This window comes from Paenibacillus sp. MER 99-2 (genome assembly GCF_023714095.1).
Taxonomy (GTDB): Bacteria; Bacillota; Bacilli; order Paenibacillales; family Paenibacillaceae; genus Paenibacillus.
Genome location: NZ_JAMAUZ010000001.1, coordinates 2,364,530 through 2,413,229, shown reverse-complemented (window position 1 = coordinate 2,413,229; position 48,700 = coordinate 2,364,530). Strand labels below are relative to the sequence as shown.

At 40.4% G+C, this 48,700-nt stretch carries 66 protein-coding genes and 2 pseudogenes (1 of these 68 only partly in view); 66 read left to right on the top strand and 2 right to left on the bottom strand.

Annotated elements, in window-relative coordinates; all coding sequences use genetic code 11:
* Nucleotides 1-210 precede the first annotated feature (210 nt).
* From M3636_RS29950 to M3636_RS10510, 56 genes and pseudogenes are all read left to right on the top strand, one after another.
* Nucleotides 211-534, top strand: coding sequence for a DUF6933 domain-containing protein (locus M3636_RS29950; protein ID WP_483311508.1), 324 nt, complete (start codon nucleotides 211-213; stop codon nucleotides 532-534).
* 288 nt (nucleotides 535-822) lie between these two features.
* Nucleotides 823-1,476 (top strand): lysozyme inhibitor LprI family protein, encoded by a 654-nt coding sequence (locus tag M3636_RS10780; RefSeq protein ID WP_251382457.1) that lies wholly within the window; start codon nucleotides 823-825, stop codon nucleotides 1,474-1,476.
* Nucleotides 1,477-1,671: 195 nt separating this feature from the next.
* Entirely contained in the window at nucleotides 1,672-2,061 is a 390-nt protein-coding gene (locus tag M3636_RS10775) for a hypothetical protein (RefSeq protein ID WP_128101517.1), read from the top strand.
* 36 nt (nucleotides 2,062-2,097) lie between these two features.
* A complete protein-coding gene (locus M3636_RS10770) occupies nucleotides 2,098-2,745 on the top strand; it encodes a nucleoside deaminase (RefSeq protein ID WP_164848679.1) in 648 nt (215 codons plus the stop codon).
* Between the two features lie 258 nt (nucleotides 2,746-3,003).
* Complete coding sequence (locus M3636_RS10765) at nucleotides 3,004-3,438, top strand: NUDIX hydrolase (protein ID WP_251382456.1); 435 nt, start codon at nucleotides 3,004-3,006, stop codon at nucleotides 3,436-3,438.
* A gap of 70 nt (nucleotides 3,439-3,508) precedes the next feature.
* Nucleotides 3,509-4,069: pseudogene (locus tag M3636_RS10760) on the top strand (DEAD/DEAH box helicase family protein).
* A 90-nt stretch (nucleotides 4,070-4,159) separates the two neighbouring features.
* A complete protein-coding gene (locus M3636_RS10755; RefSeq protein ID WP_251382522.1) occupies nucleotides 4,160-4,609 on the top strand; it encodes a GNAT family N-acetyltransferase in 450 nt (149 codons plus the stop codon).
* Between the two features lie 63 nt (nucleotides 4,610-4,672).
* A pseudogene (locus tag M3636_RS10750) lies at nucleotides 4,673-5,334 on the top strand (HAD family hydrolase).
* Nucleotides 5,335-5,384: 50 nt separating this feature from the next.
* Entirely contained in the window at nucleotides 5,385-5,690 is a 306-nt protein-coding gene (locus tag M3636_RS10745) for a hypothetical protein (RefSeq protein ID WP_251382455.1), read from the top strand.
* Nucleotides 5,691-5,721: 31 nt separating this feature from the next.
* On the top strand, nucleotides 5,722-6,165 hold the full coding sequence (locus tag M3636_RS10740) for a cupin domain-containing protein (RefSeq protein ID WP_251382454.1): 444 nt from the start codon (nucleotides 5,722-5,724) through the stop codon (nucleotides 6,163-6,165).
* Between the two features lie 8 nt (nucleotides 6,166-6,173).
* Nucleotides 6,174-6,701: a phosphotransferase-like protein gene (locus tag M3636_RS10735; protein WP_251382453.1), complete on the top strand. Its 528-nt coding sequence runs from the start codon at nucleotides 6,174-6,176 to the stop codon at nucleotides 6,699-6,701.
* A gap of 48 nt (nucleotides 6,702-6,749) precedes the next feature.
* Entirely contained in the window at nucleotides 6,750-7,322 is a 573-nt protein-coding gene (locus M3636_RS10730) for a class I SAM-dependent methyltransferase (RefSeq protein WP_251382452.1), read from the top strand.
* Between the two features lie 85 nt (nucleotides 7,323-7,407).
* A complete protein-coding gene (locus tag M3636_RS10725) occupies nucleotides 7,408-7,857 on the top strand; it encodes a DUF1569 domain-containing protein (protein ID WP_145410621.1) in 450 nt (149 codons plus the stop codon).
* A gap of 58 nt (nucleotides 7,858-7,915) precedes the next feature.
* Nucleotides 7,916-8,494 (top strand): histidine phosphatase family protein, encoded by a 579-nt coding sequence (locus M3636_RS10720; protein ID WP_251382451.1) that lies wholly within the window; start codon nucleotides 7,916-7,918, stop codon nucleotides 8,492-8,494.
* A 24-nt stretch (nucleotides 8,495-8,518) separates the two neighbouring features.
* Nucleotides 8,519-8,938: a DUF4279 domain-containing protein gene (locus tag M3636_RS10715; RefSeq protein WP_251382450.1), complete on the top strand. Its 420-nt coding sequence runs from the start codon at nucleotides 8,519-8,521 to the stop codon at nucleotides 8,936-8,938.
* A 306-nt stretch (nucleotides 8,939-9,244) separates the two neighbouring features.
* A complete protein-coding gene (locus tag M3636_RS10710; RefSeq protein ID WP_251382449.1) occupies nucleotides 9,245-9,730 on the top strand; it encodes an AAA family ATPase in 486 nt (161 codons plus the stop codon).
* Between the two features lie 42 nt (nucleotides 9,731-9,772).
* Nucleotides 9,773-10,483: a class I SAM-dependent methyltransferase gene (locus M3636_RS10705; RefSeq protein ID WP_251382448.1), complete on the top strand. Its 711-nt coding sequence runs from the start codon at nucleotides 9,773-9,775 to the stop codon at nucleotides 10,481-10,483.
* A gap of 43 nt (nucleotides 10,484-10,526) precedes the next feature.
* Nucleotides 10,527-11,108: a hypothetical protein gene (locus M3636_RS10700; protein WP_251382447.1), complete on the top strand. Its 582-nt coding sequence runs from the start codon at nucleotides 10,527-10,529 to the stop codon at nucleotides 11,106-11,108.
* An 82-nt stretch (nucleotides 11,109-11,190) separates the two neighbouring features.
* The gene (locus M3636_RS10695; RefSeq protein WP_251382446.1) at nucleotides 11,191-11,592 is read left to right on the top strand and encodes a nuclear transport factor 2 family protein; all 402 of its coding nucleotides are present in this window, start codon (nucleotides 11,191-11,193) and stop codon (nucleotides 11,590-11,592) included.
* A 117-nt stretch (nucleotides 11,593-11,709) separates the two neighbouring features.
* Complete coding sequence (locus M3636_RS10690; protein ID WP_251382445.1) at nucleotides 11,710-12,171, top strand: GNAT family N-acetyltransferase; 462 nt, start codon at nucleotides 11,710-11,712, stop codon at nucleotides 12,169-12,171.
* A 111-nt stretch (nucleotides 12,172-12,282) separates the two neighbouring features.
* Nucleotides 12,283-13,254 carry a phosphotransferase enzyme family protein gene (locus tag M3636_RS10685; protein WP_251382444.1) on the top strand — a complete coding sequence of 324 codons (972 nt, stop codon included), beginning with the start codon at nucleotides 12,283-12,285 and terminating at the stop codon, nucleotides 13,252-13,254.
* Between the two features lie 155 nt (nucleotides 13,255-13,409).
* Nucleotides 13,410-13,949, top strand: a complete 540-nt coding sequence (locus M3636_RS10680) for a GNAT family N-acetyltransferase (RefSeq protein ID WP_145410630.1) — start codon at nucleotides 13,410-13,412, stop codon at nucleotides 13,947-13,949.
* 221 nt (nucleotides 13,950-14,170) lie between these two features.
* A complete protein-coding gene (locus M3636_RS10675) occupies nucleotides 14,171-14,962 on the top strand; it encodes an aminoglycoside phosphotransferase family protein (RefSeq protein WP_251382443.1) in 792 nt (263 codons plus the stop codon).
* Between the two features lie 274 nt (nucleotides 14,963-15,236).
* A complete protein-coding gene (locus M3636_RS10670; RefSeq protein WP_251382442.1) occupies nucleotides 15,237-15,797 on the top strand; it encodes a GNAT family N-acetyltransferase in 561 nt (186 codons plus the stop codon).
* Between the two features lie 63 nt (nucleotides 15,798-15,860).
* Nucleotides 15,861-16,802 carry a GNAT family N-acetyltransferase gene (locus M3636_RS10665; protein WP_251382441.1) on the top strand — a complete coding sequence of 314 codons (942 nt, stop codon included), beginning with the start codon at nucleotides 15,861-15,863 and terminating at the stop codon, nucleotides 16,800-16,802.
* 64 nt (nucleotides 16,803-16,866) lie between these two features.
* Nucleotides 16,867-17,520 (top strand): P-loop NTPase family protein, encoded by a 654-nt coding sequence (locus M3636_RS10660; RefSeq protein ID WP_251382440.1) that lies wholly within the window; start codon nucleotides 16,867-16,869, stop codon nucleotides 17,518-17,520.
* A 35-nt stretch (nucleotides 17,521-17,555) separates the two neighbouring features.
* Nucleotides 17,556-18,377 (top strand): DUF2785 domain-containing protein, encoded by an 822-nt coding sequence (locus M3636_RS10655; protein ID WP_251382439.1) that lies wholly within the window; start codon nucleotides 17,556-17,558, stop codon nucleotides 18,375-18,377.
* Nucleotides 18,378-18,399: 22 nt separating this feature from the next.
* A complete protein-coding gene (locus tag M3636_RS10650) occupies nucleotides 18,400-18,921 on the top strand; it encodes a DinB family protein (protein WP_251382438.1) in 522 nt (173 codons plus the stop codon).
* Nucleotides 18,922-18,941: 20 nt separating this feature from the next.
* A complete protein-coding gene (locus M3636_RS10645) occupies nucleotides 18,942-19,181 on the top strand; it encodes a DUF3977 family protein (protein ID WP_128101542.1) in 240 nt (79 codons plus the stop codon).
* Nucleotides 19,182-19,210: 29 nt separating this feature from the next.
* Entirely contained in the window at nucleotides 19,211-19,588 is a 378-nt protein-coding gene (locus M3636_RS10640) for a hypothetical protein (protein ID WP_128101543.1), read from the top strand.
* Nucleotides 19,589-19,627: 39 nt separating this feature from the next.
* Complete coding sequence (locus M3636_RS10635; RefSeq protein ID WP_128101544.1) at nucleotides 19,628-20,173, top strand: hypothetical protein; 546 nt, start codon at nucleotides 19,628-19,630, stop codon at nucleotides 20,171-20,173.
* Between the two features lie 61 nt (nucleotides 20,174-20,234).
* Entirely contained in the window at nucleotides 20,235-20,660 is a 426-nt protein-coding gene (locus tag M3636_RS10630; RefSeq protein WP_128101545.1) for a GNAT family N-acetyltransferase, read from the top strand.
* 52 nt (nucleotides 20,661-20,712) lie between these two features.
* Nucleotides 20,713-21,390 (top strand): hypothetical protein, encoded by a 678-nt coding sequence (locus M3636_RS10625; protein ID WP_128101546.1) that lies wholly within the window; start codon nucleotides 20,713-20,715, stop codon nucleotides 21,388-21,390.
* A gap of 34 nt (nucleotides 21,391-21,424) precedes the next feature.
* The gene (locus M3636_RS10620; RefSeq protein WP_251382437.1) at nucleotides 21,425-22,297 is read left to right on the top strand and encodes a methyltransferase domain-containing protein; all 873 of its coding nucleotides are present in this window, start codon (nucleotides 21,425-21,427) and stop codon (nucleotides 22,295-22,297) included.
* Nucleotides 22,298-22,363: 66 nt separating this feature from the next.
* A complete protein-coding gene (locus M3636_RS10615) occupies nucleotides 22,364-22,630 on the top strand; it encodes a hypothetical protein (protein WP_251382436.1) in 267 nt (88 codons plus the stop codon).
* A gap of 31 nt (nucleotides 22,631-22,661) precedes the next feature.
* The gene (locus M3636_RS10610) at nucleotides 22,662-23,402 is read left to right on the top strand and encodes an ATP-grasp domain-containing protein (protein ID WP_251382435.1); all 741 of its coding nucleotides are present in this window, start codon (nucleotides 22,662-22,664) and stop codon (nucleotides 23,400-23,402) included.
* Nucleotides 23,403-23,419: 17 nt separating this feature from the next.
* On the top strand, nucleotides 23,420-24,397 hold the full coding sequence (locus tag M3636_RS10605) for a phosphotransferase (RefSeq protein WP_251382434.1): 978 nt from the start codon (nucleotides 23,420-23,422) through the stop codon (nucleotides 24,395-24,397).
* A 90-nt stretch (nucleotides 24,398-24,487) separates the two neighbouring features.
* Nucleotides 24,488-25,024, top strand: a complete 537-nt coding sequence (locus M3636_RS10600; protein ID WP_222124522.1) for a hypothetical protein — start codon at nucleotides 24,488-24,490, stop codon at nucleotides 25,022-25,024.
* 29 nt (nucleotides 25,025-25,053) lie between these two features.
* Nucleotides 25,054-25,407: a hypothetical protein gene (locus tag M3636_RS10595; protein ID WP_251382433.1), complete on the top strand. Its 354-nt coding sequence runs from the start codon at nucleotides 25,054-25,056 to the stop codon at nucleotides 25,405-25,407.
* 66 nt (nucleotides 25,408-25,473) lie between these two features.
* A complete protein-coding gene (locus tag M3636_RS10590; protein ID WP_251382432.1) occupies nucleotides 25,474-25,956 on the top strand; it encodes a hypothetical protein in 483 nt (160 codons plus the stop codon).
* A gap of 24 nt (nucleotides 25,957-25,980) precedes the next feature.
* Nucleotides 25,981-26,496, top strand: a complete 516-nt coding sequence (locus M3636_RS10585) for a GNAT family N-acetyltransferase (protein WP_251382431.1) — start codon at nucleotides 25,981-25,983, stop codon at nucleotides 26,494-26,496.
* 1 nt (nucleotide 26,497) lies between these two features.
* Entirely contained in the window at nucleotides 26,498-27,640 is a 1,143-nt protein-coding gene (locus M3636_RS10580) for a hypothetical protein (RefSeq protein ID WP_251382430.1), read from the top strand.
* Nucleotides 27,641-27,789: 149 nt separating this feature from the next.
* Complete coding sequence (locus tag M3636_RS10575; protein WP_251382429.1) at nucleotides 27,790-28,362, top strand: hypothetical protein; 573 nt, start codon at nucleotides 27,790-27,792, stop codon at nucleotides 28,360-28,362.
* 83 nt (nucleotides 28,363-28,445) lie between these two features.
* Nucleotides 28,446-28,970 carry a P-loop NTPase family protein gene (locus tag M3636_RS10570; protein WP_251382428.1) on the top strand — a complete coding sequence of 175 codons (525 nt, stop codon included), beginning with the start codon at nucleotides 28,446-28,448 and terminating at the stop codon, nucleotides 28,968-28,970.
* A 10-nt stretch (nucleotides 28,971-28,980) separates the two neighbouring features.
* Nucleotides 28,981-29,319 (top strand): hypothetical protein, encoded by a 339-nt coding sequence (locus M3636_RS10565; RefSeq protein WP_251382427.1) that lies wholly within the window; start codon nucleotides 28,981-28,983, stop codon nucleotides 29,317-29,319.
* 12 nt (nucleotides 29,320-29,331) lie between these two features.
* Entirely contained in the window at nucleotides 29,332-29,892 is a 561-nt protein-coding gene (locus tag M3636_RS10560; protein ID WP_251382426.1) for a GNAT family N-acetyltransferase, read from the top strand.
* A complete protein-coding gene (locus M3636_RS10555) occupies nucleotides 29,889-30,392 on the top strand; it encodes a DUF6886 family protein (RefSeq protein ID WP_251382425.1) in 504 nt (167 codons plus the stop codon). Before M3636_RS10560 ends, M3636_RS10555 begins: the two co-directional genes overlap by 4 nt.
* A 2-nt stretch (nucleotides 30,393-30,394) precedes the next feature.
* A complete protein-coding gene (locus M3636_RS10550; RefSeq protein WP_164848680.1) occupies nucleotides 30,395-30,910 on the top strand; it encodes a GNAT family N-acetyltransferase in 516 nt (171 codons plus the stop codon).
* A 38-nt stretch (nucleotides 30,911-30,948) separates the two neighbouring features.
* Nucleotides 30,949-31,422 carry a GNAT family N-acetyltransferase gene (locus M3636_RS10545; protein WP_128101561.1) on the top strand — a complete coding sequence of 158 codons (474 nt, stop codon included), beginning with the start codon at nucleotides 30,949-30,951 and terminating at the stop codon, nucleotides 31,420-31,422.
* On the top strand, nucleotides 31,412-31,864 hold the full coding sequence (locus tag M3636_RS10540) for an NUDIX hydrolase (protein ID WP_251382424.1): 453 nt from the start codon (nucleotides 31,412-31,414) through the stop codon (nucleotides 31,862-31,864). Before M3636_RS10545 ends, M3636_RS10540 begins: the two co-directional genes overlap by 11 nt.
* Before the next feature lie 107 nt (nucleotides 31,865-31,971).
* A complete protein-coding gene (locus tag M3636_RS10535) occupies nucleotides 31,972-32,520 on the top strand; it encodes a glutathione peroxidase (RefSeq protein ID WP_128101563.1) in 549 nt (182 codons plus the stop codon).
* 145 nt (nucleotides 32,521-32,665) lie between these two features.
* Nucleotides 32,666-33,517, top strand: coding sequence for an AraC family transcriptional regulator (locus M3636_RS10530; RefSeq protein ID WP_128101564.1), 852 nt, complete (start codon nucleotides 32,666-32,668; stop codon nucleotides 33,515-33,517).
* A 163-nt stretch (nucleotides 33,518-33,680) separates the two neighbouring features.
* The gene (locus M3636_RS10525) at nucleotides 33,681-33,920 is read left to right on the top strand and encodes a hypothetical protein (RefSeq protein WP_128101565.1); all 240 of its coding nucleotides are present in this window, start codon (nucleotides 33,681-33,683) and stop codon (nucleotides 33,918-33,920) included.
* Between the two features lie 168 nt (nucleotides 33,921-34,088).
* Entirely contained in the window at nucleotides 34,089-34,691 is a 603-nt protein-coding gene (locus M3636_RS10520) for a nitroreductase family protein (RefSeq protein WP_128101566.1), read from the top strand.
* Nucleotides 34,692-34,806: 115 nt separating this feature from the next.
* Nucleotides 34,807-36,447: an S-layer homology domain-containing protein gene (locus tag M3636_RS10515; protein WP_251382423.1), complete on the top strand. Its 1,641-nt coding sequence runs from the start codon at nucleotides 34,807-34,809 to the stop codon at nucleotides 36,445-36,447.
* A gap of 171 nt (nucleotides 36,448-36,618) precedes the next feature.
* Complete coding sequence (locus tag M3636_RS10510; protein WP_128101567.1) at nucleotides 36,619-37,548, top strand: NAD(P)/FAD-dependent oxidoreductase; 930 nt, start codon at nucleotides 36,619-36,621, stop codon at nucleotides 37,546-37,548.
* A 102-nt stretch (nucleotides 37,549-37,650) separates the two neighbouring features.
* On the opposite strand, the gene M3636_RS10505 is transcribed toward M3636_RS10510, so the two are convergent.
* Nucleotides 37,651-37,839: a hypothetical protein gene (locus M3636_RS10505; RefSeq protein ID WP_128101568.1), complete on the bottom strand. Its 189-nt coding sequence runs from the start codon at nucleotides 37,837-37,839 to the stop codon at nucleotides 37,651-37,653.
* Between the two features lie 126 nt (nucleotides 37,840-37,965).
* Between M3636_RS10505 and M3636_RS10500 the strand changes: the two genes are divergently transcribed.
* The 7 genes from M3636_RS10500 to M3636_RS10470 all read left to right on the top strand — a co-directional run bounded on the left by M3636_RS10500 (nucleotide 37,966) and on the right by M3636_RS10470 (nucleotide 43,737).
* Nucleotides 37,966-39,411, top strand: coding sequence for an FAD-binding oxidoreductase (locus M3636_RS10500; protein ID WP_251382422.1), 1,446 nt, complete (start codon nucleotides 37,966-37,968; stop codon nucleotides 39,409-39,411).
* Nucleotides 39,408-39,953 (top strand): MFS transporter, encoded by a 546-nt coding sequence (locus M3636_RS10495; protein WP_145410659.1) that lies wholly within the window; start codon nucleotides 39,408-39,410, stop codon nucleotides 39,951-39,953. The genes M3636_RS10500 and M3636_RS10495 overlap by 4 nt, the downstream gene beginning before the upstream one ends.
* A gap of 96 nt (nucleotides 39,954-40,049) precedes the next feature.
* On the top strand, nucleotides 40,050-40,394 hold the full coding sequence (locus tag M3636_RS10490; protein ID WP_128101570.1) for a DUF3243 domain-containing protein: 345 nt from the start codon (nucleotides 40,050-40,052) through the stop codon (nucleotides 40,392-40,394).
* Nucleotides 40,395-40,673: 279 nt separating this feature from the next.
* Nucleotides 40,674-41,240, top strand: a complete 567-nt coding sequence (locus tag M3636_RS10485) for a hypothetical protein (protein ID WP_251382421.1) — start codon at nucleotides 40,674-40,676, stop codon at nucleotides 41,238-41,240.
* A 236-nt stretch (nucleotides 41,241-41,476) separates the two neighbouring features.
* The gene (gene cyoE, locus M3636_RS10480) at nucleotides 41,477-42,334 is read left to right on the top strand and encodes a heme o synthase (RefSeq protein ID WP_145410662.1); all 858 of its coding nucleotides are present in this window, start codon (nucleotides 41,477-41,479) and stop codon (nucleotides 42,332-42,334) included.
* A 155-nt stretch (nucleotides 42,335-42,489) separates the two neighbouring features.
* Nucleotides 42,490-42,972 (top strand): tetratricopeptide repeat protein, encoded by a 483-nt coding sequence (locus M3636_RS10475; protein WP_145410663.1) that lies wholly within the window; start codon nucleotides 42,490-42,492, stop codon nucleotides 42,970-42,972.
* A 24-nt stretch (nucleotides 42,973-42,996) separates the two neighbouring features.
* Nucleotides 42,997-43,737: an AAA family ATPase gene (locus tag M3636_RS10470; protein WP_251382420.1), complete on the top strand. Its 741-nt coding sequence runs from the start codon at nucleotides 42,997-42,999 to the stop codon at nucleotides 43,735-43,737.
* Between the two features lie 8 nt (nucleotides 43,738-43,745).
* Here the strand turns inward: M3636_RS10470 and M3636_RS10465 are convergent, their stop codons facing one another.
* Nucleotides 43,746-44,621, bottom strand: coding sequence for a LysR family transcriptional regulator (locus tag M3636_RS10465; protein ID WP_128101575.1), 876 nt, complete (start codon nucleotides 44,619-44,621; stop codon nucleotides 43,746-43,748).
* Between the two features lie 165 nt (nucleotides 44,622-44,786).
* Here M3636_RS10465 and M3636_RS10460 point away from each other — a divergent pair, with 165 nt between their 5' ends.
* The 3 genes from M3636_RS10460 to M3636_RS10450 form a co-directional block, all read left to right on the top strand.
* Entirely contained in the window at nucleotides 44,787-45,734 is a 948-nt protein-coding gene (locus M3636_RS10460) for a DMT family transporter (RefSeq protein ID WP_251382419.1), read from the top strand.
* Nucleotides 45,735-45,957: 223 nt separating this feature from the next.
* Entirely contained in the window at nucleotides 45,958-46,983 is a 1,026-nt protein-coding gene (locus M3636_RS10455; protein WP_251382418.1) for a LacI family DNA-binding transcriptional regulator, read from the top strand.
* Between the two features lie 247 nt (nucleotides 46,984-47,230).
* Nucleotides 47,231-48,700, top strand: partial view of a beta-mannosidase gene (locus M3636_RS10450; protein WP_251382417.1) — the 5' portion only. The gene runs 1,077 nt beyond the window's last position; the window shows 1,470 of its 2,547 coding nt (coding positions 1-1,470); its start codon is at nucleotides 47,231-47,233; its stop codon lies beyond the right edge, outside the window.

Below are 48,700 nucleotides of genomic sequence, written 5' to 3'. Positions count from 1 at the left end.
AATTTTACCGTTTGTTTCTTAAATTCTTCATTGTATCGTTGCCGCTGTTCTCCCATGTGGACACACCTCCGTTAGCCTTATTATCCTTCTGTCCGTTAACGGGTGTCCACTTTTTATTCTAGTTCCATAGTGTATAATAAAGAACAAAAAAATGCAGAGTGAGTATTGAAGAGACAGACTTTTTGACATTGCTCATGACTAGAAATTGAAGTGATTGATTTTGTTGAATTCCTAAAGAAGTGGCTCCGATGGATTTCGAGTTTACGCGAATACTTACTTCAAGAAGGAGTTAATGAAACACTAATCAATAAATATTTAGAGTATGGCGCTGAAGTAGTTATTTCAAAGACAAACAATAGAAGTGTTCTAGGAACAATGAAAGAGGTTACATGGTTTGTCGAGGATGACTTTTATGATAATATCGAACGCTTGAAATGGCTGAACAGAATGATTTACAAGCCAATAAATTACAAAGAGCCTATTCATTATTTTATAGAATCTTTATGGGATCATAGGAACTACAACATAGTTTGAAGATGATTCAGAGTTTGATGGCTGAACATGATCATTGTCTATTATTTTTTGAACTCTGATTCCAAACGAAAGATCCGTTTATTTAAAGCTGCCACTTCAGATTTTTTATCTTCTAATTGAAACGTGAATTGATAAATACTATTGATTTGAACAGAAATTTGTTTTTGGTTCTGATCTAAGAAAATTTGATTCGTCATGGGCTTTGTCCTTGGACTTCAAGAGGCATTTCAGGTGGACAACCTTGCAAATCACGGCGTAGCTGGAGATTTAAAGGTGAGGAGGTATGTTATGAGAGGTAAGATACTATTATTATTTTTTATTACAATAATGCTCTCATCTTGTCAGAATATAAGTCAATCTACTATGTTAAACAGCGGAACTGAATCAATAAAGAGTTCTGAACCGTCTCCTGATGCAGTGAGTACAGGTAATGGAACAGAATCAAAAGAAATAATGGGAAATCCATCGGAAACTTCTAATTATAAAGTGTTACCTACGACCATTGGGAACCTTGATTCGAAAGGCGATTTTTATGATGAAATGTTTCGGAATCCTATAGATCATGATTATGAAGTGGAATTTAATGAATTTCAAAACGCTAATGAGATTGTTACAACCATGGAATGGGGGGCGTTACAAGGTAAATATACAGAGATATGGGATAAGGAGTTGAACCACATATATAAAAAGCTTCTTTCTAAGTTGGATGGAGAACCAAGAGAAGCCTTAATCGAATCACAGAAAGATTGGTTACAGTATCACTTAAAGGAATCAAAATTTGTAGAGGATACATTTATTAATAATGGTTACCTTGGATCAAGTGGATCCGTAAGCTTAGCCACAGCTATAAGGGAGAGAATAAGAGAGAGAACCATACAATTATATGAATATCGATATTTATTAGATGGTGAAATTGAGTTTTTATACTCTGTCAGCAAATAACCTAGTCCTAGGATAAGAGCTATCTAAGGCTAGGTTGTTTTCGTGAATATGGGAACATGAGTGAATTATGAGAAAGCAGAATACTTGAATATGTTTTTCAAGGTGGATCCCCAAATAACGTCTTAACCTCACAAAAGAATACCAGATTGAGTTTGGTGGATTTGGCAATACACTTAAAAAGGAGGAACAGAAAAAATGATAAAATCCATTGGTATTGATGAATGGAAAGGTTCCACCTTTAATGAAGAAATAGTTGTGAATCCTACATGGGCGGACACCTTAAGTTTATTAATAAAACTGGACGGGGATAAATTTACATTAGTTTTTTGTGAGATATCAGACACAGATTCAGCATTAGTTGGAGGTGGACCGAAGTGTTTTATAGTGTCTATAACAATCGATGGTAATATATATACTCTTATGAACGATAAACAGGGAGAAAATGATATTTCCCTGGTTGTTGGTGGTCAGTTAGGAAATTATTGTGATAATATTTGTATAGATTTAAATCCTATGCTTGAAGTAATGCAGTGTTATTTTGAAACTGGAAAACTACTTGAAACACATCAATGGAAACAAGAATAATGAAAGGCCTAATCCGTCAATTATGGGGTGTTAAGTGTGTGGGAGAAACTATCAGATGGTTGGAAAGCTAGTTTTGAAGAAGCATGGCAAGCATATGCTCATGGCTCAATTCCTATCGGTGCAGTTATCGTTGATGCTAGTCATAGAATAATTAGTAGAGGTAGAAATAGAATCAACGAAACAACGGCTCCAATTAAACAAACGTGCTCGAATAGATTAGCACATGCAGAGATAAATGCATTGTTACAACTGGATACGTTAGATTCAGAAGAACACAAAAACTACACACTATATACAACAACAGAACCCTGTGTACTTTGTTTTGGTGCAATTATCATGTCAGGAGTTAGGAAAGTAAGATTCGCAGCAACTGATCCTATTGCAGGTGGTGCCAATCTAAATGATGCAGAGAATTCATTCATCAAGTCAAGAAACCTCGATATCAAGTGTGCTGATACATATCTAGGAGAACTTCAACGTGTGTTAAGGACTGACCAGGTTATAAGGGCTTTAGGCGAAGAACAAGCAATTCGATTTTTGGATAAGTACAGAATGAAGTACCCTAAAGCTATTGAATTAGGAATAAAGTGGAATAGAGAGGGGAGATTGCAAGAGGCAGTGAGGAATAACGATCCCGTTGAATTGATTATTAATAATATATCTGATGAGATTAAGACTTTTTAATGGTATCTGAATACCATTCACACTGGATATTGAATTTAAAGAAGAGACTCGAAGAACAATTTAAACATGATAGAGTCGCTTATACGATGGGTAAGGCAGATTTTATTCAAGAAGTGATTAATAAAGCAAGTAACGATGATGAACTAATTAGGTTTCTGCAAGAAAGAGGCTCCCTTTAAATAGAACCTATTCTCACGCGGTTATTCTGAATCAATGAGAGCGCTTAATTTAGAGGCATATAGAAGGGATATGGTTTTAATGAGAAGAGTAGACGTTGTGTATTCACTAATAACAGACCCGTTCAAAACTAAAGTTCTTGCAGTTAAAAATGCTGATCGATCAAGTTGGTCTCCTCCTGGTGGAGCTGTTGAGTTAAATGAAACATTAGATCAGGCTGCGATTCGCGAGGTAAAAGAAGAAACGGGACTTGAAGTGAAAGTCCATGGGATTGTTGCCATCAACGAGTGCAAATTTGAGGATATCAATGAACATGTCATTTTTTATACGTTTAGGGCAGAGATCGTAGGCGGCGAAGAACAAATTATTAGACCAGATGAAATCTCTGAAATTGCATGGTTGGACATAGAAGAGGCGGATGAATTAATGCCTTATTATAAAGGTGGATTTAAAAATTTAATTCATGGAAATGAGAGTATGTATTTTAATGAAGGAAGAAAAATACTGCAGAGTTGAGCAAACTTAAATGTAACGATAGACAACGAATTTACGAGTTAGCAATAATGTATAGAGGAGGCACATTTAAATGAAGTTAGTTATACTCTTTGGTCCCCAAGCCGTAGGAAAGATGACGGTGGGTCAATGTTTAGAAGCCAAAACAGATTTGAAATTATTTCATAATCACATGTCTATTGATTTTGTGTCTCCTTTTTTCGATTACGGTACACCTGCTTGAAAGCGCCTGGTAAGTGTGATTCGGCAAGAGATTTTTGAAGAAGTATCTAAGAGCAAATTGGAAGGACTCATATTTACGTTTGTATGGGCATTCGATCTACAAAGCGATTGGAACTATATTGAGCAGGTTTCAAGCCTATTCGAATCAAGAGGCGGAACGGTATACTTAGTTGAACTAGAAGCCGATTTGGAAGAACGCAAAAAACGCAATACGACTGAAAATAGGTTGGCACATAAACCTACTAAACGAGACGTGGAATGGTCGGAGGCCGAACTGATTAAAACATATGAAAAGCATAGGCTCAATTCAATGCCCGGGGAGATTACCAAACCCAATTATATGAGAATTAATACCGTCGGACTGGAAGCAGGTCAGGCAGCCGAGCTGATTAAAAAAGAGTTTGATTTGTAAGGTTGAAATTGTACCACAGAAGACAAACAGTGAATCATTCAACAAAAAGATCATCTTTAATCTAGTCACTTTAATGGGAGGGATCTAATGGTGCTGATATTAGAACGAGCTATGAAATATGATGCAAATAAACTTGCTGAAATACAAAAAGCTAGTTTTGATGATGAATCAAGGCGCTTCAACAACAGTGAATCTGGAGGTCCAGTAGGATACGACTCTGCACGTTGGCAAGAAGAGATGATCGAACAATGTGAATACTTCAAGATACTTCTTAATGGAAAGATAATAGGTGGAGCTATAATCGTTATTGAAACCAATCAAGTACACAATCTTGGCAGGATTTTTATTGATCCAAACTTTCAACATCAAGGGATCGGAATGAAAGTAATGCAAGAGGTTGAAAGAAAATTTCCGGATAGTGCAAAATGGTGGCTGGATACTCCTAATTGGAGTGTTAAGAATCATCATTTCTATACCAAGTGTGGGTTTACTAAAGTTAGAGAAGAAGGGGACTTATATATTTTTGAAAAGACTTTTTAGACTTTATAAGTACCAGTGCTCAATTCCTTAATACTCGCACATATAACAAAGGGTGAAGAATATATGATTAAAGGTATACTGTTTGATTTGGATGGGACATTGCTTGATCGCGAGCAATCATTAATTGCTTTCATTCGTAATCAATATCATCGAATTCAGGCTTTTCAAAGCGTAGATGAACCCATTTTTGTACAGAGATTTATTGAATTAGATCAGAAGGGGTATGTCTGGAAAGACAAAGTTTATCAAGCGCTAATCAATGAATTTAATTTAGATCTGAATTGGGACGAATTACTGGAGGACTATATTCAATCATTTCAATATCACTGTATTGGTTTTCCCGGATTAATAGAAATTCTTGACTATTTGAAAGACAAGCAAATGAAATTAGAATTATAACGAATGGATTCGGTAGATTTCAGATGAACAATATCAAAGGACTACACATTGATCATTATTTTGACGGAATATTCATTTCTGAAATTGAGGGTTTGCGTAAGCCAGACATTAACTTATTTAATAGAGCTTTAGATCGTTTAGGATTAGAACCTCAAGAATCGATATTTGTAGGAGACCATCCAGTCAATGATGTCGATGCAAGTATTCATGCGGGTATGAGAGGAATTTGGAAAGAAGATGATTACTTTGGTAAACCTTCAACAAACTATATGTCCATTAAGGACTTGGTAGAAATAAAGAGCATCATAGAACGTATTTCAAAGTGAATTATAATTATACCGGAGGGATACATTTACAGAAATAAAGAGGTGACTGTTTGAAGGTATTTAGGAAGCAAGTTCGGAAAATAACTATAGACGGTGTTTTGTACTTATATGTAGTCGATGAACAAGATGATAATATCGTTTTGCGCATCTATTCGAATCAGTTTAAATCCACATTTGCTGAATATTTCATTCGTTGGGGAGATCGCTGGGATATTGGTGTTTATGAGCCAAAGTTGATTGCAAGACTAGTCGAATATGCAGAATCAATCGGCTGGGAGAGTAATACAAGAAATAATAAAATAAAAATTGAGAACGCTTCAATACTTATAAGAGAAATGATGAAAGAGAATTTATAATCTATAAGGGAAATTAACAAGGAGCAAACCAATGAAAGTGATCTCTTTGGAAGAGGCAAAAAGCTTAGGAGTAGAAACGGCATACCACCTTATGGATAATGGCGAAAAGCGATTTAGATTAATCAATAACGATGGTAGCTCATATATCCGAACGGAAGGTTCCGAGAAGGGCGCGTGGCAGAATAGTCATTATCACCAAGCATTAAATGAAGTATATGTTGTACAACAAGGTTGGATTGCATATGCAGAACTTGATGAGCAGAATCAATTGTCTTTGAGAATTATAAAAAAGAACGATAGCGTCATGGTTCCTCCCTTAAGACCGCATAACATCTATATGTCATCGTTAGCCGTTACACATGTTATTAAATTTGGTGGAGATTGCGAGATTAAGCCAGATTGGTTTGCTTCACCTCAATTAGATCTTCTGACCAAGCATATTTCCGAGATAGACCTAATTTCAAATAAAGGATGATAAGAGAAATGGAAAAAGGGAAAATTATATTTTTGAATGGTGTAACCAGCTCAGGCAAAACATCTATCGTAGAAGCGATGCAAACCTACTCTGAGCCGTTTTTTTATGTTGTAGCTAATGATCTTTTTGAAAATACGATTGGGGATAAGCATCTCCAAACAGACTACTGGAAGTACTTAAGTGAAGCGATCATTATGATGTATCACACAGCAAAATTGTTTTCAGATCATGGAAAGCACGTATTAATTGATGGAATACTTGTTGAAAGACCAGAGTTACAACCGCATTATGAACAAGTCCAGGAGATTTTTGCAGGGTATCCTCTGGATATCGTTGAGGTGCATTGTCCATTAGATCTATGTCGGAAACGTAATATTGAGCGCGGTGATCGTGGAGAGAAGCAATCAGATGAGCAGCATGCAATGATGGCTAAGAACATTCATTTTAGCTATTCCATAGATACGAGCTTGAACACGCCAGAAGAGTGTGCTGAGAAAATTATTGGGCATTATTTCAAGAGTGAAGTTAATATTTAAAAGATTTCGAGGGAAGTGTAGTGAATAAAAGTAAAAGGGGAGAAGTATATGATAGATATATCTCATATAGCGCCAACAGATCCAATTAAAATTATTATAGGTGCTTCCTCACAAAATTATGAAGGGTGGATACAAACTCAAGAGAATGAATTGAATCTATTACGGTGGGAAGATTGGGAACGAAGTTTTAAGAATCGAAAATTAGAAGCCATTTTATCAGAGCACATCTGGGAGCACATGACCTACGAAGAGGGAGTCCAAGCTTCTAAGATATGCTACAAGTATCTACGTACGAAAGGTTATATTCGCTGCGCGGTTCCTGATGGTTATTTTGCAAATGAAGATTATCAGAATCTAGTTAAGATTGGCGGCCCAGGACCTCTCGATCATCCAGCGGCAAGTCATAAGATCGTACATAATTATAAAACAATCACCCAGATGTTTGAGGAAGCCGGCTTTGATGTTGAGTTATTGGAATATTGGGACGAAGATGGACGTTTTCATTCTCAAGATTGGAATCCAGAAAAGGGATTCATCTATAGGTCTAAGCGATACGATCATCGAAATGAGAATGGCAATTTGGGTTTTACATCTCTGATTGTAGATGCGATTAAGAAATAGTTACCTTAAAGCTCGCTGACTCAAGAGGAGTTATGGTTGTGCCATCCGTAAACATAGTAATAACGATGTTCTTAGGAGGAATGAAATGAACAGCCTATTCGAACAAGTTCATGCTAATGAGATTGTGGAGCGTCTCAACCAACTCCGTCCGGATGCTCAGCCGCAATGGGGGAAGATGAATGCTTCACAGATGCTGGCTCACTGCTCGGCGTTTCAGGACATCGCAATGGGAAACTCTACTTCTGCAAGAAGTTGGCTAGGATTAATCATCGGAAAATTAGCGAAACCCGTATTTTACAATGACAAGCCGCTGCCACATAATATGTCCACAATTCCTGAGATAATGATTGTAGATGAGAGAGAGTTTGAACTAGAAAAGAAGATGTTGCTCCAAAAGATAGTTACCTTCCAACATGATGGGCCTGAGAAATGTACAAGAAAACCGCATCCTTTCTTTGGCAAGCTCTCTCCTGAAGAATGGGGGAAGGGGATTTATAAACATCTAGACCATCATTTAAGGCAATTTGGTGTTTAGGTAATGGAAAGAAGGGCTACTTGAATGGAGAATGAGATCCTATGAAAGGGGAACTTCTATGACGGTATTTGGACTTATACGACATGGTGTTACGGATTGGAATTATGAATTTAGAGCGCAGGGACATACGGATATCCCTTTAAATGACGAGGGAAGAAGACAAGCGAAATTACTTGCTAAGCGAATGGAGAACGAAGAGTGGGATATCATTTATTCAAGTGATTTATGCAGAGCGCTCGATACAGCAGAAATGATAGGCAAACTGAAGAACATTGAAGTGAGAACCGACCTACGTTTAAGAGAAATAAATGGTGGACTTACTGAAGGTACAACCGAACAAGAGCGAGTTAATCAGTGGGGATATAGCTGGTCGAAACTAGATTTAGGTATAGAGCCACAGGCGGATATTATTAAAAGAGGAGTAGACTGCCTCGCGGATCTAGCTGAGAGACATCCGAATCAAAAGTTGCTGATCGTAAGTCATGGGGCAATACTTGGGCTGATCTTGAGTAAGCTCGTTCGGCATGTGGATATGCAAGAAAGTCTCCATAACACATCGGTAACCATAATAAATAAAGAGCAAGTGAGATGGAATTGTGAACGCTATAACTGTATATCTCATTTAGACGGTGCTTAACATTCCTTTATGAAAGGAGAGACGATGACTAAAACACAGGTAAAGGCTTATTATAGCCTATTTGGTGATTATTTTGATCCGGATGAAGTGACATCGAAGCTTGAAATTACCCCAACCAGCGTTACTAGAAAAGGGGATATCATTAATGTGAAACATAGTCATCAAGAAACATCCTGGACAGTAGGTACTGAATATGAAGAGTCTCTAGATGTAAATGACCAGTTGATCAAAGTTATGAATGTATTAAAAGAAAAAGCAGACGAAATCAATACTATCCAGGTACAAAATCAACTGAAGTGTAAATTTTATATTGTTATCGTGATGGAAGAGGGTTACACACCTGCTCTATATTTTGACTCTAATTTTATGAAGTTCGCTGATTCAATTCATGCTGAAATTGATGTCGATCTGTATGCAAATCCGTATTCAGCGGATACAGTTTGAACTGGGAGATGATTTAATGAAGAAGGTTAGCTTTCTCATGATTGGAGTTTTAAATTTTACTGCTGCAAATTGATTTGTTACGGCGACTGTGATCTCTGATTCAACATCAAGTAATTTATTTTTAATTCCAGCATTTTCATTAGTTGTTATAGGTGTATTGAATGTAATGGCTCATGTTAAAAGAAATACATAAGCGAATGATGAAGCCTTAGTACACTATAGACAAAGTAGGTTTTAAATGTTGGTACATGTCATTTTCAACTAAACGAATTTACATATTATTTTGTACTGAGAGGATGAAGTTATATGAGCAAGTTGCCTTTATTTGTAGTTACAGGTGCCAGTGGAACGGGCAAAACCACGGTTTGCGCACTGGTGCGTGAGAGCCTGCCTGAATTTGATGTATTTGATATGGACATTATCGACAATGTCGACTGGCAAATTGCAAAAGCAAACTGGCTCAGAATTGCTTATAGTATTTCATTAAGTGGTCGCGGCACTGTGCTCTGTGGAACGATGGTTCCAGAAAACATTGAATCTGCTGACCACAAGGATAAGTTTGAGACGATTCACTACATTAACTTGCATTGCGATGACGAAACACGTGCAGCAAGATTGTTAGCGCGAGGCTGGGGGAATGAAGCTGTCCAGGAGCATAAGAATTTTGCCAATTGGTTGGTGCAGAATGCAAGTATAGCTTTTACGCCTCCAATGCCAACAATCAACACAAGTGAACTTACACCTGAAGATGTAGCAAATGAGATTAAAGAGTGGGTTTTAAGTAACTGGTGATTTCATGAAATTCATCATTCCTTGAAAGTGAGTTGAGTAGCTATGGATTCCTCGGACATTGGACTTAATCTAGAACGCATCATTTTCATTGGAAGAACTTTTGAAGAATATAGGGATATATTTAATCTGTCCAACGAAGATATTCTCAATAACAAAATACTAGATTGCCCTGCTGGCGCTTGTTCCTTTACCTCTATAGCGAATCGGTTAGGAGGAGATGTGACAGCTGCTGATATTGCATACTCTCATCCGGTTCAGCAACTTAAGAAAAAAGGGCTATTAGATGTAGAACATGGCATTGAGAATATTGGAAAGGTTAAACAAAATTATGTTTGGAATTATTTCAAAACAGTTGATGAGCTGAGATCAAGTCGGATGGGAGCTTTAACAGACTGCACTGATGATATGTGTGTAAATTCTAACCGTTATCTAGCAGCAACTTTGCCGCAACTACCATTTCAGCATAATCAGTTTGATATCACGTTGTCGGCGCATTTCTTGTTTATGTATTCAGATCGACTAGACCTGAGTTTTCACCAAGCGACCATACGAGAACTTATGAGAGTAACGCGCAAAGAAATTCGAGTGTTTCCTATTCTGGATTTAGCAAGTGAAAGATCAACACATTTGGATCCTATTATCAACTTGATCGAAGAGGCTGGGTGGAATTACGAAATTCAAAATACAGGTTATGAGTTTCAGCGAAATGTGAAGCAACTGTTGCGGATATACAATAAGGATAACAGCATTTAAATAGAGAACTTTAGTATAGTTCCACATGTTTGGAGTGTATACGATGTTAATGTCCTATCAACTAGAACGAGCAAAAGTACGGATGAAATCGAAAGAAATAACCGTCGTTGTATTACAGCAAAAAGATATAAATGTTGAAATAAAAGAAGAGCTAGGTCGAATATTGCTAATGGATGCTGCTGACTGCCAAGAGATGTTTCTCTTATCAAGTCTTTTTAGGCATAGTATGCAATCTCACGATGTTATATTTTTAGAACGTGACAAGGATTCGAATATGGATGTATTTATTTTCAACGGAGCTATCCACCCACTCACAATGAAGGATCTAAGAAAAATCAAGGCTTCTACTCGATTCACCAAGACAGAATTATACCGTCTAACTCTAGAAAATAGTCATGATGATTCAATGTGGGACACGTGGGAGCATTGGAAGTACGAAGGACAATTGAGGATTAAGACTGATCAAGATATCGGGGTCATCAATGCATCGCAACTGGGATTGGAACTTCTGTTTCATCAATGCGCCTATCTTGCGAGTTCATTTACGGGACATTCTCATATGGATTGGAATTCCACCCAATCCTCCATTGAATTAATCATTCGAAATATAGCTCGAAATGATTAATAGCGACGCTAGGTTGGATTGAACGCATAGAATCTGCAGGCAACACCATGATGTGTATCCGTTGCTTAAGGGGAGATAAACATTGGATCGAGAAACGGCAGTCGAAGTTATTAATCAATATTTCAGATCATGGGTTGAGAAGGATTTTAATCTCTTTGTCGGAAGCATTCATGAAGAAGCAATTGTAAGGGAGTGCACGGGAGAAGTAATTCAAGGTCGAGATGAACTGAATCGATGGTTTAAACAGTGGAACGGTAGCGACAATGAGGTTATGTATTGGGATATTCATAATATCGGCTTCGATTACGAGCAGATGACAGCTTTTGTTGAATGGAAGTTCAAATGCAAGTATAAGGGCACAACGTATGAATGGGATGGCACTAGTATAGTTTACTTTGAGAACTCATTAATTATAGAACTGAATGAATATGAGATGAAGAAAGATAAATCTTATCCATACAAACAAGTTAGCGTTGCTATCTAGTAATCTGAGTCCTAATGAATTGCTTTGAAAACAAGCTTTCCGCCCTTAAAGCGTATGGGATAGGGTTTTTAATAGATTGGACTGAACAATATAGTTTCATCAAAAGGAGGTCATCTATTGTCTTATTCAATACATGAAATGACCGTAGGATTTGCTGAAGAGATACTGCATTGGAAATATGAACAACCGTATGATTTCTATGATAATGAACTTTCATTAGAGGCATTGGATGAATTACTAAATAGCCCCTATTACGTTCTTTTAGATATTCATGATGAACTGATTGGGTTTATGTGTATGGGGAGTTCAGCTCAGGTTCCGAATGAAACATATGTTTATGGTGAAAATTACATCGATCTTGGAATAGGCATGAATCCAGAATTAACAGGAAAAGGGCAGGGAACTTCATTTTTCTCAAGTGTATTGAGTTTCATCGTGGATACATTTGATCATAGTGCTTACCGCTTAACAGTCGCAGCATTTAACCAAAGAGCAATTCACCTTTACCAGAAATTCGGATTCATTACTGTGGATCGATTTAATAAAGGAGATTATGAGTTCATTGTCATGATCAAGTGAATAAAGACATTTAGTGCGTTAGTGCGTAATGAATAACTTAACGCAAGATGAGTTGTTATCAGAGAAGCAAGCACATGCCTTAGTGGAAAATCGAAAAGGAGCTTGATTGAGATGACCAATGAACAGCTAATGCTTCTGCTTAATGCTTACGATGTGGATCGGCCAGAACTGACGTTTCTAAGACATAACGAAAATAGGACTTACCGGGTTCAACACAGCGCTGGCAAACAGTACCTACTTCGTATTCATGATCCCTTTGTGCAGGAGATGAAGGGATTACAGCACACTGAAGCAGGTGTTTTGGCAGAACTGGATATGTTGGAGCAATGGGGTCAATGGTACCAAGATGAAGTGCAAACGCCAGTGCGGAACAAAAGCGGCCAACTTGTCACGACTCTTGAAGGAGATGGATACAGACTGAATGCATCGCTTCTTACTTGGATGGAAGGTCGTGATTTGACTAAGGAAGATACGCAAGATGCGGATGTTATCAAGAAACTGGGCACGCATATGTCAGAGTTGCATGCCTTTTTTAGTCAGTACAATCCAGCCAGTATGGACGAACGACCGAGCCAGGGGAAAGCCTACAACGAACGAATGGCACAGGTAATCTATTCAGGTGTTCCCCAAGGTCTTTTTACATTTGCTGATGCGGTAATTATTGATGATACGTTACGATTGGTAAACTCTCGTTTATCGGATGAAGGTGGGGATGAAGGATCCGATCTTATTCATGGCGATGTAGGCTTAGGAAATGCGATTTGGACGGCGAATGGCGACTTACGGTTTATCGACTTCGGGTTCTATGGTAAGGGATACGCACAAACAGATGTGGCAATGGGGGCTTTAATGTTGCCGTCAGATCGCCGTGATGATTTTCTTGAGGCGTATTATGGTGGAAGGGGTTGCTCAGAGACGGAGTTGTTGCAGTTGGAAGGTTTTATGCTCGCGGCGATCATCGGATTCTATGTTTTTCAGTTTGGGAACGAGAACATGCATGATTGGATGCGTGAGCGAATGCCGAGATTGTGTGCCGAACGCTGCAAACCATTTTTGCGAGGAGAAAGAATTTTATATCAATAATGGATGTGAGGATTCTATTATAGAAGAAGAGTGAACAACATTTTAATGATAAATTTTACATAAGCATGATCCAGATTTCATTAAATTCTGCACCACCTTGGATATACTTAGTTTGCTTGAATATAGCGAATGAAAAGGACTAGGTGGTAGAAAAAATGTTGAAAAAACGTGACTTACACGAATGCCATTCACTTTATAGCTTGATGACAGATCCTATGGTGTTTCCTTACGTTCGTTATGCATGTCAGACCTATGAAGAATACTTGTTTGTAACGAAACAGTTGATTGCTGAAGAAGAACAAAATACATCTATTTCGAGAACCATTCTGAATGAAACGGGATCTCCGATTGGTACGATTGATCTATATCATATTGTGAATAAAACGGGTTTCTTAGCCACATGGATTGGTAGTCCCTATTTTGGAAAAGGATATAACCAAAGAGCGAAAGAATCTTTTTTGGTTGAACTGTTTCTTGAACATCATATTGAGACGGTATTTATCAAGATTCGTGAGCAAAATATTCGTTCGAGAAAGGCAATAGAGAAACTACCTTACGTGAAGCTGGCGAATGAAATATATTCGGATATCTATCATACGATTAATCGAACAGAGCAGATCTATGATCTATACCGTGTCGAACGGGCAGATTTTATAGAAAATAGTAAGAAGATCCAGCATGAGATTGCTACGTAACAACCAAGTCTAATAAACGTTTACTAAGTGAATAGAGCGTATCATATCGTATCAAGGAGCGTCGTCAGTGTTGACGGCGTTATTTGCTTTTTAACAAATAGGATGGTAATTCTATTAACATATGTGCTACAGGAAAAATTAGGTTTATAATAACATAAATATAAAAACCGATATGAAACTGGAATGTATGAGCACCATATGACAGGCGAGGAGGGATGATTATGAGGGATCATGAAGAGGTGCTTGCGGGTGGAAACGTAAACGAAGTAATCAAAATCGGGGATACCATTCGCCGTAACTCGCAAAATGCATACGTGAACGAATTACTGATACATCTTGAAAAGGTTGGTTTGTCTACTGTCCCTAGATATTTGGGTGTAGATGAACAGGGAAGAGAGAGCTTTTCTTATCTTGAGGGAGTAGTTCCCGGTAACCAGTATCCTGAGATCGAAAGGTATATGTGGACAGATGAAGTTTTAATACAACAAGCGAAGCTTCTGAGGAGCTATCATGATGCAACGGTCGGATATATGACGTCACTGAAATCTCAGAATGATTATACTGATCCAAGCCAACATGAAGTGGTCTGCCATAACGACGCTGCACCCTACAATATGGTGTTTCAAGACAAGCTTCCCGTGGGAATCATTGATTTTGATATGGCGGGCAAAGGGCCGCGCATATGGGATATTGTTTACACGCTCTACACATCTGTTCCACTTACGGGGTTCTCGCCAGGAGAGGCTGATTGCATTGTGGTTCCCTATGACCCAGAAGAGCATGCCATTATGCGGAAAAGAAGGATTAAGTTATTTTTTGATACTTATGGTATAGATATACCAACAGACCTTAAACAGTGGGTTATACGGCGCATCCACACAATGTGTAATACACTGACTTCTCGCGCAGCATCCGGAGATCCAGCTTTTGTTAATCTCGTTGAAGAAGGTCATCTAGCTCATTATGAGGGAGAATTACGATTTCTTGAAAAGCATTTTGATGACTGGAGTTAAATTAACAATTTCATCAACCGTACAGGACAATTAATATCAGACTAATTCCTCTACAATGTTGTTTGTATTAGGAGAAGCATGAATGATGAATATATAAACAAGTGAAAGATAACTCCGGTAAAAAAAGTAAGGAGTGAGAACAATGTACAATAAAAAATCTACAATGACATGGATCTGGATTATTGTATTGGCTGTAGAGTTGTTGTTGATGTCTGGATTGACTCAGCGAGTTCATTCGATGGAAGACTATTAAGAATATGAAGGAGCTGATCGTATGAATCCAATCTTAATGGAGTTCCCTGACCAATTTACTACCGAGAGACTATTGATTAGATGCCCTTTACCTGGGGATGGGAAGGTTGTTTATGAATCTATCGTTTCGTCTATCCAGGAATTGAGAGAATGGCTTCCTTTTGCCCATAAGGAGCAACGAGAAGAAGTGGTGGAGGCGAATTTGAGAGAAGCTCGGTTAAACTATTTGAAACGGGAAGATCTGAGATTGCTTATTTTCCATAGAGAGACTAATGAATTTATCGGATCATCCGGGTTGCATCATCCAAATTGGGACGTCCCCAAATTCGAAATAGGTTACTGGATCGATAGTCGTCACAGTAGAAAAGGTTACATGACTGAGGCGGTAGAAGGGATTACAGCATTTGCATTCAATGAATTAAAGGCGAGAAGAGTAATCATACGCTGTGACACATTGAATGACAAAAGTAGAGCGATTCCAGAAAGATTAGGATTCACTTTGGAAGGTATATTGCGTAATGATGACACAAGTGTGGATGGAAGTACACTTAGAGATACATGCATATTTGCCAAAGTGAAGTGATTGGGAGTGGAACAGGATTTAGATTACTCATTCATTTGTTTGGATGCCTAGGAGGGATGACATATGAAAAATACTGGATGGTCTGCGGATATTCATGATTACGCTTTATCAAGTGAATACGCTATTCAATTAGCTGACCCTGAAGAATGGGGCAAGTATTGCTCAGTTTATTACAACATGCGATATATCGGTTTCTTTAGAGAAGAGGGCTTCAACGCTTCACTAAGAAATGCGTACTGGATCTATAAAGGAGAGTCAAAAGTAGGTGGAGTAAGAATAGCACCTAATGTGATGTATCATTTATTTTATATTCCCCCGTTCCAGGATTCATTTGAAGTATTGAAGCTTCTTAAACAACTCTTAATGAGTTGGTCTGATCGGACTAAACCAATTAAAACGTATGAGATTCTTTCTGATCAGGTTGATATATACGCTAGAGCTGGGTTTTGGCCAGATGAATTCAGATGTCGGTGGATGCAACGTCCCACAGAAGAGTACAACATCGTATGGGATCATAATTTTAGCATCGAAAGTCCACAGATTATTGGCAATCAGCAGGGGGCTAAGAAATTTAGTAAAGAAGACGAAATTGCAGATTGTGATTTTAATAGCTTTGAAGGGAGCTTAGAGGCAGTAAGGAGAAAGAAGTTCTTGCTTGAAGATTTTGTACCGCATGAAGATCCAAATTATACAAACGAGATATTAAATCAAGCGTCTACCCTTGTGTACGATCAAGAAACGGGTCAGCTTATTGCGAATTGTCGGCTCTGTTTGCAAGATAATCAAGCGGCTGTTTACAGTGTAAGTGTCATTCCAACGTACCGAGGAAAAGGGATTGCTACACGTATGTTGCAACGAGCCTTAACGGTCATTAAAGATCATTATCCAGTCCTAAGGCTTTATGTCATGGAGGGTAATGATGCGGAGTCTTTGTACTACAATCTGGGCTTTGTTCAAGGAGAGTTGGAGGTACAGACGATGTACATGCCTGCGAATGAATTTTAGGTACATAATGCTGTTGTCTACGAAAGGGTAACCAATAGAAACGTTGAACATGAGGAGGAAAGAAATGAACAGTAGATTGATTCTCATTGATGGGATGCCTGGTTCGGGTAAATCCACAACAGGTCTTGCTATACATGAACAATTGAATAATCTCAATATCGCCAATGTATTCTACCATGAATTAGATGATCACCACCCACTTCGCATTTACGACCGGCAATTCACTTCATTTTCTATTGTAGAAGAGGCAGAATGGTTTATTGCAAAAGTAGAGCAGCTGTTTACTGACTTTGTGAATAATCCAATTCATCGGCATCAGATTACAATTGTGGAGAGCAGCACTTTTCAAAATACAATTGGCTTCGCGTATAACATGCAGATGAGCGAAGATCGAATAATGGATCTGACCTACAGTATTCAAAATATACTTAGCGCTCTTAACCCTGAACTTATCTATGTATATCAAGACAATGTAGAGAAACATTTGAGATGGATATGTGATCTTCGTGGACCTGAGTTTACGCAAGGTCGCTGTGGACTCTATACCGATGATGATTTTGTTGAAGCAGGGAAGTTTTGGACGAAAAATCAAGGTTTCATTTTTCCAATTGTTCAAAATTGGGATATTCCAAAACTGATCCTTCGAAATAAAGAGTATAAGTGGAATGAATATAAGCTCCAAATATTTGATTTTCTAAAGTTAGCAGATTCTAAGTAACAGTCGACAATACATTTTCAGTAGGAGCATAACCAATGAATTTAAAAGAAAAGTTATTCCTGATCAAAGAAAATGATTACCAAGCACCTTCAGACGTATTCTTATTGGTACAGGAAATGATCTGCCATATCGGTTCGGTGGATGCCGAATTACGCGATGATCTCATCTATACAACGTTATCCCATTGGATCCCTGGCAACATTCTAGCTGTAAACGAACTAGAGCACATTCTGTCCGTTGTTATGGATGATAACCATTTGCTCTATAAGCTTGGTGAATCTAACACAGATTCTGTGTTCACACGATCGTTCTCCATGCTCGTTATACCACTTCTGTTGGCGAGACATAACGAATCACCGTTTCTCTCAAGTGAGCAGATTCATCAGATGAAGGTGAATGTGTTCTACAACGTACAACAAGAGCGAGATTATCGCGGTTACGATGAAGACAAAGGCTGGGCTCACGCCATAGCTCATGCAGCGGATGCTTTGGACGATCTGGCTCAGTGCCCCGAACTGGACAAAAAGGATCTGTCCACGATGCTTGATCTAATTTATGAAAAAATGACCATAACAGATCGGGTTTACTCCGATGGTGAAGACGAACGCATGATCAGACCCATCATTCAAATTTTAAATCGAAAAATGATTAGTCGGACAGAGCTAGAAGAGTGGATTCAACGTTTTGGCACACTGGAAAAAAGTCCAGAGTTTCTTCCTGCCTTCAGGCAGAAAAATAATATTAAGAACTTTCTGAAAAGTTTATATTTCCGCATTAAATTTTATGAAACCGATGGCAATCTTTGCCCGATCATTGAGCGTACGTTATATCAAGTCGAGCCCGTATACTACACCTAAAATAAAGGACGGAGGTGACCGAATGTTACATGATCTAAAAGGTGAAGACAACATGTCGCCTATGGTAGGGATGTTATATTCCGCAGTAAAGGAGAATAGCGAGCGACTGCAATATATCACCGAGGGTATGTCACAAGAAGAGATCGATTATAAGGGGTATAACAGCGAGTTTAATAGCACTGCACAGCTACTTCGGCATCTTCTCTATGTGGATCTGAATTGGGTGTATCGAATAAAGGGTGAGCCACTGCCGCAGACATTTATAGAAGAATATGGACCTATGATTGACGAACATAATAAACTTCCTATGGTGAACGGAATTCCTTGGCAGCGACTGATCTCACAATATGAAGGTGTTCTACAAATGTTAAAAGATTCATGTGAGCAATTAACAGATGATGATCTTGATCGAATAGTCCTATTCGGGCATGAAAATGAAAAACAAGCTACGATTCGTTGGGGACTGTGGCACATGGCTGACCATAGCCGTTATCATCAAGCTCATATTAACCAGCTTAGAAAGTGGTATAACCAGCAGAACTGAACAAGTAAAGGAGAAGCAGGTTGAAGAAATACATTGAAATTGGTTTCGGGAATACTTGGTTTATTCGAACTGAGTTGGAGCAGGAAGATGGAACCGAAACGGAAATTAAGGGAATCTATTCGCCTTTCCAACTAAAATCAATATATATTCGAGTGTGGCTTGGTAAGCGTGTTTGGATCATGGATACGAGAGAGGGACTGAAGTTAGCGAAGAAAAATAAGAAGAAATTCAAGCTCATTCTTGGCTTTTACGGCATATAGATTACGAATTCGAAAGGGGAAAAAGATAAATGAATTCCAGTAGGTATTCACTGCGTATATGCATTGCACTTTTTCTCGCCATCATCGTTATTTCTGGTTGCCGAGCAATCGATGAAGGAACTGGTTCTAGTTCAAGCTGGGCTTATTCATTTGTTGTATGGAACAATAACACGTATAGCATTACCAATGAACCACTAACAAAAGAAGAGATCGATCATGATATCGGACATGTGAGACAGTACTCTGACAAAGAGGGGTCAGATGGAGAGGGCTTCTCCAACAAATATCCAGTAGGCACGAAATTATATAAGGTCAAGGGTGTAGAGACAACCGAATATATAGCTGTGGAAATACAAGAAGACCAATTCATCAAAGCTACCAATGAAGAGTTATCCGGAGAGAAGTAGTAATTGAAAGGAGAAATGAACTAATAAGGGGAGTGGAAAATGAGAAAAACATTCGTTGGATTACTCAGTGTAATTATTGCGTCTAATGTCATATGGGGCTGGCTGTACTTCAATAAGGAAGATGAGCAAACCAACCATGGTCCAAGTAATACGGCAAATACAGCTGTACGCGTGTATGAACTGAATGGCACAGGAAATATGTGGGACGTTTCAAACTACAAAATTATTGTCACACCGAATCAGATTCAACGCGGCCATGCAAGCATAACGTTTAAAGGTGATCCAAGAAGTATCGCAGATAGTAACTATTATAAATTAGATATTCAAGAGAAAGATCCTGACGGTAATTATGGTAAGGTTATTTCGCATGTAGCCACCTCTCACGATGGTCCTATTACAATACTCAACAATGATAATCTTAAGAATATAGGCTATGTAACTAGTGATTATTCGTATGATGAGACGAAGAAGGATCGACAACATTATGCGAGTACATCGCTTAGGGTCACTTGGAATGATAATGAGGGGAAGCTCCACTCTGAGGATATTCATCTCACGATAGAAAATGAGATCACTATAGACTAAACAGTGGCAAAGTAAGAATGTCGAACAGCCAATTAAACTGGGGAGAAAAGGGGTAACAACGATGACGTTACATATAACAAATGTGAATAATGATGATATGAAAAATTTTGTAAGAGACAATGTCTTCTATTATAATATGGAGCACTTTCCAGATGAGATCAAAGGCAGATATCAAGAGATACAACTATATCTACAAGATGATGAAAATCAAGTTCGTGGAGGAATTTTGGGTGAAACGTGCTGGAACTGGCTTGAGATTCATTATTTATTTGTTGAACTTAGCCTAAGAGGGCAAGGGTATGGTAGGAAACTGATTCAAGAAGTAGAGAAGATCGCTTTGGAGAAAAAATGTGATTTCATCAAAGTAGATACACTAAGCTTTCAGGCCTTGGATTTTTATAAAAAAGAAGGCTTTGAGGTGTATGGCAAGATCGAAAATGCAGGAGGATACACACACTATTATATGAAAAAAGAACTGAATTCCTAAAAAAAGGTGACAAGTGCAGTTGTTAAAGCGTTCTAGTATAGAGGTGGAAAATATGAGAAAAGGTAAGCTCTTCATCATCGTTGTACTTCTATTCATATTATCAGGCACATTGAACGTGTTCCAGTATGACAGAGCTAAAGAACATGAGAATTATGAAACGGCTGTCGAAATTGCCTTGAGTTATTTTAACTCACAATATAGGGTGGGAGCGCTTCACGAAAAGTTAGCCTACGCAATATCTAACAACAGGTTATACATTGGTGATCGGGGCGGATCTAGCAATATCGTGTCCAGGGATTTGCAACACTTAAGTGTGATGCACCGTGAAATAACACTATTGTACGGGCCAATCAGTTCTTACGCGAATTATACTGATGTTAGTAGTCTAAGGGAGAATAGTATATTTAGTATGTATGTCGATTTTTCATTGTTTTTTGAGTGTTTAGGTATGCAGCAAGAATGGATTGTATCGGACACTGGTGGGCGGTATATCGATCTAGAAGGGTTAAGCAATGAATTATATCGTGGAGTACGGATTATTGAAGAAATTACGGGGCAACTCGAATCAATCCGAAGTCGTAGCTATGAGAACCAAACGGGCAGTGATCAAGAGGCATTAGCAGATTATTTAATTCAAAGCGCAGCATACTTCAACTCCCAAGAAGTTCAGGAGCATTATCAATCCATCCTAAAGATGAATAAACAATTGATCGCGATAACGAGTAGTTAATTGGTTCGAGTATAACAAAGGGAGTTGAGGCGTGTTGACTGAATATTATTGGGACAAGCAAATAGAGTACCTCAGAAATACACGGGGGCTGTATTATAACGATGATTATTTACAATTTCTAGTGCAGTCTGTCTGGAAACTCACAAAGCCGGTGAATATGATCGATTATGGTTGTGGATTCGGATATCTTGGTCTTAAACTGCTTCCTTTGTTGCCTGAGGGCTCAACCTACACGGGGATTGATAAAGGGGAAGGGTTGATTAAAGAGGCTCAGGAAATATATTCAAAACTCCAATATGATACTCAGTTCTACGTGTGTGATCTAGAGACAGCTGTTATGGAAAGAAAATATGACCTAGCAGTGAGCCATGCATTTCTACTTCATATGCATAATGCGAAGAACATCCTTCAGAAAATGAAGGAAAGTGTGCTACCTCACGGGAAAGTGATTTGTTTTGAACCTCATTGGATTGGTGGCATGGCCAATTATTATGTTGAAAACATGCAACAAAGCGATGTCGTTCGATTAGGAGAGTTACAGAAACTGTTCGAGGAGGATCTGAAACGTACGGGCAAGGATGGCAATATCGGGATGCGGCTGCCTATCTTAATGAGTCAATTGGGATTGAAATATGTGGAATGTCGAATCAGTGATAAGGTCAACTTCCTAGATCAGAATATGGATGTAGCGCAGAAAAATAAATTATATCATTCCCTGAAGGAAGAAGGCATAGGTCAGAACCCTGGTGATGCAAAGCAGAACGTCGATAACTTGATAGCTAGAGGATTAAGTGCGGATGAAGCCAAGCGACAATATAAGGCTGAACTCGCCTTCTCCTCCGTTTTCAATCTAGATTCTTGGTTGATGTATGCACCAAATATGAAAATTTCGTTTGGCACGGTGTAATGACGTATCCATTCATATGTTTGGACTTGATTCTGTTTAATAGATCATAGCAGATTGGAGCAGGTGATGTTTGAGATTGAAGTTGAAGATGTTTTTGAAGTACAAGGCAAAGGTGGAGTGATTGCGGGTAGAATTTTGAACAACAGTTCGATACTGAAGGTTGGAGATAATCTGATTAGTTCAGAGGATGATGGAGTCAGCATACTCGTAAAACAAATCCAATTGATGAATTATGAAGTAGGCATACAGAATATAAAACATATAGGCATTCTTACCAATGTGTCTGTTACTAGTTTGAGAGAACATATTGGAAAAATGCTCCATAAGAAATAGGAAAACGAACAACATGAAGGACGTGACAAGGGTGAGAGCATATATACAGGTGAATCAGGATGGCATGTTCTACAATGTGAATGCATTTATTGCTTATGAAGGCTTTGCTTCATTGGGATGGGAGATTGTTAAGTTCAATGATATCCAAGAAGTTGATGAGAAGAATCCAGAACATATCGTTGTAGGTGGAATTGGTAATGTTAGAAAACGTCTTGAGTTATTGGGAATCCATAGAAAGCAAGGGGAAATAGATTATCCACCGTCTTTATCCCAGTATTATGGTCGAAAAATATGGAGCACAACCATCCAAGACATTTTTGCCAATCCTCAGAATTGGAATGTATTTATTAAACCCAAAGATACAACGAAAAAGTTTGCTGGAAAAGTAGTGAGAGAATACAAAGATTTTATAGGACTTGTTGAAGAAAACGAAGATACGACCATCTGGTGTTCGGAGATTGTTGATTTCAAAACAGAATGGCGTTGTTTTATCCGATATGGGCAAATTCTCGATATTAGGCAGTACAAGGGTGCATGGGATTCCACAATAGATGTAAGTGTGGTGCAACGTGCGGTTATAGATTTTGTGGATGCGCCTGCTGCTTATGGAATGGATTTTGGTATAGATCAGTATGGTAACATGAAACTGGTCGAGATAAACGATGGGCATTCTCTAGGGTCGTATGGAATAAGCCCGTTAAACTATGCAAAGTTTCTCTCGGCTCGATGGTCAGAGTTGACAGGCACTACGGACGAATTGAGACATATGTAGATTGGTAGGTGTAGTTCATGGAACTAAAGTCATCGGATGATATCTTAAATGAGATCGTAGTACAGATTAAAGAGATTTATGGCTGGACTACGTATCGTGCAGAACCTAATCTTTTTGGATACGCCAATCTGAAATGGAAATTACATACGGATGCAGGAATACGCTTTGTGAAGCAATATAATGCAGTACGATATTCGGATCAATTGTTGCATTCAGTTGAAACGGCGTTAGGTTTACAAGATAAATTACATCAAATAGGCATTCCATGTCCTAAGATTTTCTCTGACCAAGGTCGTTATATTCAACGAACCCCATCTTGTGAACGATTCATGGTCACAAATTATTGTGATGGCTGTATGGCAAACCCAGGAGAGCTAAATGTAGATCAAATGTATCATTTAGGTCAGATCATAGGTAGGCTTCATCAATGGCTCCGTTTGAACGCTCCGCCCAGATATCCTTTGCATTGGCAACCAGAGTCTAAGGCATCCACATTAGCATCTTGGGAGAAGAACTGGAATGATGCCCATACTGTAGGCGCACATAAGTACATTTCTGCATTGGAGAAGCAGCGAAAAATTATAGATGGATTTAACCTGAATACGTTTCTATCGTGTGAAGAGGGTTGGGTTCATTGGGATCTATTTGTAGATAATATTTTGTTCCATTCCAATCAGGTTTCTGCCATTTTGGATTTTGATCGAATGAACTATATTTATCCGGAGTTTGATATTTCGAGAGCTATTCTATCTGGTGCGATATTAGAGAATAACATCAATGTAGAATCAGCAAAGGCATTTGTAGTGGGATATCGTGAGAACAGTCCGTTAACTGTGGCAAAACTTATTCGGTCGATCCAGTTAACGTGGTGGAAGGAAGCATCGTGGTTAAGTATCAACTCGGAAGAATATCGAACCTTACGGAGATTCGCCCATGAGTTAATGTGGGTGAGTGATAACTGGTTTGCTCTAGAAGAGATGTTGAATGAGATATGAACGGTAAACATTGAATGATGAATGAGCTGGATATTAGGAGAACGAGAGGGAACGATTATGTTTTCGTTTAGGAGAAAGCGAACCATATCATTGGAAGATCAAATTGATAAATTATCTGTGTTAGGTATTAGCTTGAATCCAGAAATCAATATAAGCGACTTGTTAGAGGCGCATTCTCGAACTGAATTTGAAGAAGATCCATTTCAATTATTACTTATTTGTCTGGGTGGTGAAATACATAAGAATGAAAAATGGTATGAAGCTTCTGCACATGTCTGGTACTTAGATACGGAGTGTATTGAGGATCAGGGGGATTATGTGTGGATTATCGAAAGATTAAAAAAGATGACGAAAGTGGATATTCGAAATGTAAAAGATGTAATACGTCCAGATTTAGAGGAAGCCATGGTTTCTTTTGAGTACAATAACCAATGGATTGAATGGCAACTTAACTTCGAGGATGATTGGCTTGACCTTGAGATATTTCATCGCTTCAACCAGCTTACCAATGAAGAAAGAGATAAGTGGATTGTCGTGATGAGTTTAGACCAGTGTTGTTTAATTGCTTATCTTACACAGGCAGAACGTAAGGCGTTGAATAAGTTGCTAAAATATAAATTCCAATGAAGTGCGTTGATGAGAAAGTAGGTAGAGTCATGGAAGAAAAAATAGTTATAGACTCCATAGACGAATTGGTCAGCCACATCATCAATGCCGGATTAACAGATATCCAGAAGAATGAGTTGATTAACCGGACCGACTCAATTGGGTTACACTTCACATTAGGAATGTATATTCGTAATCATTATGAGTTGTTCGATCCTATGACAGTACCTAATCTAATCAGAGAATATAAAATACTCAATCACATTCCTTTAAGTTATGAGGATGTAGCTGAAGAGGAAAGAGGATTTTACGAATTTATAGACAATATGAATGTCAGTGAGGATGCAATCTCTCACTTCATCGTAAATGTAGTTTGGCAAAATTTAAAACAGCTGGATAATTGAAATGATTAAGATCCTCATGTTTATGGATTGAATTACTCATTACGTATGGTAAAGGGGGAAGATTCCATGAACCAAGGGATGTGTATTCTCCTTCTATTTTTATTACTGTTGGGTTGCGATACCTCGAAAACAATTGGAAACGATCTCATGGTTGAACAATATGTACTTGATCAAGGGTATGCGATTGTTCAAAATGAGGGCATTGTTCATGAATATATACTAGATAAGAAACAACTCATGGAGATGCCTTATGTTCAGTATTGGAGCGTTCAGGATGTTGATCCCTTAATGTATGTTGGTGAGAAAATTAGCACAAGTAAGTTCACGGTGTCGGGTCATCCGCTAGATGATAATAGTAAGAACGATAACCAACAAACCAATGTTTATATTATGAGTTCAGCCACGGGGATCATTGGTGGGTACAGCTCCCCTACGCACAGTGAGATGGACGATGGATGGGTATATACCATAGATGGTCAAACGCTTGAGCAGCACACGGGAATATCTTATAGTGCCTGGTTAGAACAATGGCAGGATAAATATAAATAATGTTTAGTAGAAAGAAGGTAAGCAATGAATACCCAGATCGTCAAAGTTTCAGAGGATGAGAAGTCCATACTGAGGCAACTTATCGAATTATATGAATACGATTTCAGTGAATTTAATGGAGCTGATGTGAACGCACAAGGCTTCTATGGGTATAGCTATCTGGATCATTATTGGACGGAAGAGAAGCGACAAGCGTATTTTGTAAAAGTTGATGGACAATATGCAGGCTTTGTACTGGTCAATGATTTTTGCTATCTGGTTCAGGATCATGCTAGATCCATTGCTGAATTTTTTATTATGCGCAAGTACCGTCGGAATGGAGTAGGCCAACAGGTTGCTAGATTGGTTTTTGATACACATAAGGGGAATTGGGAAGTTCTTCAACATGGAAATAATGACGCTGCACAACTCTTCTGGAAACGAGTCATTCATGAGTATACGAATGGTGACTATCGTGTTGAGGATGTGAGAACAGAGTATTGGGAGGGTATGGGGATGGTGTTCAACGCATCTGCAGAACTAGGGAAAGGCGACGATTAGAATGGGACTCGACTATCGTTATGTGCTGGTTATTCGAGAAAATAAGCAAGAAGAGTTGCTGAAGTATGTCAGTGAACATGGAGTTATTAATGGGGCAGATTGCTTCTCCATATATGTTGATGTAGATTCTTCTGTTCTGAAATATGTAGAAGGTGGGTTCAGTTGGAAGCCTAAGGAAGATCAAGATGAGGTTAAGCATTATTTTAATGCAGATCACCAAGCCACAATTGGTTGTATCTATTATTCTGTTGAGAAGATGGATACGAACTGCAATGAGCTCCTGGTTAGTTTCACCGCAGCAACATCGGATATGAGTCTATTATTTGAAGATTCGAGAGTGGTACAGAAATGGTTTATCGCCTTGAGTCACCATCTCGATGCTCGAATTGTTTACTTAGATATGGAATCTGAGGGACATAGAATCCTCTATCTGAATGGCAGTGAAACATGGTTGGAGTTTAAGGGTGAAGGCTTCTTTTACATGATAAAAGAGAACTACCTCAGCATTATGAATGAGTTTAGTGTTCTTCTCCCGGGTATGCTCCGCTCTTATGTAGAGAACAACTACAAGTTTGAAAAGAACTATTCAGTCGTCATGAGCAAAAATAGTCTTGACCAATTGTACCAATATATTGAGCAGCATGGGCATTGGGATCAAGAACAGAATCAGCTTGGGTTGAAGGTAGATGTAGACTCTACCATACTCAAATATCTGGAAGATGGTCATGGGGAAAGGGAATATGGTTTATCGCAAGGAGTCATCCCCCGTTTCCGCAAAGAACTCGTCTATAAATACATCGATGCCAATCATCAAGTGCAGTTAAGTGCAATTGAATGTACTCAAGAACTCGTACCTGAGGATGAAGAGAACATCGTTGTACATTTTACACCAAAGAAATGGCAAGTGGATCAATTGTTTGAACAATCCCTTTCCATTCGCCAATGGTTTGTAAATCTAAGTATCGCCGTTTCAGCCAAGATGACTTTCCAAAGTTTATATGAAGAGGGATATACTCATCGAATCATTGTTTATGAAGGTGAAGAGACGGATGTTACATTCACAGGCCATTATGATCTGGAGGTTGAAACCTTCAATGGGATCTACAACGCACTGTCTAATGTAATCGAGCATTTCCATGACTAACAGTGGCGAAAATCAGATCAGATAATGAGTTAGAAGAAGGCGGTGAAATATTCATTTACAGTCTGTTGAATCCAATTAGAGCAGTGAAACCAGCTACAATTAGGCAAAAAATAGTTTCTATTCTTTACACAATCCTATTGGGTGTCGTTATGGGTTTAGCAGCCAAGCTTGTTGATGCGCAAGGATTCAATCCGATATTTGATGGTATAGGTGGCCGTCTTGGCATATGGATATTTGTAGCAACGCTGTTATCGGTGTTCAGCTATTCTCCTCAGGTCGCAGCAGTTAAAGCATTTGCATTCTTCGGCTCTATGCTTACGGTGTATTATGTTTATACCATATGGATCCTACACTTCTTTCCAGCAAGGGAAATGCTATTCTGGGGAATTTGCATGTTGATCGCTCCGCTATGTGCCTATCTGATGTGGTATGCACGTGGTCAGGGTTTATTTTCAACCATTATTGCTTCTCTCCCGATCACCGTTATATTGTCTGAGGGATATCAATTGCGGTACGCATATCTCCCTATTCACACACACTACTACTTAATTCCATTTCTAATGGGAATCTATCTGATCATGGTCGCTGTATTACTATTACTCGTTCCAAAGAGTAGAAAGAAAGGTGTTTTAATTCTAACTTTGGCTATCATCCTATCCTGTATTCTTATTTATTTAAATGTGTTAGGTCGGATATTTGGTGGAATGAACGGATATTTATGAAGAGTGATGATTTTATAGATCCAAAATATGTTTACTGCATATGGGTAGAGAATGGACTGGACTGAAAGTTGGGTGATCGGGATATGAGCAAAATCTTCATTATTGGCATCGTTGCTAGTGGTAAAACAACTCTGGCGAAACGTTTATCCAATCAACTCGGTATTCCCTGGTATGAATTAGACAACATTGTTCATCATCACACGTTAGATGGAAGAAACAAGCGTACACCAGAGGAACAAGTTGAAGTTATTTACGATATCGATCGTAGCGGAGATTGGATTTTTGAAGGAGTACACCGGGAGTCATATAGCTGTTTATTGGATATGGCAGACACCATTATATTTCTCGATCCTCCCCTATGGAAGCGGAAAGTTCGAATCTTGACTCGGTATATCAAACAAAACCTGGGTCTGGAGCATTGCGATTATAAACCGGATATAGGCATGCTAAAAATGATGTATACATGGACAAGTGACTTTGAACATAATAGACCAGTTTTTGAAGCGAAGTTGAATCTCTACAGTCATAAAGTTACGAGGGTGACGAATAGTGAGGCATTAGATGATAAGCTGTTTCGAAGTGAAAAAGGAGTCGTAGAAGACAGTTAAGGGGTTATGTATGGATGATCTAAAAGTTAAGGCATATAAGAGCATTTTATTTCAAGCATTGCTGGACATCAGGCAGCTTTCCGGAGCAATTGTATGGGACGAACAACCACAACCAGAAGAGGGAATACAGCAATCTATAACAACAAATGTAGTTCAACATGCTCAGGAAATTTTCCATATCAGCAATGCTTATCACAACTTAGCCGATGCATTGATTGATGATTTAGCCCATTTTAATGAAGAGAATTTTTGGAATCAGGTTGATCATTTAAGCAGCACCTTTGCCAGCTTCAAGCATTATAAGTTGTTGTATAAACAATATAATGATGAAGCAAAAATGATAGATTAGGAGGTTCCGGTGATGCGTAACTTACCCACGATAACTCTTGAGCGGCTCCAATTACGTCCGTTCCAACTGCATGATGCAGATTCTGTTCAACAGCTAGCAGGAGACCCTTACATCGCAGAAATGACACTCTATATCCCTCATCCGTATAAGGATAGTATGGCTGAGGAATGGATTCGCACACATCAGGATCAATTCATTGAAGGAAAATCAGTTACGCTAGCCATTGTGCACACAGAGGAATCATATCTAATCGGTGCGATGACTATAGCACTTCATACTAAGTTTAATCACGGTGAACTGGCGTACTGGATTGGTGTACCATTTATGAATAATGGCTATTGTACAGAGGCAGCCAGAGGTATGATGGCGTATGCGTTTGACGAATTAAAGTTAAATCGTGTGTACGCTCGTTATCTAGGTAAGAATCCAGCTTCAGGCAAAGTGATGGAGAAATTGGGTATGAAGTTTGAAGGATGCTTAAGGCAACATGTCATAAAGGGAGATACGTATGAGGATCTCGCATATTATGGTCTACTTCAAGACGAGTATCTGACCAAAAGGAGATCTGTATGAAGCTTTATCATTTTAGTGAAGAATCTGATATTACAATATTTGAACCAAGAACGATTTATAATCAGACGGATGCCAAAGTGTGGACGATTGATGCGTATCATGCTGCACATTATTTTTTTCCAAGAGAGTGCCCCAGGGTTTGTGTATGGTCTAAGGAAGATGCGGAAGAGTTCAATTTAGCTCGGGAATTTGGCATAACTTCTTCCAAACGTATGATTGCGATTGAATCGGATTGGTATGACCGGGTGCGCGAAGGACACATCTATAGATATACATTTGAGCCTGAGCGATTTGAGCTAGAAAACGAAGATGCAGGTTATTATACTTCGAAATGTACTGTTCGACCAATCGCCGTGGAACGCATGGATGATTTAATCGGTGCAATTTTAAAAGAGGACATTGAGTTCAGGGTCATGCCTTCACTGATGCTATTGAAACAAAAAGTGCTGGAGTCGAATGTACAATTTTCGATGATTCGAATGAGAAATGCAAAGGAGTGATTATGATCGTCACTTTTCCAATGATTGAAACGGATCGATTAGTTCTTAGAGAGCTGACAATATCGGACGCTCAAGCGGTGTTCCAACATTTCTCGGATGCAAGGGTTACTCAATTCATGGATATCGAGCCTTGTGTGAGCCTTACTGAAGCAGAAGAGATCATCCAATTTCATATCGCAGATTCAGGTTGTAGATATGGTCTGTTTCTTAAGCTTAATCATGAGCTTGTAGGCACATGTGGGTTCCATTGTTGGGATCAGGGGCAGCCTTCCAAAGCGGAAATTGGCTTCGATTTGACTGCATCCTATTGGGGTCAAGGTCTAATGCATGAAGCGCTGACCGAGGTCGTCAAAATGGGGTTTGACCACATGAAAGTTGATTATATTGAGGCAACGGTGGAGCAAGCAAATGCTCAATCCATTAGACTCCTGCAAAAGATGCATTTTCATAAACATGATGAGCTTGTTGACAATCTACTCTATTATACGTTGACCAAGAAAGAAGCAGCAGGTACTTAGAAGCTCACGATTCTAATAAAAAAGGAACGGTGAATGTTATGGACTCGCCCAAAATCACATTACAACGTATTACGAGAGAAAATGAATTAGCTTGTATAGCCCTCAGACCGCGAGAAGATCAATTATCACTCGTTGCTAGTAACGCTGATTCCCTTGTGCATGCGGTGAAAGAGGTTACTTCAATACCTCATGGAATCTATGCAGATGATCTTATGGTTGGGTTTGTCCTATTTGACAACGAAGTGTATTCAGACGGATATTACTGGATCTTGCGGTTGATGATTGACGAGAAATATCAGGGTCGGGGTTATGGGAGAAGTGCGATCAAGCAAATTATTAATCAATTGAAAGATAGAACGGATTGTAGACAAATCAGAGTATCGCATGTGCCTCACAATACGGTAGCTAATCGGTTATATAAGCGGTGTGGATTTCATGAAACAGGTGAGTTTGAAGATAATGGAGACATCATATTGAGCTATTCACTTGGGGTGAATGAACATGGTCATTAGAACTGTTTCGCTCTGTCTAATTCGTAAAGGGGATAACATTTTAGTGCAGGAAATCGTTGATCCAGTTGTTAAGCAAACCTTCTATAGACCCATTGGCGGAACCGTAGAGTATGGTGAGAACAGCAAAGATACAATTATCCGAGAAGTAAAGGAAGAAATAGATGCGGAGATCAAAGAGCCAAAGTTGCTATATGTTATCGAAAATATTTTTTCATACTTAGATAATGTGGGTCATGAAATTGATTTTATATATGAAGCTGAACTGGTCGATCGAAGCTTGTATGATACCAACGAAATTCAAGGCATAGAAGGAGCCACTCCGTTCAGAGCGGTATGGAAATCGATCCCTGAACTCTCATCTCTTACATCGCATGCACAAGCAAAACTTGTCCCCGATGGATTGTTAGATTTACTGTTATCAGGCAACTTAGACCATGGCTGATGGTGTGCCCATACGATATTTTCCCAACACAAGTGAATAGGTTTCATATATAATGAAAACTGTATTCCAACATACATATACTATCAATCGCGAGGTGCACCATAAACATGCCAACCATCTATGATTTTACTGTGACCAAAACGAGTGGCGAACGTTTCCCGCTCTATCAATATGAGGGTAAGCCTGTGCTGATCGTAAATACGGCAAGCAAATGTAAGTATACCCATCAGTTTGATGATATGCAGAAGCTCTTTGACCAGTACAAAGATCAGGGCTTACAGATTATCGGTTTTCCTTGCAATCAGTTTGCAGAACAAGAGCCGGGAAGTAGTGCAGAGGCAGAATCCTTCTGTCAGATTAATTATGGTGTGAAGTTCCCAATGTTCTCGAAATTGGACGTGAATGGTGAAGCAGCTCATCCATTGTATGACTTTCTGAAAAGATCGGGTCCATTCGCAGGTTTTGATGAGACAGATGTACAAGCGAAGTTACTGAAGCTTATGGTCGCGGATAAGGCGCCAGAATGGTTACATGGCGATGCAATCAAATGGAATTTCACTAAATTCCTAATTGATGGCGAGGGACGTGTAATTAAACGTTTTGAACCGATTGATTCCATTGCTGATATTCAGGCAAGCATTGAGCAACTTCTGTAATTGGACAAGGAGCAGATTGCGTTATCATAAGTTATAATACATGATGTTCCTATAGAGGCCATGACACGTAACGTAACCAGATATGTGTTCATGGCTTCTGTTGCTTCATGGGACAAAAACCTCTCTCCAACAGGAGGTATTATTAATGCCACGAATGATGCATTTTACCAACCCGCTTGAATATAGCTATCGCTCTACCAGTTTATTTAACGTGGGGAAGTCGGATGGATTTCATGCTCATGCTCAGTATGAGATTTATTATTTTCATGATGGGGAGTGTACGTATATCATTGGAGACCGTGTCTATGTGCTAGCACCGGGAGACTTAGTGCTGATGCATGGCATGACACTCCACAGACCCCATCCCATTGTAGGCAAACGTTATGAGCGAACGACACTTCACTTTGATCCTTCAGCAGTTCGCAGCCATTTACATCCGGATCGAATGGATGAAGTGCTCCAGCCTTTTGAAGAATTAGGGAATTGCCGAATTAATCTAAAAGGAGAAGTGCGAGCAGAGTTTGAACAATTGTTATTGCAGCTTCATCAGCTTTCATTGCACACAGGCTCCTTTGTACAGGAACGGTTGAACGTTCGATTGTGTGAACTTTTGTATGTTATTGCTGGTATCTGTCAGGGCAACCTAGAAGAGCATCGCCCTTCTTCGGATAAAGAACGACATGTTCAACACATCATTCGATATGTAGACATGCATTATATGCATGATATTAGTCTGGATGATCTGGCGAATGAGCTTCATCTATCGAAGCCTTATATGGCGGGTTTGTTCAAAGAAACGACAGGCAGTACGATCTTTAAATATCTATACGACCGGCGAATCAATCAGGCCAAGGTGTTATTTCAGTTTCAACCTGGTATTAGTGTAACCGAAGCTGCACGTCTGTCAGGATTCAAGCGTTTGTCTCATTTTAGTCGCATTTTCAAACAAAGTGTCGGTTGCGGTCCAGATCTGTACCGGACTCGTTTACACCAGTGACATAGTTAAGGTCGGTCAGCGTATGCTGGTCGGCCTTTTTGTTGTATATGATGATCGAAATTGAGCAGCAAATACGCCATTCCTTTTGTTTAGAAGACAAGCAGAAAAGGTAAAGAAAGGGTAAAGAGAAGATCAGCATCTTAATTCGAAGGAGGCGTTAAGAATGGAAAATAACAAATTAGGCGATACTACATCATCGAAACAGAAATATAATCACGATCACCCCGAGCAGTACCCCACGGAGAAGGAAAGTTTGTTCGATAAATATGAAGAGGAACAGACGGTAGATCCGATTCCGATGGAGGATTTGAATATGGAGAAACAAGAAGAGAAACGCAAAGACGAGACAAAGAGTAATTCGTCCACAGAAGAGAAGTACCGCGCTGATTATCGGAAATCGTAAATATTCGATGAATGTCTGAGCTCTGAAAGTATGCACTTCATTGTAAAAAGGGATCACAAAGTTTGTATATTTAGTGAAAATAAATTAGTTTATTGACTAATGTTTGTTACTATATTATAGTTACTAATGTTAGTAAGATGAATGAAAAATTTAGGAGGCGAATATGTAATGTCTACAACTTTCTTTGACGCGTTGAAAAACAGAAGATCTTATTATGGAATCAGTAAAGAATCCACTATCTCGGATGCCAAAATCCAAGAGATCGTAGAAGAAGCGGTGAAATACACGCCAACTTCATTCAATTCACAAACATCCCGCGCAGTCGTATTGCTGGGCGAGCAACATGATAAATTGTGGAATCACACAGAAGAAATTTTGCGTGAGGTTGTAGGTAACGAAGAAGCATTCAAATCTACAGCTGAGAAAATGGCAGGATTCCGTAGCGGTTATGGTACGGTTCTGTTCTTCGAAGACAACAACGTAATTGCACAACTCCAACAGAACTTTGCAGCTTATGCGGATAATTTCCCAATCTGGGCTAACCAATCCAATGGTATGTTGCAACTGGTAATCTGGACAGCACTGGAACAAGAAGGGTTGGGCGCTTCCCTGCAACACTACAATCCACTGATCGATGAGAAAGTTAAACAAGAGTGGAACATTCCAGAGAACTGGAGATTGATCGCTCAGATGCCATTTGGTAAACCAACAGCTACACCAGGTGAGAAAGAATTCCAACCGATTGAAGAGCGTGTAAAAGTACACAAATAAGCTACATTGCTTAACTGCTTCATATACAAATTTCCAACATTTAACCACATACGGCCTCGCTTCAATTTGGTACGATGATTTATGTTCGTACTCCAATGAAGTGAGGCTTTTTAATGTGATAAATGAAAGAAAGAAACGTATCTATATGCGGGCTTTAAAACTGGTATTGAGTGGCGTAGTTCTTCTTGGATCAATGATGAGTTACAACAACAACAAGGCTCAAGCAGCAGGTGCTACGCAACAATTTCAAGATATCAGTAATAGTTATGCACGTATTGCTATTATGAATCTAGTAAATAAGGGCATTGCTGCGGGGACCACCGACCATACATTTGAGCCTAAGAAAGCAGTGACCCGAGCTGAGTTTGCCACTTTTGCGGTTAGAGTACTGGGACTTAAGCCGGTGAAAAACAATCTGAGTCCCTATCAGGATACGAGTTCAACTGCATGGTATTACGGCAATATCTCTGCGATGACAAACCTTAATATTATGGAAGGAAAGGGTCAAGGGATATTCCAACCTAATGCCAACATTACGAGAGAGGAAGCAGCAACACTGCTGGTGAGAATGCTGAAACAGCAGACAGGCTCTACCGGACTACTTCCTTATACTTATGCAGATGCATCCCTTATATCAGGTTGGGCCAAACCTTATGTTCAGGTGGTCTATCAATTAGGCTTAATGCGAGGCAGTGATGGATATTTCCGACCACAGGATCAGGTGACAAGAGAAGAGGCGGCGGTTATGCTTCATGCGATATTGCAGAATAAAGCATGGTCTGAGCAGCTGCAAACACCAGATCAATTGGGGATTCAGCTTGGTTGGCAATATGATTCAACGACAGCAGAATTTAAGCAACAGGTGCAACAATCGGAAGTGAACACACTCGTGCCCAGGTGGTTTTTCCTGAATAGTAGCATGCAGGTGACAGACCATACGGATTCCACGCTATTAACGTGGGCAAGGTCTACGGGGAGGGAGGTGTGGCCTCTTCTTGGGAACCGTTCCAATCCGACACTTACCCATCAGATGTTATCTAGTGCTACGAATCGTGCCAATGTGATATCTCAGGTGGTTGCTTATGTGAAAAAATATGATTTACATGGCATTAATGTAGATTTTGAGAATGTACAGCCTGCTGATCGAGAGGGGTTGACTACATTTGTCACATCCCTGGCGACATCTCTACACGCGATAGGCGCTGTTATATCTGTGGATGTGTCACCTAACCTTGGAACGGATTGGACGGCAGCTTTTGATTACGCTAGGTTAGGAGCAGTATCCGATTATATGGTATTGATGGGATATGAGGAGCATTGGAATGGTGACCCCATTGCGGGTTCGGTTGCCTCCCTTCCGTGGGTAGAACAGGGACTGGATACCATGCTTGCTGACGTTACACGCTCCAAAGTAATATTGGCGCTGCCACTCTATACACGGGATTGGTCATCACAGAACACAGCTACAAGTTCATGGGATATAACGCTTGGTGAGCAGGGAATGCGAGCCAAGGCTCAAGGTTCTGTGAGACAATGGAATGCAAGTTTGGCACAGTATGTCATTGGTTATTCAGGTAGCGGTATTCCACGATATATCTGGGCAGAAGATAGCCGTTCGTTGACTGCCAAAGTGAGGATGAGTACAGAAAGGAAAATTGCTGGTTTAGCGTACTGGTATATGGGCGGAGAAACCTCGGATGTGTGGAACGCCATTTCGAATGCTGATCGCTTTGAATCATATGTGTTTTCATATTAAATATAGCTACAACCCAAATAAACCGAGTTGCTCGCGGATGGTTTGGGTTGTTTGCTTTGGATCAAACTATAGGTAGACGTTTGAGTTAGTGTAGTTGGTTTAATGAATATAAGGGTTTTATGAAACTACACATAGAAGAAAAGAAGATGATAGCATTGGAGGAGAGAGAGCATGCAGAATTATGATTGCATTATTGTAGGCGGAGGAATCGCAGGGCTTCAGGCAGCTATTCAGCTGGGACGTTATAGCTCACATCATGTGCTTGTAATTGATGCGGGAGAAGGACGATCCACCCTGTGCCGAACCTATCATAATATTCTTGGTTATCCTGACGGCGTTTCCGGAGAAGAGTTACGCGCCAAAGGCAGAATGCAGGCAGAACGAACCGGAGTTGATTTTCAAAAGGGTCGTGTAATTGAAGCTCAGCGAAAAGGGGAACGTATTCAGCTTACCTGTGATAATGGGTTAACTTTTGAAGCGAGTACCGTTCTTCTGGCTACTGGACTTTCTGATCGTATTCCCGATATCCAGGGATTAAACCCTACTCTCGGCAAGACGGTGTATGTATGCCCGGATTGTGACGGCTATGAGATACAAGACCGTAAGACCGTTTTGTTAGGTTCTGGCGAGGCTGGTGCGAATATGGCGTTGGTACTCATTGAGCGAACCAATGATCTGTTATATGTGAATCATGAACATAAGCAGATCTCCGCTGAGCTTCATCGTCGGATGAAGGAAGAAGGGGTTCGTTACCTTGAAGCTACTGTGCAGGAAGTGCAGCAATCCGAAGAGGGTTATATTACAGGAATTCTAACCGAAGATGGTCAGATGTTTGAATCTGAGCGGGGTTTTATCGCTTTTGGAGGCAACCGGGTACACTATGAGTTGGCGGAGCAATTGGGTGCTGAGATTGCTGACAATAGACATGTGAGAGCTGATCCACGCACAATGCAAGCAGCTCCAAATGTATGGATTGCGGGTGATCTTGGTGTGCATGCCGAACAAGCGACAGTTGCTATGGGAGAAGGAGCGATTGCAGCTATCTGGATTCACAAGGAATTGCAGCGTATTGCTAAGGAAACAAAGGTAAGCCAGCTCTAACCGATGAAAATCATCAGTGACCTATCTCGCATAAAATAAAGAAGAAGAAAAGTCCTTGTACCCTTGTTCGGGTAGAAGGACTTTTTCTTTCTGTAGTACGTGTTATGATTTGTTCTTATCATTTTGATCATTTTTGGTGTTTTTGTTTGGGTGAGCTATATTATCCACGATATCTCCTAAAGCATCCTCAATCATGTCTGTTGGACCTGGATTGTCTTGGTCTGGATGTAAGATGGCGTTTACACCAGGTTTCAGATTTTCATTTCTTTTATCTTTTTTTGATTCGCTCATAAGTTGTTCCTCCTTCTGATATAAAGTACGAGGTATACCTAACATCTGCAATTGTTGTAATCTATATGTAAACGATTAACCAATTCGTTTCATTTGAAACGTGGTAAATGGAGGGATCAGGTACAAGTGGTCAAAAAAGGTGCGATACTCCTATTACTGGCGATGCTATGTATTTGGTCTTACTGGAGAACGAGTGGAAGTGATCAAGATCCTTATCTGATCACAGACTATAGTCGTTTGCATCCCGTAAAGGTGGAGCGAATTGTATCAGGAGAAGAGGAGCAGCAGCTGGTTAAGCTGCTACAGGAAGCCAAGAAACATAATATGACCGTATCGATTGCTGGACAACGACATAGTCAGGGAGGCCATACATACTACAAAGACGGAATTGTAATTGATATGACATCGTACAACCGGATACTTGAGATTCGGCCTGAAGCGAAGAAAATGACAGTACAGGCGGGAGCTACCTGGGCAGATGTACAACGTGCCATTAATCCCTATGGACTATCTGTGAAAAGTATGCAGTCCCAGAACATCTTTACGGTTGGTGGTTCAATAAGTGTAAATGCGCATGGACGTGAACTCCGTAATGGAACGTTAATGGAGAGTGTTGAATCCTTTCGGTTGTTAACAGCAGAGGGCGAGATTAGAGAAGTCAGTCGTACGAATGATGCAGAACTTTTCTCTTTGGCATTAGGTGGATATGGGTTATTTGGTGTAATTCTAGACGTCACGTTAACGTTAACTGATGATGAATTGTATCGATTGACCACAGATCAGGTTCTCGTTAAAGATTATCCGGCGTATTTCCGTAAAGACATCTTAGGCGATTCAAGTATGCGGATGCATCTGTCACGCATTTCGTTGATACCGGGTGAGGGCTATTTTCAGGATATGTATGCAATCAATTACGCTTTAGATTCTGAAGGTGATTTGAGTGATTACAATCATCTTGCGGTGCGAGAGCAGGGTGTGCTACCAGCCAAAATCCTGTTTAATCTGAATCGAGAATTTCCGTGGGCTAAGGACTGGTTCTGGCAACTGCAACAACGTTATTTTGAGTCTCAGGATGGTCAGCGAATCAGCCGTAATAATGCCATGGCATCTCCGTCCGCATTTATGGAGTATCATCAGCCTGGAAGCAATGACCTGCTCCAAGAATATTTTATCCCGATGGATGAATTTCCAGCTTTTGTGCAAGAGATGGGGAAGATTGTATCTGAACAGGAACTGGATTTGCTCAATATAACGGTACGTTATGTGAAACAGGATGAAGAAGCTATGCTCTCATATGCAACACAGGACATGTTTGGGCTTGTCTGTCTTTTTCACGCTTCTTTATCGGAGGAAGAGCAAGCTACATTCAAATCTGGCCTTCAGCAGATCATAGATACAGCTATTGCACACAACGGTACGTATTATTTGCCGTATGAGGCTTATGCCACTTCAGAACAATTCGAACAAGCATATCAGCATAAGCAGGCTTTTTTTGCAGCTAAAGAACGATATGATCCTGAACACCGGTTTATGAATTATTTTATGGAGCAGTATGGGGGGAAACATGAATGAGTATTCAGTGGCTTGTCCGCTCACAGAGCATCGTCACACTAGCATCAGGAATGATCTATCCATATTATTTGCTTTTTCTCAAAAATTTAGGCAATAGCTTCTCGAAATACGGTCTAGCCTTTGCCGTCTTTACGATCAGTTCCGCAGCTGCTTCCCAATGGCTCGCACCTCGTTTGGATCAACATGCGAAGCAATGGCTTATCGTTAGCTCACTAGGTATGGCAGCTGCCATGATTGCCTTTCCATGGGTCTTATCATACACGTGGGTACTGATACTACAGATCATGATGGGATTATGTAATGCGATGCAGCGTATGAGCGAGCGAACATTACTGGCGGATTATACCTTACCGGGTCAGCGTGGACAGGCGATGGGGAATTATCATTTTTGGACGTCGGCGGCCTCAGGTTTTGCGGTTATACTGGGAGGAGTTCTGATTGATTGGCTCACGATTGATGTGTTATTTTATCTGAGCGCTGCGTTATATGTAGGTGGGGCATGGGCAGTGTGGAGATCGGTATCGTCAGTGGAAACAAAGTGATGGTAAAAAGTAGCGTATAGAACTGGCTGATTAATCCTTGAGCAGAGGTTTATATTATAAGTAGCTATATTAATCACGCTTAAGGAGGAATTCCGAATGACTGAAAACAACCATGTTATTCATAAAGATGGGCAGGTCGCTACAGAACAAGTAGAAGGTGCAATCAACAAAATTCCTTCCGAACAGAGGGATAACATTTTAGAAAATTTTGATGCCTTTAAAGAATATCTTGGAAAACGGATTGCCGTAGGGGAGTCCATTGGACTGGGTGAAGAACAAATGGCCAAAATCGCTGAGAAAGTAGCCGATTATCTGGCTGCGAAGGAAGAGCCCCGGAACCGGGAAGAGAAACTGCTTCAGGAGCTATGGAATGTGGGCAAGGAAGAAGAACGTCATATGCTTGCTCATATGCTCGTCCGGTTAGCACAGCGAGCACATTAGTCGAGAGATATAGAGAGGCCTTGGATGTGAACATCCAAGGTTTTTTATTTTTAATGCTGTCTTCTTTATCGCAGTCCCATGTACTGTGGTATTTTATCGTGTTAGCGAAAGTAGTGGTGACGTTGATTGTAACTATTTTTCATCTGGCTGATACTTTTGCAATAACGACTTCACGTATGATATAGGGAGTAAGAAATAACGGATTTTCACATGTAGCGTTTGAGATGGAAGGCTTACGGTTAAGAAATAGTAACGTTCATATAAGGAGAGATGCTGCCTATGAAGAACGCGGCGAGACAATGGAAACTACGAATGCTGGGTATTGCTGTTGCGGTACTGGGCATGATTGTGATTGCTACATATGTATTAACACCTGCTAATGCTGAGGAAAATGCATCCGCTACTCCGGCTGCTGCCAAACAGGTTCAGGCTAACAATACTGAGATGTTTACAGCCTTTGTGGACAATCTACAGCAGGAGAACGGCAAGCTTTACCTTGTGGTTGATAAAATTGGCTGGTATCAAGGTGAAGAAGCAGATAAAGTGTTTGAACAACGCAATCCGGATTCAGGTCTAGACGGTGCTCCTGATGGGTATTATATCGTCAATGATAACGAGGAGCAGGAGAAGTTTGAAGTGAGTGCAGATGCTGAGGTGTTGATGCAACTTTATGATCGGGATGGAACGATTCAGGGTGCAGACATTCAATGGAATGAGCCAATTGAACTCAGTACATTTGAAACGCTGTATGACAAAAAAGATATTTTGGATCTAGCCGTGTTCCCATATCATATCACGGTACAAGACGGCAAAGTGGTTAAAATTGTACAACAGTATATTCCTTAATCGTAAAGGATAAGATTGAAGCATTCCTTCCGTTCGACAAGAGCGGTTAGGAATGCTTTTTTAGTTGAAACCATCTCTTAGTATCTTCAGCTAATTCCATTTTGTTACAAAATCAATGATAAATACGTTATGAAATGGTTTCAGATATGACAAATATTCGAAGAAGATTGTAATTCATTGTAGGTACAGTTATCATTAGAAGAATGGTTTTTTTACATATTTTCAGGGGGATGGTCATGCTTAAAGACATGATTGCGTTAACAAAACCCGGATTGCTGCGGTTGAATGTATTTGCGGTAGCCGTAGGCTTCTGGGTCGCTTCAAAGTGGGATATTTCTTGGTTATCCCTGTTCATGGTCGTGATTGGATCTACGTTGGTTATTGCCTCAGCTTGTGTAATTAATAACTATTGGGATCGGGAACTTGATCAGAAGATGGAACGGACGAAGAAGCGGATCGAATACATTAATCATCTGAAGCCGTCATTTGTGCTCTGGTACGGAATTGTACTTGGTGTCGCGGGGTTCATCGTGTTGTATGTTATGGTTAATCCGTTGTCGGCTTGGCTTGGCCTGGGTGGATGGTTTGCTTACATTGCGATCTACACCATCTGGTTGAAACGCAGCTCGACCTGGAGTACGTCCCTTGGAGGAATCGCGGGTGCAATGCCACCCGTCATTGGTTACTGCGCTGTTACGAATCAGATTGATGTAGGTGCATGGTTGCTGTTCGCTCTGTTATTTCTCTGGCAGCCGCCCCATTTCTGGTCACTTGGCATTCGGCGGGTAGAGGAATATCGCGCGGCGGGATTCCCGTTGCTGCCTGTTGTCAAAGGCGTAAAGCGCACGAAGCTACAGATGATTCCTTATGTATTGCTGTTACTACCCTCGGTGTTCCTACTGTATTACTACAACTATGTAGGCTTGGTATTTCTGATCGTCGCTTTAGGCGGCGGACTGCTCTGGTTAATTCATACGTTGAGTGGTATGAATACGAAGGATACGGAGAAATGGGCCAAAATTAATTTTTTGATCTCGGTCAATTACCTGATGGTGGTATTCATTGTGATGGTGGCTAATACGACTTGGTCGTAACATAGATCCCAGGTGAACAATCTTTAAAAGCATTCTATGGAGAATAGTTGGACAACCTTTGTTGTCTTGAGATACTCCTTGGGGTGCTTTTTTAGTATATAATATAATCATAAGATGTACATAAAAGGATGTTTATGGGAGAACGGAGTATTGAGATGAGCGAATTACAGCAGGCTATTGTGTTAAGACAAGAGGGAAAAGCCGAAGAGGCTATTGTATTGTTAAAAAAAATAACGGATCAGGAGCCGGCTCATGCTCAGGCATGGTATCAGCTCGCATGGGCACATGACAACCTAGGATTGGAGCGGGAAGCTGTTCCATACTACGAAAAGGCGATACAGCTCGGATTGGACAAGGAAGATCAAGCGGGAGCTATTCTTGGTTTGGGGAGCACGTATCGAACACTAGGGGAGTACACAGAGGCTGAGAAGTGGTTGGCGCAAGGAATCAAGTTATTCCCTGAACGTCGTGAATTTGAAGTGTTCTATGCCATGGTTTTATATAATCTCGGTAAACATGCCGAAGCAATGCAACGTCTGCTCATCCAATTAGCAGATACGTCTAACGATTCGAATATTGCTGATTATCAGCAAGCCATTCGTTACTATGCAGATCAACTTGATCGGGTATGGGAGTAACACTTAAATTCGGGAGGTGTATGCATGCCTTTTCTTAAAAAAGTCGTACTTCGATGGCACGATTGCCCGCCGGAGCAACAAGATCTTTTCCCTTATCACATTCCTGCATTACGTAATCTTGATGAATTAGAATTCAGGCATAAGGTGACCTTCCTGGTAGGAGAGAATGGCTCAGGCAAATCGACACTGCTCGAATCAATCGGCGTAAGCTGTGGTTTTAGCATTGTGGGTGGTAAGGATCTGGTTATTACGAATGAAAAAGACGATGCCTCGTTATCGACCATTATGAATCTGCAATGGATGCCGAGAGTGAAGCAGGGGGTTTATTTTCGAGCTGAAACTTTTGATACATTTGCCAAGTATATCGATGAACTTGCAGATGATCCTAGCGTTGGTATGAGCGCATACGCACCGTATGGAGGGAAGTCTTTGAATGTGCGGTCACATGGTCAGGGATTTCTTGAATTTCTAACCAATCGTCTGAGCACAAAAGGACTGTATTTACTGGATGAGCCCGAATCTGCTCTATCGCCACAGAATCAGCTGGTCTTGTTAAGGATGATTCATGAGATGGAGAGCAGCGGGTCGCAATTTATCATCGCGACTCATTCCTCCATATTAATGTCGTATCCGGATGCTTGCATTTATGAGTTCAGTGAAGAAGGAATTATAGAAGTGGCGTATGAGGATACGGAGCACTTTCTACTGACCCGTGACTTTCTTAATCATCGAGAACGGTATTATAAGCAGTTATTCGTGGATTAGGGCGTATCCTAGTTAGACGGCGGCAACCATTCTTGTACCGTTTCAATAAACCGACGTGATGCGGGAGCGAGATTACCGAGCGAGGTACAGGCGATACCGATCGTGCGATAAGGCTCACCTGTGATGGGCACAAGAGCGAACTCATCGGTGTGACCTTGTACCACCATTTCGGGCAGCAGGCTGATGCCAAGCCCATTTCGAACCATTGCCATGATGGCTTGATCCTCGGCTACCTCGTAGATCACGTTCAGTTTCACGGCATGTATGCGAATTAAACGTTCAATTTCGTTGTCGCCACCCCACTTCGGCAAAATGAAAGGTTGTTCCTGTAATACATCGAAACTAACAGATGTGGTGTGAGCCAGGGGATGATCTAGAGGCAGGATACACATCATCCTGTCTTTTTGTAATGGAATCGTTTCATATGGTGTAGTTTCACCAAGGGATAAAAATCCAAGGTCGATCGCCCCACCAGCAAGCCAGCCCTCGATTTCTGCATAATCACCCTCCCATAGCTTGATCTCAATTCCGGGATGACGCATTCGAAATTGTGTAAGAATTCCAGGCAACCATTGCGTTGATACACTGGCAAACGTTCCTATGCGAACAGTACCCACTTCAGCTCCTCGGATTAGGGAAATCTCTTGGTTCATTAATTCTGTCCAGCGTAGAATCTCGCGTGTATACCCAAGAACTCGTTCACCCTCAACTGTAATCCGAACCCCAGACCGTCCACGACTCAGTAGTGGGAATCCACATTCCTTCTCAAGACTGGCAATCGCATGACTAACAGCGGATTGCGTAATATTAAGCGCTTCTGCAGCTTTGGTAAGGCTGCCATATTCCACGATTGTATTGAATATTTCATATTTAATTAACGACATGAGCGCATGATTCCTCTCGTTTCAAAATACATGAATTTATTTCATGTATATCATTATAATTATTCATTTTAATAATGCAAAGAGATCGTTTATACTTGCCAAGGCGAATTCATTTGCCCTGACAGATAAGCAGATAAGATCATACAGAATGAAGGTAGACTTAGAATGAGTAGAGTTAGCAGTAGACCCACTAATGGAGCGAGAAGAGCTGACATTCAGATGTTGCTTGCAACCGTTATTTGGGGGTCATCGTATTTATTTATGAAATCTGGACTGGAATCGATTCAGGAATTAAATTTAGTTGCTTTCCGGTTTGCAATCGCATTTATTGCAGCCGCCGTTATTTTTCACCGTAGGTTATTCCGAATGGATCTACGTACACTTATAGCAGGAGCGGTTATGGGAACAGCATTATTTGCAGCATTTGTGTTCATTACATATGGTGTACAGCGAACAACGACATCACAGGCTGGTTTTTTGATTAGTTTGGCCGTTATATTTGTACCAATCCTAACAACGATTATCCATCGACGTATGCCAGATACACGTCTCATGTTGAGCATCATTGTTGCGGTTACTGGACTGGGATTGTTGACTCTTCAGCACGAGCTCAGCTTACATACCGGAGATATCCTTTGTATTGTTGCCGCATTGATCTATGCAATTTATATTATGATCGCTGGCAAATTCACACCAAAGCATGACCCGTTAACACTGGGAACGGTACAATTAGGGGTTGCCGCGATCTGGGGTATTGCCGCTACCTTTTTGTTCGAAAGTCCTCGTTTGCCGGATTCACCTGAATCATGGGCGGCGATTCTAGGGCTGGGTGTATTATGCAGTGGTATAGGTTACATATTGCAGACACTAGCACAGCGACATGCTTCCCCGACCCGCACAAGTCTTATTTTCTCTTTAGAGCCGCTATTTGCCGCCGCGTTTGCTTTTAGTTTTCAAGGTGAAACCTTAACGCTACAAGGATATACAGGAGCAGCACTGATGTTGGTTGGTGTATTAATTACCGAGATCAAAGCCGTTGAACTGATGTTCTGGCGTCGCAAGCAACCTAGTATACCGTCAGAACTAGGAGAACGGGGAGCACCTGGAGTCTAGTCAATACAATCATTAGTGAAATATAAGGAGTGGGGTATCTTTTCATTCAAATGAAGAGAGCCCCGCTTTTTGTTTTGCACATTTTATCTATTAGCGGATCATCGAATACAGTTTAGTGAAGAAAAAAAGATGTTCTAACAACCAAACAAAATAATAACTTGTTTTGTTGAATTCAACTTTTTATGCTACACTGGATGAAAATAAGGGAAAACGGGTGAGTCGTATGGCTAAAAAGGTAACGATGCAGCAAATTGCCGATGCTGCCGGCGTATCGAAGTTTGCTGTCTCTCGTGCTCTGACGGGGAAACCGGGAGTAAGTGAATATACACGTGAGATGATTGTAAAGACCGCAGCTCAATTAGGTTACTTCAAGGCTGAACCGAAACGTTATCCGATCGAACAGGCTGTAGAGCAGGACAATCTTTCAGATAACACAGGAACCATTTTGGTGCTGTTCCCTAATATTCGATCACAGAATCGCTCTTCACTCTATTGGGGACCGGTATTCGACGGTATTTCAGCCCGCTTGAATGAGAAGGGGCTAGACATATTAACCTTAACAGAACCTTCATCAGATCGGATGTTCTCTGTGCTGAATCCAGAAGCAATCAGGGGGATTATTACAGTTGGCGCAATCTCTGCTTCAGTATTGCTGGAGATTTATCGGTTGCGTATCCCACTTGTAATGGTGGATCACGAGGAACCGGCGGTTCATGCAGACACAGTGTTTACGGATAATGTCAAATGTATGAGAGAACTCGTGCTTATGCTGATTGGCAAAGGGTACAGGCATTTTCAGTTTGCTGGCGAGCTGCCTGATGCAGCGAGTTTCAGAGAGCGCTGGTTTGGTTATCGTTCCGTGCTGGAAGAGATGCAGATTCAATCCAATCAGCAACCAGGACTACTTGGACCGGACAACGATCATATTCGAAAAGCGATTGAAGAGATGAGGATTGAAGATCTTCCAGAGGTCTTTGTCTGTGCCAATGATTTTACAGCTGTCGTTGTGCTACGTGCTCTTAAAAATAAAGGGATTGATGTCCCAGGACGCTGCTCCGTTACTGGCTTTGATAATACAAGAGCAGAGGAGCCGATAATGGCTTCGGTCCATATTGATAAAGAGCATCTTGGTAAGAGAGCGGTTGACCATTTATTGTGGCGGATTGAACATCCGGATCAGCCTTTAGAGCGCAAGTTAATTTACTCAGAGTTAGTTGTAAATGATATGCATCAGACCAAGCTACTGTAGAATAAAAGTTCAGTATTCACCGCAAAAATGAACAGGAATTTTACTAAGACATAGGCATGATACAGCCTGATGTCTTTTTTTGTTTGCGTTAGCAAACATAATAAAGGTTATTTACAAAACGAATGTTGACTATGTTAAGGTTATCATGTTATTTTTGTTTTGTAAGTTATTGATATTATAATAACAAAACCTAACAAAGTGATTTGCTGGTGTTTGCAAAAAAACTTTATTCATAACGGAGGCTAAGATGAGTACAATACAATCGCAGGTTTTTCAGAACTGGACGTTTAAGGCATGTGAGGATCAAGAATGGTTACCCGCACAAGTACCGGGCTGTGTACATACGGATTTGCTGAAGCTGGGGAAAATTCCGGATCCGTTCTATGGAACCAATGAAAAAGAGGTTCAGTGGATTGATAAGAAAGATTGGGAGTACCAAACGAAATTTGATGTTCAAGAGAAGTTATTTGCACAGGAGCATCTGGAGCTTGTATTCGATGGACTAGATACGTATGCAGATGTATATGTGAATGATCAACATGTGTTGTCTGCGGACAATATGTTTCGTGTGTGGAACGTTGATGTGAAAGCGGTTGTTAAAGCACAAGACAACGTGCTCAGAATTCGTTTCCGTTCTCCGATTCAGGAAGATCTGCCTAAGCTTGAGAAGCTTGGATACGCTCTGCCTGCAGCGAATGATCAATCCGATGTAGGCGAGCTCGGAGACAAAAAGGTGAGTATTTTTGCCCGTAAAGCTCCGTATCACTATGGATGGGATTGGGGTCCACGGTTCGTAACAAGTGGCATCTGGCGTGAGGCTCGGTTGGAAGGCTGGTCTGAGGTGCGAATTAATGATGTATATATCCAGCAGCAGGACGTGAGCGCTTCGGTCGCTTCATTGACTGCTGTGATAGAGATTGATGCAGACCATGCGGGCGATACCGTCATTCGGATCAGTACACATGGTCAGGTTTGGGAACAGGCTGTAACGTTAAAGTCAGGCCTACAGACCGTAGAAGTTCCTGTTACGATTGATCAGCCGAAGTTATGGTGGAGCCGCGGACTTGGTGAAGCACATTTGTATTCTTTTGTGACAGAAGTGCTTGCTGGAGAGCGTGTGTTGGCGGAATCAACGGTTAAGACGGGTATTCGTTCAATTCGTTTGGTTCGTGACAAAGATGAGGTTGGGGCGTCCTTTTATTTTGAATTAAACGGTGTGGCGGTATTTGCCAAAGGAGCAAACCACATTCCTAACGACAGTTTCATTACCGAAATTACAGCTGAACGTTATCGACACGAGATTGTCTCCGCTGCGGAGTCCAATATGAATATGTTAAGAGTATGGGGCGGAGGCATCTACGAAGAGGATGTATTCTACGATTTGTGTGATGAATACGGTCTGTTGGTATGGCAGGACTTCATGTTCGCGTGCAGTATGTATCCTGGAGATGAAGCGTTCCTCAATAGTGTAAGACATGAAGCGATTGATAATGTTAAACGTCTGCGTAATCACCCTAGTATTGCATTGTGGTGTGGTAACAATGAGATTGATTCAGCTTGGGCTCACTTCAATGAGAACGGTGGCTGGGGTTGGAAGAAAGACTTCAATACAGAGCAACGCGAGAGCATCTGGGCAGATTACAAAGCCGTTTTCCATGATCTATTGCCAGAAGTAGTGGAAGCCTATGCACCTGGTATTGATTATTGGCCATCTTCA

Coding starts and splice junctions, on each gene's coding strand:
- M3636_RS10780 (WP_251382457.1), top strand. CDS start 823: ATGAGAGGTAAGATACTATTATTATTTTTTATTACAATAATGCTCTCA.
- M3636_RS10775 (WP_128101517.1), top strand. CDS start 1,672: ATGATAAAATCCATTGGTATTGATGAATGGAAAGGTTCCACCTTTAAT.
- M3636_RS10765 (WP_251382456.1), top strand. CDS start 3,004: ATGAGAAGAGTAGACGTTGTGTATTCACTAATAACAGACCCGTTCAAA.
- M3636_RS10740 (WP_251382454.1), top strand. CDS start 5,722: ATGAAAGTGATCTCTTTGGAAGAGGCAAAAAGCTTAGGAGTAGAAACG.
- M3636_RS10735 (WP_251382453.1), top strand. CDS start 6,174: ATGGAAAAAGGGAAAATTATATTTTTGAATGGTGTAACCAGCTCAGGC.
- M3636_RS10730 (WP_251382452.1), top strand. CDS start 6,750: ATGATAGATATATCTCATATAGCGCCAACAGATCCAATTAAAATTATT.
- M3636_RS10725 (WP_145410621.1), top strand. CDS start 7,408: ATGAACAGCCTATTCGAACAAGTTCATGCTAATGAGATTGTGGAGCGT.
- M3636_RS10720 (WP_251382451.1), top strand. CDS start 7,916: ATGACGGTATTTGGACTTATACGACATGGTGTTACGGATTGGAATTAT.
- M3636_RS10715 (WP_251382450.1), top strand. CDS start 8,519: ATGACTAAAACACAGGTAAAGGCTTATTATAGCCTATTTGGTGATTAT.
- M3636_RS10710 (WP_251382449.1), top strand. CDS start 9,245: ATGAGCAAGTTGCCTTTATTTGTAGTTACAGGTGCCAGTGGAACGGGC.
- M3636_RS10705 (WP_251382448.1), top strand. CDS start 9,773: ATGGATTCCTCGGACATTGGACTTAATCTAGAACGCATCATTTTCATT.
- M3636_RS10700 (WP_251382447.1), top strand. CDS start 10,527: ATGTTAATGTCCTATCAACTAGAACGAGCAAAAGTACGGATGAAATCG.
- M3636_RS10685 (WP_251382444.1), top strand. CDS start 12,283: ATGACCAATGAACAGCTAATGCTTCTGCTTAATGCTTACGATGTGGAT.
- M3636_RS10680 (WP_145410630.1), top strand. CDS start 13,410: ATGTTGAAAAAACGTGACTTACACGAATGCCATTCACTTTATAGCTTG.
- M3636_RS10675 (WP_251382443.1), top strand. CDS start 14,171: ATGAGGGATCATGAAGAGGTGCTTGCGGGTGGAAACGTAAACGAAGTA.
- M3636_RS10670 (WP_251382442.1), top strand. CDS start 15,237: ATGAATCCAATCTTAATGGAGTTCCCTGACCAATTTACTACCGAGAGA.
- M3636_RS10665 (WP_251382441.1), top strand. CDS start 15,861: ATGAAAAATACTGGATGGTCTGCGGATATTCATGATTACGCTTTATCA.
- M3636_RS10660 (WP_251382440.1), top strand. CDS start 16,867: ATGAACAGTAGATTGATTCTCATTGATGGGATGCCTGGTTCGGGTAAA.
- M3636_RS10655 (WP_251382439.1), top strand. CDS start 17,556: ATGAATTTAAAAGAAAAGTTATTCCTGATCAAAGAAAATGATTACCAA.
- M3636_RS10650 (WP_251382438.1), top strand. CDS start 18,400: ATGTTACATGATCTAAAAGGTGAAGACAACATGTCGCCTATGGTAGGG.
- M3636_RS10640 (WP_128101543.1), top strand. CDS start 19,211: ATGAATTCCAGTAGGTATTCACTGCGTATATGCATTGCACTTTTTCTC.
- M3636_RS10635 (WP_128101544.1), top strand. CDS start 19,628: ATGAGAAAAACATTCGTTGGATTACTCAGTGTAATTATTGCGTCTAAT.
- M3636_RS10630 (WP_128101545.1), top strand. CDS start 20,235: ATGACGTTACATATAACAAATGTGAATAATGATGATATGAAAAATTTT.
- M3636_RS10625 (WP_128101546.1), top strand. CDS start 20,713: ATGAGAAAAGGTAAGCTCTTCATCATCGTTGTACTTCTATTCATATTA.
- M3636_RS10615 (WP_251382436.1), top strand. CDS start 22,364: ATGTTTGAGATTGAAGTTGAAGATGTTTTTGAAGTACAAGGCAAAGGT.
- M3636_RS10605 (WP_251382434.1), top strand. CDS start 23,420: ATGGAACTAAAGTCATCGGATGATATCTTAAATGAGATCGTAGTACAG.
- M3636_RS10595 (WP_251382433.1), top strand. CDS start 25,054: ATGGAAGAAAAAATAGTTATAGACTCCATAGACGAATTGGTCAGCCAC.
- M3636_RS10590 (WP_251382432.1), top strand. CDS start 25,474: ATGAACCAAGGGATGTGTATTCTCCTTCTATTTTTATTACTGTTGGGT.
- M3636_RS10585 (WP_251382431.1), top strand. CDS start 25,981: ATGAATACCCAGATCGTCAAAGTTTCAGAGGATGAGAAGTCCATACTG.
- M3636_RS10580 (WP_251382430.1), top strand. CDS start 26,498: ATGGGACTCGACTATCGTTATGTGCTGGTTATTCGAGAAAATAAGCAA.
- M3636_RS10575 (WP_251382429.1), top strand. CDS start 27,790: ATGGGTTTAGCAGCCAAGCTTGTTGATGCGCAAGGATTCAATCCGATA.
- M3636_RS10570 (WP_251382428.1), top strand. CDS start 28,446: ATGAGCAAAATCTTCATTATTGGCATCGTTGCTAGTGGTAAAACAACT.
- M3636_RS10565 (WP_251382427.1), top strand. CDS start 28,981: ATGGATGATCTAAAAGTTAAGGCATATAAGAGCATTTTATTTCAAGCA.
- M3636_RS10560 (WP_251382426.1), top strand. CDS start 29,332: ATGCGTAACTTACCCACGATAACTCTTGAGCGGCTCCAATTACGTCCG.
- M3636_RS10555 (WP_251382425.1), top strand. CDS start 29,889: ATGAAGCTTTATCATTTTAGTGAAGAATCTGATATTACAATATTTGAA.
- M3636_RS10550 (WP_164848680.1), top strand. CDS start 30,395: ATGATCGTCACTTTTCCAATGATTGAAACGGATCGATTAGTTCTTAGA.
- M3636_RS10545 (WP_128101561.1), top strand. CDS start 30,949: ATGGACTCGCCCAAAATCACATTACAACGTATTACGAGAGAAAATGAA.
- M3636_RS10540 (WP_251382424.1), top strand. CDS start 31,412: ATGGTCATTAGAACTGTTTCGCTCTGTCTAATTCGTAAAGGGGATAAC.
- M3636_RS10535 (WP_128101563.1), top strand. CDS start 31,972: ATGCCAACCATCTATGATTTTACTGTGACCAAAACGAGTGGCGAACGT.
- M3636_RS10530 (WP_128101564.1), top strand. CDS start 32,666: ATGCCACGAATGATGCATTTTACCAACCCGCTTGAATATAGCTATCGC.
- M3636_RS10525 (WP_128101565.1), top strand. CDS start 33,681: ATGGAAAATAACAAATTAGGCGATACTACATCATCGAAACAGAAATAT.
- M3636_RS10520 (WP_128101566.1), top strand. CDS start 34,089: ATGTCTACAACTTTCTTTGACGCGTTGAAAAACAGAAGATCTTATTAT.
- M3636_RS10510 (WP_128101567.1), top strand. CDS start 36,619: ATGCAGAATTATGATTGCATTATTGTAGGCGGAGGAATCGCAGGGCTT.
- M3636_RS10505 (WP_128101568.1), bottom strand. CDS start 37,839: ATGAGCGAATCAAAAAAAGATAAAAGAAATGAAAATCTGAAACCTGGT.
- M3636_RS10495 (WP_145410659.1), top strand. CDS start 39,408: ATGAGTATTCAGTGGCTTGTCCGCTCACAGAGCATCGTCACACTAGCA.
- M3636_RS10490 (WP_128101570.1), top strand. CDS start 40,050: ATGACTGAAAACAACCATGTTATTCATAAAGATGGGCAGGTCGCTACA.
- M3636_RS10485 (WP_251382421.1), top strand. CDS start 40,674: ATGAAGAACGCGGCGAGACAATGGAAACTACGAATGCTGGGTATTGCT.
- cyoE (WP_145410662.1), top strand. CDS start 41,477: ATGCTTAAAGACATGATTGCGTTAACAAAACCCGGATTGCTGCGGTTG.
- M3636_RS10475 (WP_145410663.1), top strand. CDS start 42,490: ATGAGCGAATTACAGCAGGCTATTGTGTTAAGACAAGAGGGAAAAGCC.
- M3636_RS10470 (WP_251382420.1), top strand. CDS start 42,997: ATGCCTTTTCTTAAAAAAGTCGTACTTCGATGGCACGATTGCCCGCCG.
- M3636_RS10465 (WP_128101575.1), bottom strand. CDS start 44,621: ATGTCGTTAATTAAATATGAAATATTCAATACAATCGTGGAATATGGC.
- M3636_RS10460 (WP_251382419.1), top strand. CDS start 44,787: ATGAGTAGAGTTAGCAGTAGACCCACTAATGGAGCGAGAAGAGCTGAC.
- M3636_RS10455 (WP_251382418.1), top strand. CDS start 45,958: ATGGCTAAAAAGGTAACGATGCAGCAAATTGCCGATGCTGCCGGCGTA.